This is a genomic window from Apibacter sp. B3546 (assembly GCF_009827885.1).
Classification (GTDB): Bacteria; Bacteroidota; Bacteroidia; order Flavobacteriales; family Weeksellaceae; genus Apibacter.
The window spans coordinates 57,672-115,342 of record NZ_WINW01000032.1; the positions used below are offsets into that span (position 1 = coordinate 57,672).

Annotated in this window: 46 protein-coding genes (2 of these 46 cut by a window edge); 28 read left to right on the plus strand and 18 right to left on the minus strand. The window is 30.4% G+C overall.

Annotated features, from left to right (window positions below; translation table 11 throughout):
- From GFU93_RS05850 to upp, 5 genes are all read left to right on the plus strand, one after another.
- Nucleotides 1–534 carry the 3' portion of a polysaccharide biosynthesis/export family protein gene (locus GFU93_RS05850; protein WP_105297040.1) on the plus strand. The gene continues 273 nt to the left of window position 1, outside the view, so 534 of the gene's 807 nt are visible here — the last part of the coding sequence; its start codon lies beyond the left edge, outside the window; the stop codon is at nucleotides 532–534.
- Between the two features lie 19 nt (nucleotides 535–553).
- Nucleotides 554–3,061, plus strand: coding sequence for an exopolysaccharide transport family protein (locus GFU93_RS05855; protein ID WP_105297041.1), 2,508 nt, complete (start codon nucleotides 554–556; stop codon nucleotides 3,059–3,061).
- A gap of 87 nt (nucleotides 3,062–3,148) precedes the next feature.
- Nucleotides 3,149–4,351, plus strand: coding sequence for an NAD(P)/FAD-dependent oxidoreductase (locus GFU93_RS05860; RefSeq protein WP_160567981.1), 1,203 nt, complete (start codon nucleotides 3,149–3,151; stop codon nucleotides 4,349–4,351).
- 332 nt (nucleotides 4,352–4,683) lie between these two features.
- Nucleotides 4,684–5,355 (plus strand): DUF4919 domain-containing protein, encoded by a 672-nt coding sequence (locus GFU93_RS05865; protein ID WP_160567983.1) that lies wholly within the window; start codon nucleotides 4,684–4,686, stop codon nucleotides 5,353–5,355.
- 81 nt (nucleotides 5,356–5,436) lie between these two features.
- The gene (gene upp / locus GFU93_RS05870; protein ID WP_105297044.1) at nucleotides 5,437–6,096 is read left to right on the plus strand and encodes a uracil phosphoribosyltransferase; all 660 of its coding nucleotides are present in this window, start codon (nucleotides 5,437–5,439) and stop codon (nucleotides 6,094–6,096) included.
- A 141-nt stretch (nucleotides 6,097–6,237) separates the two neighbouring features.
- Here upp and rpiB read toward each other — a convergent pair whose 3' ends face one another.
- Together rpiB and uvrA are read right to left on the minus strand one after the other, a co-directional pair.
- Nucleotides 6,238–6,699 carry a ribose 5-phosphate isomerase B gene (gene rpiB / locus GFU93_RS05875; protein ID WP_160567985.1) on the minus strand — a complete coding sequence of 154 codons (462 nt, stop codon included), beginning with the start codon at nucleotides 6,697–6,699 and terminating at the stop codon, nucleotides 6,238–6,240.
- A 403-nt stretch (nucleotides 6,700–7,102) separates the two neighbouring features.
- Complete coding sequence (gene uvrA / locus GFU93_RS05880; protein WP_160567987.1) at nucleotides 7,103–9,925, minus strand: excinuclease ABC subunit UvrA; 2,823 nt, start codon at nucleotides 9,923–9,925, stop codon at nucleotides 7,103–7,105.
- Nucleotides 9,926–10,345: 420 nt separating this feature from the next.
- Between uvrA and GFU93_RS05885 the strand changes: the two genes are divergently transcribed.
- Nucleotides 10,346–10,990: a trimeric intracellular cation channel family protein gene (locus GFU93_RS05885; RefSeq protein ID WP_105297047.1), complete on the plus strand. Its 645-nt coding sequence runs from the start codon at nucleotides 10,346–10,348 to the stop codon at nucleotides 10,988–10,990.
- A gap of 128 nt (nucleotides 10,991–11,118) precedes the next feature.
- On the opposite strand, the gene GFU93_RS05890 is transcribed toward GFU93_RS05885, so the two are convergent.
- From GFU93_RS05890 to GFU93_RS05900, 3 genes are all read right to left on the minus strand, one after another.
- Nucleotides 11,119–11,769: an NAD(P)-dependent oxidoreductase gene (locus GFU93_RS05890; protein WP_160567989.1), complete on the minus strand. Its 651-nt coding sequence runs from the start codon at nucleotides 11,767–11,769 to the stop codon at nucleotides 11,119–11,121.
- A gap of 80 nt (nucleotides 11,770–11,849) precedes the next feature.
- On the minus strand, nucleotides 11,850–12,257 hold the full coding sequence (locus GFU93_RS05895) for an Rrf2 family transcriptional regulator (RefSeq protein WP_160567991.1): 408 nt from the start codon (nucleotides 12,255–12,257) through the stop codon (nucleotides 11,850–11,852).
- A gap of 278 nt (nucleotides 12,258–12,535) precedes the next feature.
- Nucleotides 12,536–12,859, minus strand: a complete 324-nt coding sequence (locus GFU93_RS05900) for a zinc ribbon domain-containing protein YjdM (protein WP_105297050.1) — start codon at nucleotides 12,857–12,859, stop codon at nucleotides 12,536–12,538.
- Between the two features lie 259 nt (nucleotides 12,860–13,118).
- Here GFU93_RS05900 and proB point away from each other — a divergent pair, with 259 nt between their 5' ends.
- Complete coding sequence (gene proB, locus GFU93_RS05905; RefSeq protein WP_160567993.1) at nucleotides 13,119–14,195, plus strand: glutamate 5-kinase; 1,077 nt, start codon at nucleotides 13,119–13,121, stop codon at nucleotides 14,193–14,195.
- Nucleotides 14,196–15,452 (plus strand): glutamate-5-semialdehyde dehydrogenase, encoded by a 1,257-nt coding sequence (locus GFU93_RS05910; protein ID WP_255448655.1) that lies wholly within the window; start codon nucleotides 14,196–14,198, stop codon nucleotides 15,450–15,452.
- 298 nt (nucleotides 15,453–15,750) lie between these two features.
- Here GFU93_RS05910 and GFU93_RS05915 read toward each other — a convergent pair whose 3' ends face one another.
- Both GFU93_RS05915 and GFU93_RS05920 read right to left on the minus strand, forming a co-directional pair.
- Complete coding sequence (locus GFU93_RS05915; protein WP_160567994.1) at nucleotides 15,751–17,094, minus strand: NCS2 family permease; 1,344 nt, start codon at nucleotides 17,092–17,094, stop codon at nucleotides 15,751–15,753.
- Between the two features lie 118 nt (nucleotides 17,095–17,212).
- Nucleotides 17,213–18,139 (minus strand): ribonuclease Z, encoded by a 927-nt coding sequence (locus GFU93_RS05920; protein ID WP_160567996.1) that lies wholly within the window; start codon nucleotides 18,137–18,139, stop codon nucleotides 17,213–17,215.
- Between the two features lie 321 nt (nucleotides 18,140–18,460).
- On the opposite strand from GFU93_RS05920, the gene dctA reads away from it, so the two are divergent.
- Both dctA and GFU93_RS05930 read left to right on the plus strand, forming a co-directional pair.
- Nucleotides 18,461–19,762, plus strand: coding sequence for a C4-dicarboxylate transporter DctA (dctA, locus tag GFU93_RS05925; protein WP_105297054.1), 1,302 nt, complete (start codon nucleotides 18,461–18,463; stop codon nucleotides 19,760–19,762).
- Nucleotides 19,763–20,230: 468 nt separating this feature from the next.
- Entirely contained in the window at nucleotides 20,231–21,406 is a 1,176-nt protein-coding gene (locus tag GFU93_RS05930; RefSeq protein WP_160567998.1) for a cysteine desulfurase family protein, read from the plus strand.
- Here GFU93_RS05930 and GFU93_RS05935 read toward each other — a convergent pair.
- The 3 genes from GFU93_RS05935 to gldJ form a co-directional block, all read right to left on the minus strand.
- Complete coding sequence (locus GFU93_RS05935) at nucleotides 21,378–24,221, minus strand: M1 family metallopeptidase (RefSeq protein WP_160568000.1); 2,844 nt, start codon at nucleotides 24,219–24,221, stop codon at nucleotides 21,378–21,380. The genes GFU93_RS05930 and GFU93_RS05935 overlap by 29 nt on opposite strands.
- A gap of 32 nt (nucleotides 24,222–24,253) precedes the next feature.
- Nucleotides 24,254–24,769, minus strand: coding sequence for a Smr/MutS family protein (locus GFU93_RS05940; RefSeq protein WP_160568002.1), 516 nt, complete (start codon nucleotides 24,767–24,769; stop codon nucleotides 24,254–24,256).
- Between the two features lie 77 nt (nucleotides 24,770–24,846).
- Nucleotides 24,847–26,517, minus strand: a complete 1,671-nt coding sequence (gene gldJ / locus GFU93_RS05945; protein WP_160568004.1) for a gliding motility lipoprotein GldJ — start codon at nucleotides 26,515–26,517, stop codon at nucleotides 24,847–24,849.
- Nucleotides 26,518–26,665: 148 nt separating this feature from the next.
- On the opposite strand from gldJ, the gene porU reads away from it, so the two are divergent.
- The 4 genes from porU to GFU93_RS05965 all read left to right on the plus strand — a co-directional run bounded on the left by porU (nucleotide 26,666) and on the right by GFU93_RS05965 (nucleotide 33,415).
- Entirely contained in the window at nucleotides 26,666–30,544 is a 3,879-nt protein-coding gene (gene porU, locus GFU93_RS05950) for a type IX secretion system sortase PorU (RefSeq protein WP_160568006.1), read from the plus strand.
- 67 nt (nucleotides 30,545–30,611) lie between these two features.
- Nucleotides 30,612–31,772 carry a type IX secretion system outer membrane channel protein PorV gene (gene porV, locus GFU93_RS05955; protein WP_105297060.1) on the plus strand — a complete coding sequence of 387 codons (1,161 nt, stop codon included), beginning with the start codon at nucleotides 30,612–30,614 and terminating at the stop codon, nucleotides 31,770–31,772.
- Between the two features lie 88 nt (nucleotides 31,773–31,860).
- Nucleotides 31,861–32,874: a bifunctional oligoribonuclease/PAP phosphatase NrnA gene (locus GFU93_RS05960; RefSeq protein WP_160568008.1), complete on the plus strand. Its 1,014-nt coding sequence runs from the start codon at nucleotides 31,861–31,863 to the stop codon at nucleotides 32,872–32,874.
- Nucleotides 32,861–33,415, plus strand: coding sequence for an FKBP-type peptidyl-prolyl cis-trans isomerase (locus GFU93_RS05965; RefSeq protein WP_160568010.1), 555 nt, complete (start codon nucleotides 32,861–32,863; stop codon nucleotides 33,413–33,415). Before GFU93_RS05960 ends, GFU93_RS05965 begins: the two co-directional genes overlap by 14 nt.
- 41 nt (nucleotides 33,416–33,456) lie before the next feature.
- On the opposite strand, the gene GFU93_RS05970 is transcribed toward GFU93_RS05965, so the two are convergent.
- Complete coding sequence (locus tag GFU93_RS05970) at nucleotides 33,457–34,485, minus strand: bifunctional riboflavin kinase/FAD synthetase (RefSeq protein ID WP_255448656.1); 1,029 nt, start codon at nucleotides 34,483–34,485, stop codon at nucleotides 33,457–33,459.
- 31 nt (nucleotides 34,486–34,516) lie between these two features.
- Between GFU93_RS05970 and atpD the strand changes: the two genes are divergently transcribed.
- Complete coding sequence (gene atpD / locus GFU93_RS05975) at nucleotides 34,517–36,031, plus strand: F0F1 ATP synthase subunit beta (protein ID WP_105297063.1); 1,515 nt, start codon at nucleotides 34,517–34,519, stop codon at nucleotides 36,029–36,031.
- 24 nt (nucleotides 36,032–36,055) lie between these two features.
- A complete protein-coding gene (locus tag GFU93_RS05980) occupies nucleotides 36,056–36,325 on the plus strand; it encodes a F0F1 ATP synthase subunit epsilon (RefSeq protein ID WP_105297064.1) in 270 nt (89 codons plus the stop codon).
- A gap of 141 nt (nucleotides 36,326–36,466) precedes the next feature.
- Here GFU93_RS05980 and trmB read toward each other — a convergent pair whose 3' ends face one another.
- On the minus strand, nucleotides 36,467–37,138 hold the full coding sequence (gene trmB / locus GFU93_RS05985; RefSeq protein ID WP_160568012.1) for a tRNA (guanosine(46)-N7)-methyltransferase TrmB: 672 nt from the start codon (nucleotides 37,136–37,138) through the stop codon (nucleotides 36,467–36,469).
- A gap of 276 nt (nucleotides 37,139–37,414) precedes the next feature.
- On the opposite strand from trmB, the gene GFU93_RS05990 reads away from it, so the two are divergent.
- The gene (locus GFU93_RS05990) at nucleotides 37,415–38,593 is read left to right on the plus strand and encodes an MFS transporter (protein WP_160568014.1); all 1,179 of its coding nucleotides are present in this window, start codon (nucleotides 37,415–37,417) and stop codon (nucleotides 38,591–38,593) included.
- 145 nt (nucleotides 38,594–38,738) lie between these two features.
- Here GFU93_RS05990 and GFU93_RS05995 read toward each other — a convergent pair whose 3' ends face one another.
- From GFU93_RS05995 to msrA, 3 genes are all read right to left on the minus strand, one after another.
- Nucleotides 38,739–39,326, minus strand: coding sequence for a hypothetical protein (locus GFU93_RS05995; RefSeq protein ID WP_105297090.1), 588 nt, complete (start codon nucleotides 39,324–39,326; stop codon nucleotides 38,739–38,741).
- Between the two features lie 77 nt (nucleotides 39,327–39,403).
- Nucleotides 39,404–40,864, minus strand: a complete 1,461-nt coding sequence (gene guaB, locus GFU93_RS06000) for an IMP dehydrogenase (protein ID WP_160542377.1) — start codon at nucleotides 40,862–40,864, stop codon at nucleotides 39,404–39,406.
- Between the two features lie 244 nt (nucleotides 40,865–41,108).
- A complete protein-coding gene (msrA, locus tag GFU93_RS06005) occupies nucleotides 41,109–41,687 on the minus strand; it encodes a peptide-methionine (S)-S-oxide reductase MsrA (RefSeq protein WP_255448657.1) in 579 nt (192 codons plus the stop codon).
- Nucleotides 41,688–42,054: 367 nt separating this feature from the next.
- Here msrA and GFU93_RS06010 point away from each other — a divergent pair, with 367 nt between their 5' ends.
- From GFU93_RS06010 to hflX, 4 genes are all read left to right on the plus strand, one after another.
- Entirely contained in the window at nucleotides 42,055–42,507 is a 453-nt protein-coding gene (locus tag GFU93_RS06010) for a Fur family transcriptional regulator (protein WP_160568018.1), read from the plus strand.
- Nucleotides 42,508–44,166 (plus strand): OstA-like protein, encoded by a 1,659-nt coding sequence (locus tag GFU93_RS06015; protein WP_160568021.1) that lies wholly within the window; start codon nucleotides 42,508–42,510, stop codon nucleotides 44,164–44,166.
- Nucleotides 44,167–44,222: 56 nt separating this feature from the next.
- The gene (locus tag GFU93_RS06020) at nucleotides 44,223–44,795 is read left to right on the plus strand and encodes a DNA-3-methyladenine glycosylase I (RefSeq protein WP_160568023.1); all 573 of its coding nucleotides are present in this window, start codon (nucleotides 44,223–44,225) and stop codon (nucleotides 44,793–44,795) included.
- A gap of 257 nt (nucleotides 44,796–45,052) precedes the next feature.
- Entirely contained in the window at nucleotides 45,053–46,270 is a 1,218-nt protein-coding gene (gene hflX / locus GFU93_RS06025; RefSeq protein WP_160568025.1) for a GTPase HflX, read from the plus strand.
- Between the two features lie 63 nt (nucleotides 46,271–46,333).
- On the opposite strand, the gene GFU93_RS06030 is transcribed toward hflX, so the two are convergent.
- Together GFU93_RS06030 and GFU93_RS06035 are read right to left on the minus strand one after the other, a co-directional pair.
- A complete protein-coding gene (locus tag GFU93_RS06030; protein ID WP_160542383.1) occupies nucleotides 46,334–46,843 on the minus strand; it encodes an SPOR domain-containing protein in 510 nt (169 codons plus the stop codon).
- A 69-nt stretch (nucleotides 46,844–46,912) separates the two neighbouring features.
- Nucleotides 46,913–48,997 (minus strand): DUF5686 family protein, encoded by a 2,085-nt coding sequence (locus GFU93_RS06035; protein WP_160568027.1) that lies wholly within the window; start codon nucleotides 48,995–48,997, stop codon nucleotides 46,913–46,915.
- Between the two features lie 197 nt (nucleotides 48,998–49,194).
- On the opposite strand from GFU93_RS06035, the gene GFU93_RS06040 reads away from it, so the two are divergent.
- The 6 genes from GFU93_RS06040 to cmk all read left to right on the plus strand — a co-directional run bounded on the left by GFU93_RS06040 (nucleotide 49,195) and on the right by cmk (nucleotide 55,876).
- Complete coding sequence (locus GFU93_RS06040; protein WP_160565600.1) at nucleotides 49,195–50,118, plus strand: ABC transporter ATP-binding protein; 924 nt, start codon at nucleotides 49,195–49,197, stop codon at nucleotides 50,116–50,118.
- A complete protein-coding gene (locus tag GFU93_RS06045; RefSeq protein ID WP_160568029.1) occupies nucleotides 50,115–51,422 on the plus strand; it encodes an ABC transporter permease in 1,308 nt (435 codons plus the stop codon). Before GFU93_RS06040 ends, GFU93_RS06045 begins: the two co-directional genes overlap by 4 nt.
- A gap of 211 nt (nucleotides 51,423–51,633) precedes the next feature.
- On the plus strand, nucleotides 51,634–52,497 hold the full coding sequence (dapF, locus tag GFU93_RS06050) for a diaminopimelate epimerase (protein WP_160568031.1): 864 nt from the start codon (nucleotides 51,634–51,636) through the stop codon (nucleotides 52,495–52,497).
- A 172-nt stretch (nucleotides 52,498–52,669) separates the two neighbouring features.
- The gene (locus GFU93_RS06055; RefSeq protein WP_160568033.1) at nucleotides 52,670–54,061 is read left to right on the plus strand and encodes an arginine decarboxylase; all 1,392 of its coding nucleotides are present in this window, start codon (nucleotides 52,670–52,672) and stop codon (nucleotides 54,059–54,061) included.
- Nucleotides 54,062–54,156: 95 nt separating this feature from the next.
- Nucleotides 54,157–55,173, plus strand: a complete 1,017-nt coding sequence (gene porQ, locus GFU93_RS06060; RefSeq protein ID WP_160568035.1) for a type IX secretion system protein PorQ — start codon at nucleotides 54,157–54,159, stop codon at nucleotides 55,171–55,173.
- 4 nt (nucleotides 55,174–55,177) lie between these two features.
- The gene (cmk, locus tag GFU93_RS06065; RefSeq protein ID WP_160568037.1) at nucleotides 55,178–55,876 is read left to right on the plus strand and encodes a (d)CMP kinase; all 699 of its coding nucleotides are present in this window, start codon (nucleotides 55,178–55,180) and stop codon (nucleotides 55,874–55,876) included.
- Between the two features lie 199 nt (nucleotides 55,877–56,075).
- Here cmk and GFU93_RS06070 read toward each other — a convergent pair whose 3' ends face one another.
- Nucleotides 56,076–57,029 (minus strand): PhoH family protein, encoded by a 954-nt coding sequence (locus GFU93_RS06070; protein WP_160542390.1) that lies wholly within the window; start codon nucleotides 57,027–57,029, stop codon nucleotides 56,076–56,078.
- A 66-nt stretch (nucleotides 57,030–57,095) separates the two neighbouring features.
- Between GFU93_RS06070 and GFU93_RS06075 the strand changes: the two genes are divergently transcribed.
- Nucleotides 57,096–57,671 carry the 5' portion of an S-adenosyl-l-methionine hydroxide adenosyltransferase family protein gene (locus tag GFU93_RS06075; protein ID WP_160568039.1) on the plus strand. It continues 249 nt past the right edge of the window, so 576 of the gene's 825 nt are visible here — the first part of the coding sequence; it begins with the start codon at nucleotides 57,096–57,098; its stop codon lies off the right edge, out of view.

The window sequence follows — 57,671 nt, forward strand, 5'->3', positions numbered from 1 at the left end:
AGAACTAGTGGATTAATTGTTGATGCCAATGGATATATAACCATATATGGATTAGGTGAATTCTATGTATATGGGTTAACTTTAAATGAAATAACAGATTTAGTTCAGTCTAAACTAAATGAAGTATTATATAATGATGGAAAAGCTGAAGTTCGAATGAATATCGGAGCCATCAAATATTATATGGTAGGCGAAATTGCATCACCCGGAGAAAAAACGGAGTTGTCTAACCGGGTCGATTTATTACAAGCGATAGCTAAATCGGGAGATTTAACAAGATACGCTGACAGGCGCCATATTAGAATCATCAGAGAATACCCGGAAGGTAAAAAAAACATTGTGCTTGATATAACCCGCGATGATATTCTAAACTCTCCCTATTTTTATTTACAATCTGGAGATCAAATTATTATAGACCCATTAAAAGAGAAAATATCTGGTTTAGGAGGTGGTACCACTATTGGAGATGTTACCCAATTCCTATCTGTAGGTATTCAGGCAATTACAACGTATTTATTTTTCAAAACATTATAATAAATTTTAGTATCGAAACATGAATACCACTGACCAGCAAAATACTAACCAAAATAAAACACAAAAAAATAAAAATTCCGATTTTCTCGAAAATAATTTTTTTAGTCTTGAAAGATTTATTCGAAGGCTTATAAAAAATTGGTATTGGTTTTTAATCGCTTTTATATTTGGATGGACCATAGCTTTTCTTGTCAATCGATTTTCTGATCGATTTTACCAATCTTCTACCACAGTCAGTATATCTTCCGGTACATCAAGCGTTCTGGCACCCAATCAATCCATAAACTTTATTTGGGGAGGAAATTCAGGGGCTACGCAAGGTATATATTATAAAAAATTACTGACTTCCAGAACTCACAACGAAAATTTAGTCAAATCGCTTAATCTATACATAAATTATTATTTAAAAGGTAATTTTAAAACAACTGAAATTGACTATGTAGATGTACCTTTCAAAATAGTAGTGGATACAAATTATCCCCAATCTTTGTATACAGATATTAAAGTGGATATACTCCCTGATCATAAATTTAAACTCACTTTTCCTGATAACTTAAATGAAACGTGTTTTCTTTATACAAACGAAAACTATTATATACGTAAAGACAAATATGTAAAAGAGCTCATTGTCCCTTTAAATACATGGGTACAAACAAATAATTTAAAATTTAAGTTTGTTAAAAATAAAGAATACGGGGGCAGATTTGGAGATAACATTACAGATCTCAGTTTTTATTTTTACTTATCGACCATAAATTATTCTGTATCCAAAATTAAATCTTTAGTTTCTATAGACTTTGATCAAGACCTTCCATCCATCATGATTATGACAAAGAAAGGATTAAGTTTAAATGGGACTATTAATTTCTTAAATAAATCGGTAGATGAATTAATAAAAAGAAGACTTGAAGATAAAAATAAAGTTAATTTAAATACCATTGATTTTATTAAAAAACAAATCATTATAACAAAAAGAAAATTAGATAGTGCTACGGTAATCTTTCAGAAAGTACAAATGGATAATAAGATTTTTTCAAAATCTGATGTTAGTACCAATGTTATCTTATCTAAAATACAAGGTTTAGATCTTAGAAGAGAAGAATTAAAATCTAAAATTGAGGCTTTAAATAATTTTAAAAAATCATCTTTCAATAAAAACACTTATTTAAATGGAGATATTTTAGGAATATCGGATAATAATATAGATGGTTTGATGCAAAATGTTCAAACCTTAGAACAAGAAAAAAGAGATTTATTATTAATATATAGAGATCATTCAGAACCTATTAATGAAATAAATTACAAAATTAATAATGCCAAAAATAAGGTTATATCCTTACTAGATAATTCATCTAAAGATCTCGCTACCAATTTAAAAAATGTAAATAATCAAATAAGTAATTTAGAACTCGATATTGAATCTCTTCCGGAAAAAGAACGATTATTTGTCAATGCGCAAAGAGGTTATTTACTAAATGACGGTATATACAATACCCTTTTGGATAAATTATCTGAGGCAGAAATGAGGAAAGCTACTACAATTTCTGATATAACTGTATTAGATAAAGCAAAAAATACGGGACAAGCTCCTATAACTCCAAACATTCAAAAAAATAAATATAAATATATAGGGATATCATTGGTTATTCCTCTTATATTGTTGTTCTTAATCGAACTATTAGATAATAAAATAAAATTAATTTCAGATTTAAAATCAGTTACTAAAATCCCAATTATAGGTACTATCGGACCTAAAAATACCGAAAATAATTTAGCTGTACTGGCACGACCTAAATCGAGTATTTCTGAAAGTTTTCGAGCTATTAGATCCAATTTGAGGTTTTTATATAATGAAAAGGATGTGAAGGGTGGAAAAGTTTTTTTAATAACCTCGTCTATAGGCAGTGAAGGAAAAACCTTTATAGCAATTAACTTAGCTTCTGTTTTAGCGTTAAGCGGTAAAAAAACGGTTTTAGTTGGAATGGACTTGCGAAAACCTAGAATTTTTGATGACTTTAAAATTAGTAATAAAGTAGGATTATCAGGTTATCTTTCCGGATCAAATTCACTTGAAGATATTATTAAAAAAACAGAATATGAAAATTTAGATATTATTCCGGCAGGACCTATACCTCCAAATCCGGGTGAATTATTAATTAGTATGGAAAATGAAGAATTGATTAAAAAATTAAGAACTATGTATGATTATATCATTATAGATTCTCCACCGGTTGGTTTAGTTATTGATGCATACGATTTAATGTCTCTTTCTGATGCCAGAATTTATGTTGCCCGTTGCAATTATACGTATAAACAGCTTTTAAAGGGCATTAACGAGAAATATAATAATGATGAGGTAAATCACATTGGAATTATTTTCAATGATTACGTTAATCCGGGAGGATATGGTTATGGGTATGGCTACGGGTACGGATATGGTTATGGATATGGTTATGGATATTTTGAAGAAGATGAAAACTATGACAATTCATTATTTACACGAATAAAACGTTTATTTAAAAAATAATAATCAAAAAGGTTGGAATATATTCCAACCTTTATTTAAAATATATATATACCTCAAAATTTTCGTATATAACATAATTAATCGTAAGTGAAAAAGCTTATCATTATAGGAGGCGGAGCTTCCGGATTTTTTTTAGCATCCAACATTAATTCCAATAAATGGGAAACAATTATATTAGAACAAGCTAAAAGTCCCCTTCAAAAATTAAAGATATCGGGCGGAGGAAGATGTAATGTTACTAACGCTTGTTTTATACCTAAAAAACTGGTAAAATTCTATCCTAGGGGATCCAAAGAACTTTTAAGTGTATTCAATCATTTTCAACCATCTGATACTTTTGAATGGTTTGCTCAAAAAGGCGTTAATTTAAAAATTGAAAACGATAATAGAGTATTTCCCGAATCTAATTCTTCTCAAACCATTATAGATACATTTATTGAGCAGGCAAACAATAAAAATATAGAAATTAATTACAATTCAACGGTAATTAACCTAAAAAAAATAGAAAATCAATTTGAAATAATTACTACTCATTCCACTTATTATGCTGATGCCCTTGTAGTTGCAACAGGAAGTTCCTTAAAAATGTGGAAAATCCTAAATCAATTAGGTCATACCATCATTCCTCCTGTCCCTAGCTTATTTACCTTTTTATGTGATGATCCACTGATTCGCAATTTACAAGGAATTACTTTTCCAGAAGCAGAAATACATATTCCTTTATTAAAATACAAAGAATTCGGGCCTTTACTTATCACGCATTGGGGTATAAGTGGACCTGCCGTATTAAAATTATCTGCATGGAGTGCCCGAGAATTATATAATCTTAATTATAAATTTGTTGTACGGGTAAATTGGATTTCTGAAACTTTTGATAAGGTAAAAGAGGCATTAATTCAAGAAAAAGAAAAACATCCCAAAAAATCGATTTATAGTTTAAAACTATACCATTTAACTCATCGATTTTGGAATAATCTTTTAGAACATCTCCAAATTAACGATAAAAATCTATCCGATTTAAGTAAAAAAGATATCAATAAAATAGCCGAATCACTTACCAATACGCAATTATCCATTACTGGTAAAAATACGCATAAAGATGAATTTGTAACTGCCGGAGGTGTAGATTTGAAAGAAGTTGATTTTCGCACTATGCAATCTAAATTAATACCTAATTTATATTTTGCGGGTGAAGTTTTAAATATTGATGCATTAACGGGAGGATTTAATTTTCAAGCATGTTGGAGTGAAGCATATATCATAAGCCAACAGCTTAATTTAAATAATTGAAATTTAAATTTTATTTAGTAAATTGAAAAATAAAATTTATACTAATTATTATAAAAGCAATTTAAAGATTTTAACCATGATTTTATTAGAAACCTATTTAAAACATGTGAAAGATCTTACTATATAAATTATTTATTAATTAAATACTCAACAACAGTTAGTCCGACAAGCTATCATTTTAGATGCTCTTTTACTAATAAAAAATAATTTAACTACTATGAATTTTAAGTATCCGTTCATTTTAAATAAAAACATTATATCCTTAAAAAATAACTATGTAACATCTAATTATATTTATATTTCATTTTTATACTAACTAATACACAAATTATATGAAACCTTTCTATTCTATTTTAACCTTATTGGTATTTAATTTGTCATTTTCACAAACGATAAATTTTGAAATCATAAAAGAAAATGTAACGGATAAGAATTCGTCCTATTATTATGATCATTTAATATCTGAATTCTTAAATAATGCGTCTAACTTCCATAATGAAAAGGTGAAATCGTATTACCTTTATTATGGTAAGCTATATACTTCATATTATACTAAATCTTTGGAAGGAAAAAACAATTATTTAAAATTCATGAAACAAATAGCAGCTAAAAAATATACTAAGGCAGTTATTTTAGGAGAAGAATTACTAAAAAATGATCCGGTTAATCTTACGGTAATTTTAAATCTAATTATATGTTATAATGAAAATAATGAAAATGAAGAAAGATTAAAACTATTAAAAAATCAAGCTGAAATTTTAATGAGAGCTATTGCCGACTATGGAGATGGAAAGAATAAGGAAACCGCTTTTAAAGTTATTTCATTAAGTGATGAATTTGCACTTTTAAATTATTTAGGAATTAATCTTGAAATGTATAGTAGAAATTCTGAAAAGCTAAATTCAACTACTATCTTAGATATTTGGACTAAAGAACAAAAATATCAAAAAGATAAAAGAAATAAAATTTATATAGAGGTTTTTACAGAATCTTCTGATAAATAGAATAACTAAATCATCTTTGTAGTCACTACTTAGTTTATAAACTATTAGAGTAAATAACTTATATTTACAAAAATAATATTTATGATAGTCCACGATTTCAGTAAATCTAAATCCATTTTAAATCATTTTGTAGGAGAATTAAGAGATGTCTCTATTCAGAAAGACAGAATGAGATTTAGAAAAAATTTGGAAAGAATAGGTGAAATTTTAGGTTACGAACTAAGTAAGACGCTTGAATACCAAACTGTTAACATTACTACTCCTTTAGGTAGTAAGCCTACAGAATTGATTATCCAGCAACCTGTACTATGTACTATTTTGAGAGCGGGATTACCTTTACATCAAGGAATGATGAATTTTTTTGATCAAGCGGAAACCACATTCGTATCCGCATTTAGACATCATCCGAACAGTAATAAAGAATTTGAAATAGTGGTTGAATATTTGGCAACTCCTTCTTTGCAAGATAAAACATTAATAATTTCAGATCCTATGCTGGCTACCGGTGAATCTTTGGCAAATGTTTATGAAGTTTTATTAAGTCAAGGAAAGCCTAAGAAAGTACATATTGTTGCAGCCATAGGCTCCAAACCGGGAATTGATTACATTAAAACTAAATTACCTGAAAATTCAGAATTATGGATTGCGTCTGTTGATGATGAATTAGATGAAAATAAATATATCGTACCCGGATTAGGAGATGCCGGTGATTTGGCTTTTGGAAAAAAATTATCCAAATAGATAAAGCAGATTTCTTTTTTTAGCGAACATAATAAAATAAAAAAAAGAGTAACGTTTAATTTAACTTACTCTTTTTTTGATTGAATAATTATTAATAACTATTTAAAATAAATAAAAATATCTTTTTTAAAATTTCAAAATTTATTTTTTGAAATATTCTTCTTCGTAATCACAGATTCGTTGAACTTTTGGAGCAGAACCGCCACCGCTAAATTCTGACTCTAACCAAGTATTCAACAAACTTTTCGCAAGTTCTTGCCCAATTACTCGTTCACCAAAACAAATAATTTGTGCATTATTACTTTTTCTTGCTCTTTCAGCAGAAAAAGGATCATGACAAACTGCTGCTCTAACTCCTGGTATTTTATTGGCTGTTATTGCCATTCCTATACCCGTACCACACGTTAACACAGCTCTTTCAAATTCTCCTGCTGCTACAGCCTTTGCTACTTTTGCTGCAACATCCGGATATAAAACCACCTCTCCTTTTTCAGCACCAAAGTCTTTGACTTCATATCCTAATTTTTCTAAATGATCTTTTAAGACAATTTTTAAAGCATACGCTGCCTCATCGCAGCCTATTGCTATTTTTTTCTTACTCATAATATTGTTTGTGTGTTTTAGTTAAATCTTTATTAAGATTTCTTTAACAAATATAAGTACTATTTAGCAGTTTACCAACAGAAATTTTAATTTTTATTCACAATTGTAAATAATTTTACCTTTAAGTTAGCAAAAAAATATTTTGTAAAAAATTACAATACAATTAAATACATTAAAAAACTCAAGTAAAAATCTGATGAAAATTTTTTAAAGATTTCTTAAAATTATCTTAAGAAGAAAAATAAATGTTAATAAAATTAATACTATTGAAAAGTAAAATTTCTTTATTTCACAGAAACAAATTTTAAAAATCTTGATAGAAATTAAGATAAATAGGTAAATTATGAACGGGGGTAGCCGGATCAATTAATACACAATTTATTTATAAATAATTTAGCAATAATTATAATTCATCCTTTAAAAATTTTGCAGTATAACTGCTTTTATTTTTAACTACTTCTTCCGGGGTACCTTGTGCAATTATTTTACCTCCTTTATCTCCTCCTTCCAATCCGATGTCAATAATATAATCTGCTGCCTTAATAACATCGAGGTTATGCTCGATAATAATAATTGAATTACCTAAATTTACCAAACGATTGATTACTTCCATTAAAATTCTGATATCTTCAAAATGTAAGCCTGTAGTTGGCTCATCCAATATATAAATGGTATTTCCTGTTTGTTTTTTACTTAATTCTTTAGCTAATTTAACTCGTTGAGCTTCTCCTCCCGATAGGGTTGTTGATTGCTGTCCTAAAGTAATATAACCTAAACCTACTTCTTGTAATGTTTTAATAATGCGATGAATTTTAGGGATTGGCTGGAAAAAATCTACAGCTTCATCTATGGTCATATCCAATACATCTGAAATAGATTTACCTTTGTATCTTACCTCTAAAGTTTCTCTGTTAAATCGTTTTCCATGACAGGCTTCACAATGAACATATATATCCGGTAAAAAATTCATTTCAATCAATTTCAATCCGGAACCTTGACAAACTTCACATCTTCCTCCTTTTACATTAAAAGAAAACCTACGCAATTGATATCCTCTTATCTTTGATTCAGGCAATTGAGCAAACAAGTTTCGTATATCTGTAAAAACTCCTGTATAGGTTGCAGGATTGGATCTTGGAGTTCGACCAATTGGCGATTGATCTACATCTACAATCTTGTCCAAAAATTCAATACCTTCAATCTTCTTATACGGAAGAGGTTCTTTTTCAGCACGATAGAAATGTTTATTTAATATAGGATATAATGTATTGGTTATTAACGAAGATTTTCCACTCCCGGAAACTCCGGTTATGCAAACCAATGCCCCTAAAGGTATATCCAGGGTTACATTTTTTAAGTTATTTCCTGTACATCCTATTAATTTTAAATGATTACCATTTCCTTTTCTTCGTTCTTCGGGTATGGGAATTTGTAATTCTCCATTAATATATTTTGCAGTTAATGTATTTGCTTTTGATATATTTTGTGGTTTTCCTTCCCAAACTACCTCACCCCCTCCCTTTCCGGCCAACGGTCCCATATCTATTACATAGTCTGCATTTAGGATCATATCTTTATCATGTTCCACTACTAAAACAGAGTTACCTAAATCTCTAAGTTTTTTTAAAGAGTCTATTAATTTAATATTATCGCGTTGATGTAACCCAATGCTCGGCTCATCTAAAATGTATAAAACATTGACCAATTGAGAACCAATTTGTGTAGCCAAACGTATTCTTTGAGATTCTCCACCGGATAAGGTCTGCGACGGCCTATCCAAACTAAGATAATCTAAACCAACATCAACTAAAAAACTGAGTCTCTTGGAAATTTCTTGAATTAAATCTTTAGCAATTATTTGGTTATTTTCAGATAATTTTGAAGGCAATTCATGAATCCATTCACTTAATTTTTGTAAAGAAAATCGGGCTATTTCCGAAATGTTTTTGTTATCAATCTTAAAAAATAAACTTTCTTTTTTTAAGCGTGCTCCCTCACAAACCGAACAAATTCTGTCTTCAAATACCTGAGTTTTAAATTTTTGAGATTCTTCTTCATCTTTTCCGGTGGACAAACGAGTTATATAATCAATGATTCCTTCAAAATTTACTTTATAGGTCTTCTTAATTTGAGCATAATCTAAATCTAAGGTAACCTTATCATTTATTCCATAGAGTATTTCATCTTTTGCTTGATCAGAAAGTTTTTCCCACGGAGTAGACATTGTAAAACCATTCTTTTTTAGGATAACATCTATTTGAGATAAGATCCATCCGGTATGACTAAGTTCTTCAAAAATTGGAAAAACGTTTTTGTCAAAAGATAATTTGGGATTGGGCACCAACTTATTTATATTGATTTCCTTAACTCTTCCTAATCCGTTACAGTGCTCACACGCTCCTTTAGGAGAATTAAAAGAAAAAGTATTTGGCTCCGGCATTTGATAAGAAATCCCGGTACTGGGACACATTAAATTACGACTAAAATATTTTCCCTGCTCCTCTCCTTGCTTCAAAAGCATTATGGTACCCTCTCCATATTGCATGGCTAACCGTATCGATTGTATGATTCGTTGGGTATTCTTTTTTGTATCTATAATCAGCTTATCTATTACAACCTCAATATCGTGAATCTTATAACGGTCTAACTTCATATCCGGAACAATGTCCAATAATTCTCCATCAACTCTAACTTGTAAAAATCCCTTTTTAGCCAGATTTGCAAACAACTCTCTATAATGTCCTTTTCTTGATCTAATTAATGGCGCTAAAACCAAAACTTTCTCTCCTGAAAAATCCTTATAAATTAAATCAGTAATTTGATCTTCCGAATAAGTAACCATTTTTTCACCCGTCTTATATGAAAAAGCGTCCGAAGCACGGGCATATAACAATCGAAAAAAGTCATACAATTCTGTTACGGTCCCTACAGTTGAACGTGGGTTTTTCGATGTAGTTTTTTGTTCAATAGCTATAACAGGAGATAAACCATCTATTTTATCTACATCCGGACGATCTAAAGTTCCCAAAAATTGACGTGCATAGGCTGAAAAAGTTTCGATATATCGTCTTTGACCTTCTGCATAAATTGTATCAAATGCCAAGGAAGATTTTCCACTTCCACTTAAACCGGTAATTACTACTAATTGATTTCTGGGAATTTTAAGAGAAATATCTTTGAGGTTATGTTCTCTTGCTCCATAAATATTTATATAATCCTGATTCATTATAGGTTATCTCAAGTTAATCGATTAACTGACTTAAATTAAAGTAGTGCGCAAAGATATGAAAATTTGCTTCTTTTATTTAAATCTGTAGTTAACATATTATGTATAAATAACAAAAAAATCATACCAAATCTTTGACTTATTTATGTTCTGAAAAATTAGGTAAATTTGAACCAATAATTAATCATCATGGGGTATTCCAATTTTATAAAATATACATTACAAACAAGTAGTAATGAGATAATTAAATCCCGTATTCTATAGAGGGGATAATTCTTATAAAACCCTCTAATTAAAAGTTTTTGTTTTTGATATTTTATAATTTTTACCAATGAAAATTTAGTTAATTAAATTAGTAACGTTCAAACCGGCTAATGCTAAATTATTGTAATTTTGCAAGTTTTAATTGAATTGATAACCATGAAAGAATACGTTTTTGAATTAGTTCGACAAATACGCTTCGTTGATATTATTGAATTTATAGGAACATTTGCTTTTGCAATCAGTGGTGTTCGGGGTGCTGCAACAAAAAAATGCGATTGGTTTGGTGCTTTTGTTTTAGGTTTTGTTACTGCCGTTGGAGGAGGAACTTTTCGAGACCTTCTTTTGGGTATAACTCCTTTTTGGATGCTTAATAGTATTTATGTATGGTGTACTCTTTTCTCTTTGTTATTTTATATATTTCTACGTGAGCATCTTAATCATTTAAATAGTTTCTTTTTTTGGAGTGATAGTATCGGTCTTGGATTATTTGTTGTTGTAGGCGCTGAAAAGGCTATGTTGTTAGGATATGACTCTTGGGTCATAGTGATTATGGGAACTATTACAGCTGTTTTAGGTGGAGTAATTCGCGATATTCTTTTAAATAAAGTCCCTCGAATCTTTAAACGTGAAATTTATGCTTCTCCCTGTATAGTTGGAGGTATTTTTTTTGTAACGCTTCAATTCTTCAACTTTAATTTACCTTTTATTAGTGCTGTAACTATCGGAATTGTAGTTTTATTAAGATATATAGCCGTTAGATGGGATTTGCAAATCCCTAAACTTAAAAGTGAAAAACTTTAAATCATAGTATGTCTTTACTTCATAATCTAAATTTATAAATTAATTAAGAAGTTAGACCATTTCATTTTAAAAATTTAAAATATACATTACTATATAAAAAGAAAAAGGGAGTTTAAACACTCCCCTTTTTAATATCCTATGGTAAATCTTTGTTGATGATGTTTTGGATTTTCAAGTTCGTCGACCATAGCCTTCGCATAATCCTGAACAGATATTTTACTGTTCCCTTGATCATCTGTAATAAGATTGTCTAATCCTAAACGATATTTTCCTGTTCTTTCTCCCGGCTCTATAGTTCCGGCAGGTGAAAAGAAAACCCAATCTAGTTCTTTTTCCGGTAAAAATTGATCTTTTAAGACTAATGCTAATGCCTTAACTCCCGGTAAAATTTCGTCCGGAATGGCTCCTGAATCTACAACGGTTTTACCCGGAGCTACCAATAAGCTTCCTGCTCCACCAACCGCTTGTAATCTCTTAATACCCGCTTTTTTAACAGCCTCAATTATTGATTGATATCCTTTTATTGTATCATCGTAAATATTGGGATTAGTCCAGCCCGGATTATATGCACTTATTACTGCATCATTATTTTTTAAAACTTCAGCTAATTTATCTGTGTCAAATACATTTGCACTTACCACTTTTAAATTTTTATCGTCATTCTTAATTTTATCAGCCGAACGAACGATTGCTGTTACTTGGTACCCTCTGCTCAGTAATTCTTTTACTAATTGTGACCCTATAAATCCTGAGGCACCTATTAATGCTACTTTTTTCATAATTTGTATACTAATATTAATAATTAATTCTTTGATAACTTATTTTCATATAATAAATGAGAATTCCATATTTGTTTTCCCTAAAATTTCATGCTGAAATCTAGAAGGGTTACTCCTTCCAGTTTTTTAAATACTACCTCTTCAATAGTTTCATTCAATTCGCTAATGTTTTCATTAATTTTTTTTCCGACACAACATAAAGGATTGGGAGATGGTAAAAGTTTTCCTACTAGCGATTGATTGTAAACACTTAAATAAATTTCAGACAATGCAATTTTTTCAGGAGATTTTAATAATCTACTTCCCCCGTTCTTTCCTTCTTTTGTTTCTATAAAACCATGTTTTTGAAGGTTGGATAATTCATTCCTAACTATAACAGGATTAAGATTTAAACTTCCTGCTATATAAGCTGACGGTAGCCATTGATCCAAATTTTTTGCCAAAAGAGTAAGTATATGCATGGAAACTGTAAAATGGCGATCATTCATTACTGTAATATTTTTAATTACAGTTCAAATATAAGCTTTTTTTATAAAATATTTACATATTTATTAAGTTATTCAATATTTATTAAAATAAATTAGTAAACTATTATTTTGAATTGTCGCTATTTCAAAATGAATTAGTTTCCGATATATAACTTTTATTTACTTGTTATACAGACCTTAAAAAAATAGATTTAAAAAAAGGAATTCAAAGAAATGTTACAACAAAAAAAAGAGCTACTAAAGCAGCTCTTTCATAAGTATAAATATATTTATAAATTTTATTTCTTAAGAAAACAGGTCTTTAAAACAATACTTGAACCGTCAATTTTACAATCTACTTCTTCCGGATTATCAGTTAATCGGATGCTTTTTACTTTAGTTCCTCTTTTGATTACCATAGAAGAACCTTTTACTTTAAGATCTTTAATGACTGTAACCGCATCTCCATCTTGAAGTTCAGCTCCGTTGCTATCTTTAACTATTGAATTTCCCGCCGATTCTTCTCCCGACCATTCATAAAAACAATCCGGGCATACATAGGAAGTACCATCAAAATAAACATTTTCCATTGAACATTTTGGGCACTTTAAAACATCTGTCATTATTTTTTCTTTTTAAAGATTACTAAATTTAATTGGGATGCAAATATAACTTATTTAAACGCAGAGAACAAATATTCAATTTACTATTACATTTATATTATTCTTTTCTCTAATTATTTACAAAGTATTTTTCCAAATTTTTAAAAATATTTATATATAGATTTTTTTATAACTATATAAATTATTATTTAATTTATAAGATTCTTTTAGTCAAAATAAAAAAGTTTACCTTTGTTTTATTTCGACAAATTCATTTACCATGAAAGATAGAATTGTTGTAAAGATTGGAAGTCAGCTGTTAACCCGTAAGGATGAAACTCTTGACATTACCCAAATGTCTGATATCGTTGATCAGATTGCTGAACTTCATAAAAATAATACGGAAATCATTCTGGTATCATCCGGAGCGGTAGCGTCCGGTAAAAATGAATTTAAAATCCATTCAAAGCTTGACAGCATTTCAGCTCGCCAGTTATATTCTTCTGTTGGACAGGTAAAACTAATTCATAGATATTACGACCTATTTAATCAACACGGAATTCTATGCGGACAAATCTTAGCAACTAAAGAAGATTTTTCAACACGCAGGCATTATCTAAATCAAAGAAATTGCATGAATATTATGCTTGAAAATCATGTGATTCCAATTGTTAATGAAAACGATGCGATTTCCGTTAATGAACTAATGTTTACGGATAACGACGAATTATCAGGCTTGATAGCTGCTATGATGGATTGCAAAAAATTGATCATTTTAAGTAATATCGATGGAATTTATACCGGCGATCCTTCAGACCCTGAATCTAAGCTTATAAAAGAAATAGAAAGTTCAAGTGATTCTGTTGAGGATTATATACAATCTAAGCGGTCGACTACCGGAAGAGGCGGAATGAAAACCAAATATAATATAGCTAGAAAAGTAGCAGAAGAAGGTATAGAAGTTATTATTGCCAATGGAAGGATAAAAAACATCATTTCTCGACTTGTAAATGGCGTTGACACACCTTCCACCCGATTTATTCCGGCATCTAAAGAAATTTCGGGCGTGAAAAAATGGATCGCCCATTCTGAAGGTTTCGCTAAAGGAGAAATACATATTAATGAAGGAGTAAGAAAAGCTTTATTAAATTTTAAAGCCGTCAGCATATTGCCTGTAGGCGTAACTCGGATAGTCGGAAATTTTGAAAATGATGATATTGTTCGCATTATTGATCATACCGGAAAACAAATTGGAATAGGCAGATCTTCCTATTCCAGCGAAAAAGCGAAAGAAATTTTAGGACAGGCCAACAACAAGCCGATCATACATTACGACTATTTATATATTGAAAAATAAATGATGTCTTCTATACAACAAAATATTTTTACCTCATCCGTTAAAGCTGTAAATGAACTAAATTTAGTTGATATTGATAAAATCAACCAAGTTTTAGAAGTTCTTGCAAAAGAAACTGAAAATTCAATTCCCTATATTCTTTCTGAAAATAAGAAAGATATAGAACGGATGTCTACTTCCGATCCGAAATTTGATCGGTTGCTTTTAACTGAAGAACGCATACAAGATATAGCAAAAGATATTCGCAAAGTTGCCTCTCTTCCCTCACCTGTAGGAAAAATAATTTCAGAAAAAATTCTTTCCAATGGTCTTAAGTTATCTAAAATTACAGTTCCTTTCGGAGTTATAGGAATTATTTATGAAGCCAGACCGAATGTAAGCTTCGATGTATTTTCTTTGTGTTTAAAATCGGGTAATGTTTGTATTTTGAAAGGAGGCTCTGATGCTTTTTTTTCTAATACAGCGATTGTTTCGATTATTAAGCGAGTTTTACTACAGGAGGGTTTGAGTCCCGATATTTGTAATTTATTGCCCGCTGATCGTTCTTCGACTTTACAATTATTGAACGCAAGTAATTATGTTGATCTTCTTATTCCGAGAGGAAGTAAAGAGCTTATTAATTTTGTTCGTGAAAATTCGAAAATCCCTGTAATTGAAACCGGTGCAGGAGTATGCCATACTTATTTCCACCGAGAAGGTAATTTAGAAATAGGAAAAGAGATCATCTTTAATGCTAAAACCCGAAAAGTTAGCGTTTGCAATTCGTTGGATTGCTTACTTATTGATAAGGAAAGAATACAGGACCTTCCCGAATTGTGTAAAAAATTAATTGAGAAAAAAGTGGTTATTTATGCGGATGAACCTGCATACGCTCAATTAGAAAACTCTTATCCATCCAATTTATTATATAAAGCAACTTCCGCAAATTACGGAATGGAATTCTTGGATTATAAAATGTCTATAAAAACGGTAAATTCTATTAATGAAGCAATTGAACATATAGCGAACTACGGATCCAAACATAGCGAAGCAATAATAAGTGAAAATAAATCATGTATAAAAATTTTTGAAAAGCTGGTAGATGCCGCTTGTATTTATGTTAATACTTCTACTGCCTTCACAGATGGCGCACAATTCGGAATGGGAGCAGAAATAGGGATCAGCACGCAGAAAATGCATGCACGAGGTCCTATGGCTTTGGATGAATTATGTTCTTATAAGTGGATTGTAGAAGGTAACGGTCAAATAAGACCGTAAATAATTTAGATAGTAGCTATACCATTTTTATTTCTTAAATTAATAAACTTTTCGGTTTTTAAATTCAGTATAAAAATTGGAATTAAAAAAAGATGAATGATTTATCTTTAATATGTAAAAAATTTCATTAAATATAAATTTTGAAAATAATAAAAGGCAATGGATGAACTAAATTTTAATCAGTTTGTAAAATTTAAATCATCCATTACAAATACAAAATATATATTAATTAAAATCAGTTCCTATTCAAAATATCTAAGTATTAATTAGTTATTATTTTCATCACCGTTTTTCAATCTCATCCTAAAATCTTCGAAGCATCCAAAACTATTTTCACTAAAAACAGTAACGAAACAATATAAACCGTTGGAGTAACCTCTTTTCTTCTGCCACCTAATACTTTCAATAAAGTAAAGCTTAGCATACCAAATACAATACCTTCCGCTATACTAAATGTAAAAGGCATAAAAATTATGGTTAAAAATGCGGGTAAACCTTCCGTGATATCATTAAAATTAATTTTTACAACAGAAGAAATCATAAAGAGACCGACAATAATTAATGCCGGAGCTGTGGCAGCTGCCGGAACTAATAAAAATATAGGAGCTAAAAATAAAGATAAAAAGAACATCATAGCTGTACTAACCGCTGTAAGACCGGTACGTCCTCCGGAGGCTACTCCGGAAGCACTTTCTACATATGAAGTAATTGTGCTGGTACCCAAGATCGCTCCAACCGTCGTTCCCAATGCATCAGACAATAATGCTTTTTTCATTTGAGGAAAATTTCCTTCTTCATCCGTGAATCCCAATTTAGATACAACTCCTATTAATGTTCCAATCGTATCAAATAAATTAACAAATAGAAAAGTGAAAACTACAATCAACATATCCACTGAAAATATTTTGTCCCATCCTTCAGAAGAAAACATCGGTTCGACAGCTTTACCAAATATAGGTTCAATAGAAGGAGGCATGCTTACCAATGAACCTGGTAATTGTATGTCGCCCAACAAATAGCTGAATAAAGTGGAAACTACAATTCCCGCTAAGATGGATCCATTTATATTGCGCGAATGAAGTACAGCCGTAACCAACAATCCCGCAAAAGCAATCCATACCGAATGTTGTTTAAAATCACCTAAAGCAAGAAAAGTATTGGGATCTGAAACAATGATATTCGCTCCTTTTAGTCCTATTAAGGTAATAAATAATCCAATTCCGACAGGGATTGCCTCTTTCAGTACTCTAGGAATGCTTTTAACTATCATTTCCCTGACATTCAAAAAAGTAAGAATTATAAATATAAGCCCCTCTATAAAAACAGCTGTTAGAGCAAATTGCCAAGAATATCCAAGTCCTAAAACTACAGAAAAAGCAAAAAAGCTGTTCAGTCCCATTCCGGGTCCTTGAGCTATGGGCAATTTTGCCAATATTCCCATTAACAACGTCGCAAAAATAATAGCTAACGTAGTTCCTGTAAAAAGAGCTTCTCTATCCATTCCCGTTTCCGATAAAATACTAGGATTGACTATCAAAGCATAGGACATGGTTAAAAAAGTGATGATCCCGGCTACTAATTCTTTTTTAATAGTTGTACCATTTTCGGATAGCTTAAAATATCCGTCTAGAAAAGTTTTCATGTTATCAGTTTAGTTTAGTTTAGTAAAAAGCAAAAGTACTAACAAATAAGTAATATTGGTTAGTGTTTTTGTGTGTAAAGGCTGCCTTACCACTCATTTAATCAATTGCATTTTTTATTTAATTAATTATCAGTTTATTAAAATCTAAAGTTAAAAGCTCTTCGGGTAAAATCGTATTGAAAAAGACTTGACCGGCTTCTTCTTTTAGTATGGATATATCGGTATAACGATTGGAAAAATGCCCTAATATTAATACTTTAACGTTTGCCATTTTTGCTATTTCTGCGGCTTGATATGCTGTGGTATGTCCTGTTTTAGAGGCTAATTCTCTTAATTCATCTAAAAAAGTAGCTTCATGGTATAAAACATCTACCCCTTTAATTAACGGGACTATATCGAGACTGAATTTAGTATCTGAACAAAAGGCATAGCTGTAAGAATGTTTAGGAGGAAGGGTAAGATACTCATTTTTTATGATATCTCCGGATTGAGTTATAAAATCTTTACCTAATTTCAAATTATGATAATCGCATACTTCAATTTCGGGATTGTATTTAATTACATCCATATTTAGCCTTCTCGGCTTTACTTTTTCTTTAAACAGAAACCCATTGGTATAAATACGATGGTTTAATGGAATCGTCCAAACACACAATTTATTATCTTCATAAATTAATTCACTTTTTAAAGAAGTCAGTTCAATAAAGTTAATATCAAACTGATTACTACTCTCAGTTAATAGTAATTGAATTTCAATTAATTTTTTAATTCCTTTGGGCCCATAAATGGTTAAAGGTTCAGTTCTTCCCAATAAATGAAAGGAAGATATAAGCCCAATCAAACCAAAAACATGATCGCCATGTAGATGAGAAATAAATATAGTATTTATATGGGTAAATTTTACTCTTGCTTTTCTAAGTTGTACTTGAGTCCCTTCTCCACAATCTATTAGAAAATATTGGTTATTACATTCTAATAACTGTGATGTAGGATTGGTACGAACAGTCGGAACCGCTGAGTTATATCCTAAAATAGTAAGTTTCATAAATTTTAAGTTGTATTTTTGAGTTTTTACAAACTATTACCTTACTAATATTTTTCATAAAAATACATGATTTTTTTCATTTGATAAATAAAAAATTAATTTTTAAGGCACTTTTTTTTACGCTTTTTTTTCATTTTTAACGCATTTTTTAAGAAAAATAAGTGATTTTTTAATGAATTTTTTCTTAATTAAATTAGCGCAAAATACTAAATTTCAAACAATTACATTTTCAAAAAATGTTTTTTAAAGAAAAAAATTACAATTTATAACAATTCAAATATATTATTCATATATTACTGTCCTTAATAAAATAAAAACAATATGAAAATACTTAAAAGTCTTTACGTACAAGTAATAATTGCCATAATTATAGGTATTCTTATTGGATATTTTTTCCCAAGTGAAGATATTATAGTTAATGGAGTTAAACAACACAGTACGGGACTTGGTGAAATGCTAAAACCATTAGGAGACGGATTTATCAAGCTAATTAAAATGATCGTAGGACCTTTGATTTTCTGTACCATTGTGCTGGGTATTGCAGGAATGGAAGATACTAAAAAGGTGGGTAAGGTTGGTTTAACAGCTATTGTTTATTTTGAAATTATGACAACAATAGCTTTAATCATCGGCTTGGTTTTCGTTAATGTGCTAAAACCCGGAAACGGCATGCATGTAGATCCTTATGCATTGGATTCTTCATCTATGTCCCATTATATAGAAAAAAGTAAAGAAGATCACGGAATTATTACGTTTATTTTGGATATGATTCCTGAAAATGTTATTGCTTCAATTGCTTCTAATAATTTACTTCAAGTGTTGGTATTTGCCATTCTTTTTGGTTTTGCCATGACGAAAATTGGACCTAAATCTTCAAAACCGGTTCTATCCGTAATGCAATCTTTCCTGGATGGACTTTTTGCTATTATAAAAATAATTATGTATCTGGCACCTTTAGGAGCCATGGGTGCTATGGGATATACCATTGGAGTTTACGGATTGAAAGCATTGAGTAATTTAGGAATGTTAATCTTATGCTTTTATCTAACGTGTATTGTTTTCATTTTCGGAGTTATCGGAGCAGTTCTTTATTACAATAAAGTCAACATATTCAAATTTATTAAATATATTAAAGAGGAACTTTTAATTGTGCTCGGCACCTCATCTTCCGAATCAGCATTACCGGGAATTATGAGCAAGATGGAGAAGATAGGATGTTCTAAGTCTGTCGTTGGTTTGGTAATACCAACCGGCTATTCTTTTAATCTCGACGGTACTTCCATTTATCTTACCATGGCTGCTGTTTTTATTTCTCAAGCTTTAGACATGCATTTGAATTTACAACAAGAAATTACGCTTCTTTTAGTATTGCTTTTAACCTCAAAAGGTGCAGCCGGGGTAACAGGAAGTGGTTTTATTACTCTTGCCGCTACCCTACCGGTAGTAGGACATGTACCGGTTGAAGCTGTGGCGTTAATATTCGGTATTGATAAATTCATGAGTGAAGCAAGAGCTTTAACTAATTTAATAGGTAATGCAGCAGCTACTATTGTTGTTGCCAGAAGGGAAAATGAATTTAATTACGATAAAGCTGAAAGCATATTAATATCCAATAAGTCTTAAATATGATTTTTAATTTATTTTTAAAAAATATAATTTGTTAAATAAATATTATCATTTTTTTGGTAAAATTATAAATTAAAAATAGATTTGTATAAAATATACTAGTTTTGAAAGTCCTGGTAGATAATTTACTAGGGCTTTCTTAGTAAATTTTCTATTTTTTACTTCGACTTATTTATAAATATTCTTTTTAACGCAGGCTTACGTAAATTTATGAACATATATTTTTTATTTTTGTAATACTATGGATTAGCATAATATTAAATTTTTTAAAAGAAATTTGAAATTTTAGATTAATAAAATTTATTATTAGAAAATATTGAAAATATAAAAGATTTACTATGTTAATTTTTATTTAATATTTTAAATGTTAATCTTATGAAGTAATTTATTTCGATAAATAAATTATCTTCAAGCAATTAAAATAGAATACGAGCAACTTTTGAATTATAATTAAGCAATTAACCAATGAAAAAAATATATTTAGACAGTGCCGCTTCAACCATTATAGATGAAAGAGTTATTGAAGCAATGATTCAATCTATGAAAGAAGATTTTGGTAACCCTTCTGCTATACACAGCTTTGGGCAAGAAAGTAAGTCAAAAATAGAAATGGTCAGAAAAAATATAGCTCAATGGTTGCATGTAAATCCTAATGAAATCATTTTCACAAGCTGCGGTACTGAATCTAATAATTTAATTTTACGTTCTTGTATAGAAAACTTATCCATTAAACGAATCATTTCTTCTCCCTTAGAACATAAATCTGTTTTGGAAACCATCAGAGATCTAAAAGAAAAACATCCTGAAATTGAAGTTGTTTTTCTTCCTTTGAAGAATAAAAAAGGGGATTTGGATATTGCTTTTTTAGAAGATTTACTAGAAGAAAAAATTCCAACATTAGTTTCTTTAATGCATTCCAATAATGAAATTGGAAATTTAACGGATATTGATTGTATTGCTCAATTATGTAAAAAATATGGAGCTTTATTTCATTCAGATACCGTTCAAACAATGGCACATTATCCTTTAGATTTCTCTAAAACACCCATTGATTTTGCTTCTTGCAGTGCCCATAAATTTCATGGTCCAAAAGGAATAGGAATGGCTTTTATAAGAAAATCAAGCGGTTTAAAAGGTATGATAACCGGAGGAACTCAGGAGCGTAATTTACGAGCAGGAACTGAAAATGTTTACGGGATTGTTGGCTTAGGTAAATCTTTTGATTATGCTATGCAAGAATTAAAGAAAAGAAGAAGAATAATTGAAGATTTAAAACAATATACGATTGATCAATTATCTAAAAATATACAAGGGGTTTTGTTTAATGGACATGGAACAGATTTTACTAAAAGTAACTATACTCTTTTAAGTATTTTGCTTCCTTTTCCCAATACTTTAGTTGGTTTTCAACTCGATATGAAAGGTATCGCCGTTTCTCAAGGAAGCGCCTGTGCTTCCGGTGCTTCCAAACCGTCAAAAACCATGTTGCAGCTTTATACCGAAGAAGAATTAAAAAATACAACGACGTTACGCATTTCATACAGCCATTATAATACAAAAGAAGAAATAGATGTTTTGATCAATTTTCTTTCTGAGATACAAAAGAATTTAACTAATACCATCCCCGCCGAAAATGGGTAACCACCGCGCTTAAGTTAAAATTAAAGGTAAATCGAATATGGGATAAATAATTATTTTTTGCCGGTTCAAATCCCAACGTTGATTGAATGGGTAAATACAATTCTAAAAATTCAGGTATTATGTTCAATTTAACTCCTGAATCGTAGATAAAATACGTAGATTTCTTTTTATTCGAATACAATCCCATATCTGCATACAAGTCAAAAGGCTTCCATAAATGTATTTCTCCATTTAATGAAGTAATCCATTTATTGGCTGATTTATCCAACATGGATTTAAACCCTCCTTCAGCCATTATATATTGTTGATAAAACAATCCACCGGTTGCAGATCTTCCTAAATAATCCATGTAATTAAAACTATAATCTGTGATATGATCTACTCCGAAATCGAAGTAAGTAGAATTGGAATGATTGTTTATAAAATATCCTCCAAAATAGCGTAAACTTATTTTTTTATTCGGCGCATATTCATGTCTAAAATATATTTCTGTACTTATTTTATTGAAAATATTAGAATGTTGAAAGTTCGTTTTACTATACCATTCATTGATTATTCTTTTATCTGAATGAGAATACGACAGATCCAGCAGATTATAATGGGAATAATCATTTTTTTCAAGAATTTTAAACGGATCTTTTTCTCTTTCAACACTATTAAATGAAATTCCTATGGTTCTGTTAATATCTGATCTGGGCCTCTTTTTAAATATAAGATTTACATTTCCTGAATATTTTTTATAACTCAAATTATTATCATAATGATAATAAGTATATCCTGTTCCCATAGACATTCTTCTAAATAAGCCTTCTTCCATATCGTAATTGTAATTTAAGGCACCTGATCCCGTTAAACTTTTGGTTCCAGTGGAATAAGTTGGAGAAAATGAATATTCGAAAGGTCTTGAAAATGGAGAGCTATTATAAAAACGTAATCCTAGTATAAATTTATCGTAATTATTCCAGTTTATATTGGGTTCATAAAAAATTTGTGTATAATTAGGATTATCAACGTCTGCATAGAATTTCATTTGCAATTTCTTTCTGTTCTTATAAATACCCTCCGTATTCAATAGATTATCATTATCGTTAATTTCCGGAAACAGGTAATTTTTATTTATAAGTAAACGATCATATTCTCCATTTTTAAATGAATATAAAGAATCTTTATTGGTTGAAAATACCCATTTCTGATTGATTATCTTCTTGTTTTTTTCTCCTGTGATTAATATTGGAATTGGTAAAGCCGTTTTATTAGTGATACGTACTTTTATAGTATCTTTTTCATACTTATCCTCATAAAATTTTTTTATCTTAAAATTGATACGATCATTGGTAACTATATAATTTTGAAAAAACCATGCTAAATTTTTTTGAGAGTTTGTTTCTAAAATACTTTGAAAATCTGATGAAGTAATTTCACGATCTTTTCCTTCTTCTATAAGCTTTTTAACTGAATTTTCGAAAAGATCCGCTCCCAAATAGGCGGATAGAAAATTAAAACTTAATCCCGATTTAAATCCACTAATTATATACTGATTGATATTGCTCAATTCTAAAAAATCTTCACTTATCGGCTGATCATAATTTTGAGTGGCTATATATCTGTAACCTAATTTATATCGATCGGTTATAGGAACTTTAGATATGAAAAAATATTGTAACGGTTTAATTTTTATTATGCTAAGTTCTTTAGGAAGATTACCTAATAATTTAGTGTCAGGATAATACTTCTTTAAATAATTTAATTGATAATAGGTAAGCAAACCGTTAGGTATCCAATGATATTTATTTTTATCCACTTGTATTACCTGATTGATAACTGAATAGGCTATTTGCTGAAACATTTTAAGATCAATTTTTACGTCATCAGGAAAAAGTTTCCATTCTTTTAAACCCAATAATTTAATATCATCAACTCCTATAAAATTGCGATCTTTTTTAATTTTAGAGCTAATTAATAGTTTTGATGGAAGTTTGCCTAATTTTTCATTTAAAAATAGTAATTCGCGTTTAATATTTTTATAATAAATTTCTTTAAATTTTTCATTAATGGAATATCCAATTACTACTTCGGTTTGCGATCCGTTTATAGTATAAATAAAAGAAATCGGTTTATTTTTAGTTAGGATCATAGTTACAGCATCACCGCATGTTCCCTGTAATTGATTTTCTCCTACTTTTGTAAGGTTTCCATCCATATATAAACCCACGGGATAATAAAAATTAATAGTATAATTGGTTTTTCTATAGGGATTAAACTCAGTATCGGTAAATGTCTCCAACTTGGGTTTTGAATTGATAAAATCTAAAGGCTGTATAAAAAAGTTTTTTAATACATAAGTACCTTTCGAGGAAAATCCATATCCGGTAACTTTATTGGAAGGTATTTTTATATTATAATTTAAATCCAAAGATATACTATCATTGGGTAATAAAGGAGAAAAAAGATTTACTTCGTAAAATTCAAAATCTCTAAGTAAAAAAACGGGTTGTCGTTTATTTATAAAGATGGTCAAATCATTGATTCGACCTCTATCCATATATTTTGAAAAATATAAAGTTTTATTTCTATCCTCTAATTTTCGTTTTCCTAATACCGTATTAGTATTAGAATAGGAATTAGCTGCTGCGTGTAAATATATTTTATCTAAAGTTATACCCGTATTATTATAAAAAACGATCTTTTGTTTTACGGATATATTTTTGGTTAGGCTGTCTAAGGTTGCTGATATAAGTATTTTGTCACTTTGTGAAAAGCACAATAAAGGTAAAATTACTAAAATTATATTCGTTAAGATTCTTAGAATTTTCATAGTTAACAGCAAGAAGTCATAGCAGATGATTATTATTTAAATCTTATTTCAACGGCTCCAAAACGATATTTAATTATATCTGCTTCAAAATATTCAATATCATTCATACTATTTAATATTTTATAAATTTCTTTTTTTAATACTCCTTTTCCCTTGCCATGTATTAGTATTAACTTCTTAACCTTATCTTTCTTGGCTGATTTTATTTCCTCCATAGCTTTCTTAATTTGCTTTTCAAGCATTTGATGAGGCATCATGTTTTTAAAAGAATCAACAATATTTCCTATATGCAAATCAATAATTCTTTCTTGTATAGTTTCTTTTTTTAAATTATTGGTCTTTTTAAAAGTTACATCTTCTTTTTTAGCATTAAAATCTGTAACTTCAGTATACATGCTTGCATATTTATCATAGGCAATTAAGTTATTTAGTGAATGTGTAACTTCAAATCCATAAGAATCTAGTAAAACTGCTTTATTTCCTATAAAATTTTTTATAGTAAAAATTCCTTCTTCATCCAGTAGTTTAACTTTATCCCCGATCTTCATACAGATTGAATTAATAAATAAGGCTATCTTGAGGATAGCCTTATTTGTGTTGTTTATATTATTTAATTTATTTTACATCATTTTCTGGGAACTCTATTGCTGGCTCCTCTTTTGGTTCTTTTAGAAGAAGATTCTTTACCTTTATGATCTTGAGCTACCCTAAATCCAACCCATACGGCAGACTCATTTTCAAGCATATATCTTCTTTGTCCCGGATCTAACCAATAAGCGGTATCATTCCAAGATCCTCCTTTAATTACTCTTAAATCATTACTGATTTGAGAGGTTCTTTGTTTGGAATCTTTATCTAACACTACTCTTCCGTTTTTATCTACTGTCCAGTTTCTAATAGGTGAATTGTAGTAATTAAAAGTACCGGTTGAATCAACACGACCATCTCCCGATTCTAAAGATGATTGTAAGTCTCCATCTCTAAAGTTTCTTGCATCATCTACAATCTCTGTTTCAAATTTTCCTGATAAATTTCTATACAATTTTCTTCCGTCTGCCAAAGTATCGTATTGAATTGAACCGTCATCAACTTTTTTAAATCTTCCGGGATTTCCTTCTTCACTAATAAATTGTTGATAAACGTTTCCTCTATAATAGTTGAAATCATTAAAATCAGTATCTATTAACGGTCTATAAACGTCTTGTGTCCATTCAGCAACATTTCCATACATACCATACAATCCAAAAGGGTTGGATGGATATGCTCTAACATCGGAAGTAATTGCATTCCCATCATTAGCCCAACCTCCACTTCCGGAATAATCTCCTTGTCCACCGGATTTAAAATTATCCAGGAATTGACCTCTATTTCTTCCTTTTTTAGCACGCATTCTATTGATCATTACATCTTTACCTTCAATGATGTTATACTGTCTGTTATCTGCTTCAGCCAGTGCAGCATATTCCCATTCTGCTTCTGTAGGTAATCTGAATTTTTGTACTAAATTTCCTTGAGCACTTTTATTAACTGCTATAATTCTTTCATTTTTGCTGGTAATACCGCTTTGTTTAGCGATTTTATCTTGATTAACAATACCTTCTAATTCAGGATCATTGTATTTATATTTTTCAACATTAAATGAATTTGAACCCACATTATTGGCCGGATTACTATAAAAATCTTTTGGGATAATACCTTTATTCATTAATTCTCTTTCATTGGCTCTATCGGTCAACCAATCACAATATCTTTGTGCTTGTAACCAACTTACTCCAACTACCGGGTAGTTATCAAATTGAGGGGCTCTGAAATAATCTTCTGAATAAACATCGTTTCTGGACAATTTATTTTTCCAAACAAGAGTATCAGGAAGGGCTCCATAATAAATATCTTTATAATTCTCATCCGTTGGTGAATATACATACTTTAACCAAGTTACATATTCACGATATTCATAATTTGTTACTTCAGTTTCACCGATAAAAAAAGATCTTACTTGCATTCGGTTAGGGGTATTGTTCCAATCATGCATTACATCGTCTTTAACTAATCCCATAGTAAAAGCTCCTCCTTCCACGAATACCATTCCAACCCAACCTTTTTCAGTCTTTTTCTTTTTACTATAAAACCAGCCGTTTCTATCATTGGCCTTCCATCCGGTCAAACTTTTTGTATTTTTAGTTCCACCGCCAGGTTTAGTTCTCCCACCACCGCAACTAACTAATGCTAAGGAAATTGAAGAAACAACGAATAATAATAATATGAATTTCCCGATTCTCATTGTATTTATTTTCATAATTAAGATCATGCAAAAATAATATAATATTACTGAAAGAAAAATTTTTTCTACTTTATATTACATAACCTCAAATAACGTTAACTTATTTGTAGATATTGTATATTTAGTAAAATATTATTTCTACTTATTCGTTATTTAGAGGTAAATGAAAAGATTTTTATACATTTTTATAGCGTTTTTCATTCAAGTGTCCACATTTATCCCTGTGGCACAAACTATTACGATTAATTGGGACGGTATAAAGAATTTTTATTATTCCACTGAGCAAGTAAAAAAATATCCTTTCTTTACCAATGATAACTATTCCATTGATGAAGGAATACCTACTTTATATTATGCCGAGAAAACTGATTTTAATGGAGATGTATATCTAACCAATTTACAATGGCAACCTATTGAAAAATCGCAACTTGGCGATACGCCTCTGGACTTTATTCCCGATGATGATATTTTCAGCGTGTCAATTACTAAGTCACGAGATCAAAAATTTATATCTGTAACTATTAAAACATTAAAGAAAACAGGCAATACCATTTTTAAACTCGTGCGTTTTACCATTGAGAAAAAAAATTCGTTTAGTAAAAATTTTTCATCTACAGAATCCTTTTTGAATGTTGAGAGTGTTCTAAAAAACGGATCATGGTATAAAATTAAATTAGCTAAAACAGGAATTTATAAAATTGATCGGAATTTCTTACAATCATTAGGAATAAATTGTAATTCTTTAGATCCAAAAACCATACGAATATTTGGCAATGGAGGAAAAATGCTTCCGGAACCAACCTCATCGTTCAGATACGATAACCTAAAAGAAAATGCCATTTTTGTCCGAGGAGAAAATGATGGAATTTTTGATTCAGATGATTATATATTATTTTATGGGCAAGGACCGGACTATTGGATAAGAAATTCAAAGATTAGGCATAAAAAAAATATATATGAAGATTATGCATATTATTTTATTAACATCAATCAAACTGCAGGAAAAAGAATTCAATCCAATCCTTACAAAACACCAAACGCTAAAGTATATGTAGAGTACGATGATCATCAATTCTTTGAAGAAGATAGACTAAATTTAAATCAATTAGGTAAAATTTGGGTGGACGAAAATTTAGGATTGAAAAATTATAAAGAAATCCTATTTCCGGTTCATGACTTAGTTCCGGGTTCAAGCATAACTTGGAAATATGCTTGGGTATCAAGAAACGGTATTAATGGAAAAATAAATGTGTCATATAATGATAATCCGGTATATTCATCGATTTTAAGGCCATCCCCTAATGAAATTGATTTTGCAATTGGAACCCAAACACAAACTATTACTCCAACTAATAATCAATTAAAATTTACTTTAGGATTTGACAATTCGGCCAATCCCTCGGCTGAATTTTATCCCGATTATTTTGAAGTCTTATATAAGCAAAAGCTTAAATTTAATGGTAGTCAAATGAATTTCAGAACATTTGATCCCATTGAAGATGGAAAAATATATGGATTTACTTTTGTTCCTTCTGAAGATTTCCAAGTTTGGGATGTTTCAGATGTAGTCAACGCAAAAAAACTGGAACGATCAGCAAATGCTTTTATGTATTCCTATCAATTGTTATCAACTAATTTTAAAAACGAAATGATCGCCTTTAAGCACTCAGCTGCCTACATTCCGGAAGTTGTTGGTAAAATTTCAAATCAGGCTTTACATTCCATCTCCGATATAGATTATATTGTCATAACTGTTCCTGAATTTGTTTCTCAGGCAAATCGCATTAAAAATTTACATCAATCTAAAAATCGATTAAAAGTAGAAGTAGTTACAGTAAATCAAATTTATAATGAATTTAGCTCGGGGGGACAAGATTTAACCGCAATAAGGGATTTTTTACGTTATCTATATAAGAAAGACAATGGAAAATTAAAATATGTGCTTTTACTGGGATCAGCTTCGTATGATTATAAAAATAAAACCGGAGCCGGACATAACTTAATTCCTACCTATCAAAGTTATAATAGCACCGGTCTTAATTACTCTTATGCAACAGATGATTTTATAACGATATTGGATGATGATGAAGCTAATTTAATAGGAGAAAATGCCAATCTTTCAGCTACTCAATTAGATATAGCAGTGGGAAGAATGATTGCAAAAAATCTATCCGAAGCAACAGCATGTGTAGATAAAAGTGTAAAATACGATAATGGAAAAGCTCCTCAAGGTACTCCTTTTGGAAATTGGAGATTAAACGCCTCTGTTATTGTAGACATTGACAGTGATAACAATTTCCATAAAAAAATTGAAGAAACTATTGCTCAAAATATTTTTGATAAATCTTTGAAAGAATATACACTTAAAAAATTATATATAGATTCTTATAATGCAGATTACACTACAGGTGGAGCCAGATTTCCACAGGTAAATGAAGCTATAAAAGCCGCTTTTAACAATGGTAATTTAGTAATAAATTATTTTGGACATGGCGGGACATTATCTCTTTCTCAATATAGGCTATTTTCAAAAGAAGATGTAAACAGCTTGTCTAATTTTAACAGAGATTTTTCTCGACTGCCTTTATTTATTACTATCTCATGCGATGTTTCCGTATGGGACAATCCTTCTTTAAATTCTTTAGGGGATTTATTATATCTCAAAAAAAATGGTGGAGCAAATTCCATGATTACAACCAATAGGGCGCTATCAATCTATTATGGGTTGAATATGAATCCTATAATCATGAAAAACATATTCACAAAAAAAACTGAAAGTAATCAATATATAGCTCTAGGTGAAGCACTTCGACTTTCCAAAAAAGAAATCTTAAGTGGAGAAAGTCGAAAAATAAATTTGTTCGGAGATCCCGCGCAATCTTTGGTATACCCGAAACGTAAAATTAAGGTCACTAAAATAAACGGATTGGATGCAGACCATTTCTCGGGTGTTATAAAAGCCCTTGATTTTATTACCATTGAAGGCCAAGTACTAAATGAAAATGGAGATGTTGATCCCTCTTTTTCGGGAAATATCCAAACTGTTTTATATGATAAACCTGTGGATAAAAAAACTCTAAATAATTTTAATTATAATTCACTTAAACCACCTCTTGAATATAAAGAACAGATTAATGCCATATATAAAGGAGGTTCACAAGTAAAAGATGGAAATTTTAAAATAGAATTTTACGTTCCTAAAGATATTAATTATGATATCGGTGATGGCAAATTACTTTTATATGCCGATAATTCTGAAATTGACGCCCTATATTTTAAAAATGATTTAAAAATTGGAGATATAAATCCTAATGGAATAAATGATTCGGAAGGCCCAAAAATAGGTTTATACATGAATAATCTAAATTTTGCCAATGGAGGAATAACTGATCGCTCACCATATCTTTTAGCCTGTGTAACGGATAGTACCGGTATTAACTCAACCGGTTTAGGAATTGGACATGATATCACTGGCGTGTTAAATAATAATGTAAATGGTACCATTATTCTGAATGATTTTTATACCGGAGGAGAATCTTCTCCTTGTCTAAATCCGAATTTAAAAGATTATCAAAAAGGAAAAGTTTGGTATCGATTAGATAATCTTGAAACAGGAAATCATTCAATTAAATTCAAAGTTTGGGATATTAATAATAATTCATCTTCTGCTACCTTAGATTTTTTAGTTGTTGATAACGGTGATCAGGGATTAATAATAAAAAAATTATTAAACTGGCCTAATCCATTTACAACTAAAACATTTTTTCATTTTGAACATAATTGTCCCGATATTCTTGATGTTCAAGTCCAAATTTTTACCGTATCCGGAAAATTAGTAAAAACTATTAATAAAACCGTTACTTCTCAGCCTTTTAACGAAGGATACAGAACCGACAAATTTGGAATTGAATGGGACGGATTGGATGATTTTGGAGATAAAATCGGAAAAGGTGTGTATATTTATCGTGTAAAAATAAAAGGAACATCTGAATTTTGTAAGGGTTCAGTTTCTCAAGTGGAAAAATTGGTAATATTAAAATAAAATTTATTTTTGCATTATAAAAACGCTATAATAAAAAAAATTTATATCATTTTAACTCAAATAGTTCATGAAAAAAAGAATTTTAATTCTGACGTTGTTATTATTTAGCGCCTTTAAGGCTCAGAATAGAAATTACGCCATAGTCACCGGAGCACCCTTTTTAAGAATATCACCGGATGCTCGTTCTGGCGGTTTAGGTGATCAAGGGGTGGCAACTTCACCCGATGGGTTCTCCCAATTTTGGAACCCTTCAAAATATGTTTTTGGAACTAGTTATTCCGGAGTAGGTCTTTCATATACTCCCTATATGAATAAACTAACTAGCGATGTATTTTTATTAAACGGAACTTTTTATACATTCCTCGGTGAAGAAGAAAGAAGCACATTAGCCGCAAGTATTTATTATTTCAACATGGGTGAAATCCAACTTAACGAATTATTGGGAAATAACATTGTTGAAAAAGGTATTTCTAAACCCAATGAATTTGCATTAGATGTGTCTTATGGACTTAAATTAGCGGATGTATATTCCATGGCGGTTACCGCAAGGTATGTTCGTTCCGATTTATTTAACAATGTTGATAATTCATCTGCCCAAACAAAGGCTGCCAATACATTTGCAGTTGATGTAACCGGATATTTCCAATCTGAAAAAAGCAGTTCTTTCGGCAATTATGAAGGAAGATGGAGAGCTGGTTGGGGATTATTTAATATGGGACCTAAATTAGACTACTCTGACAGCAAAGAAAATTCCAGCTATTTGCCTACTAATTTAAGATTAGGTGTGGGTTATGATCTGTATTTCGATGACGATAATAAATTGGGATTGACTTTTGAAGCTACAAAATTACTTGTTCCTGCACCCGAAGAAGTTAAAAATCCCGATGGTAGCATAACATATCAAGTTCCCGATAAAAGTTTTATTTCCGGAATGTTTAAATCATTTAGTAATAAAGATGTGGGCAAAGAAATTACGTACAGTATTGCAGGTGAATATACTTTCAATAACGCATTTGCTTTTCGTACCGGTTATTTCTACGAAAATCCTGACAAAGGAGGAAGACAATATGTAACACTGGGAGCAGGTCTTAAATATCAATCGTTTGGTATTGATTTTTCTTATCTAATTACAACTTCAAGTGTTAATAATGCTTTAGACAATACATTACGATTTGGATTGACGTGGGATTTTGGTGGTGATGCAACCAATGCTTACGACAATTATTAAAATTTCAACTAAAATATCTAACCTATAGTAAGAATCACTCTGTATAAAAGAGTGATTTTTTTTACATTTACCAAAATTATACAGTACGATGTTTACACCTGAAAAACTCAATGAATTAAAACAATTAATAAAAACAAAAAAAAATATACTCATTTTGGCTCATCAGAATCCGGATGGTGATGCCATTGGTTCTTCTTTAGGATTATATCATTTTTTACGTACCCTTGGAGTTCAATCCACGATAATTGTACCGAATGAATTTCCTAAATTTTTAAAATGGTTGCCGGAAGCCAAAAATATCATCATTGGTGAATATCGGGTAAAATTCGTTGAAATAGCTTTTAGAAATGCAGATTTAATTTTCTGTCTTGATTTCAATACTTCTTCAAGGATTAATCAATTGGAAACAAAATTAAATGAATCAAGAGCCGTTAAAGTGTTGATTGATCATCATCAAAACCCGGATAATTTTGATTACATATATTCAGATACATCTCAACCGGCTACTTGCCAAATGATTTATAAATTTATTGATGCCTTAGGTGAAGTATCAAAAATCGATGAAAAAATAGCAACTTGTCTATATACCGGAATTTTAACTGATACCGGAAGTTTTCGGTTTAAAAATACCACCGCTGAAACTCATAAAATTATATCCGTATTTTTGGAAAAAGGAGCTAAACCGGATCTTATAGCTTCCAATATTTTTGATTGTAATACACCGGAACGACTAAAACTTTTAGGCTGTGTTTTAGAATCCATTGAACTTATTCCTAATAAAAATACTGCAATATTGTATGTAACCAGAAATCAATTGTTAGAATTGGGTTATCAAAAAGGAGATACGGAAGGATTTGTTAATTACGGACTTTCAATTATAGGAATTAAATTTGTTGCATTTTTTATGGAAGATCTGCAAAATGATTTTGTTAAGATTTCTTTCCGTTCCAAAGGTAATTTTGACGTTAACGCGTTTTCTCGAAGCTATTTTAATGGCGGTGGACATATTAATGCTGCCGGTGGCAGAAGTGATCTTTCTTTAAAAGATTCTATTTCAAGATTTAAAAATATAATCGAAAACGAAATCCATGAAACTTCTTAACATTGCAATTATATACTCATTTTGTATAAGAATTTTATTCTCATGTCAGAAAAAAGAAATTTTCCTTCCGGTAACTAATTCAAAATCTGAATACAGCAAAAAATTGTTAGAAAACTCTAAAGCTAGAGAAGATAAGGAAAGGGATTTCTTGCAAAACTGGATTAGTAAACGAGAGGATTCTTTACATTTAAAATTTGTGCCTACTTCTTCGGGTATTTGGATTCGATTTATTTCACATAAAAAATCTCCACAACCTAAAAATAATAGCTGGATTACATATTCTGCTGAAATAAAAACACTTTCAGGAGATGTAATTTATTCTTTTGATGAATTTGGTGAAAAGCAGGGAGTTTTGGGAAAATTTAAAGAGATAAGAGGAATTGAGTCAGCATTGTATATGATGGAAAAAGGAGATATAGCTGAAATAGTCCTCCCCTCTTTCACTGCCTATGGTTTATATGGAGATGAAAATAAAATTGGATCTAATGTTCCCCTCTTAGTAACACTTACTTTAATCGACGTTAAACCTTTATCGAAATGATTATCTTATAAAATTTAGTCGGATACACTTATTTTGAAAAATTAATTATATAAATCTTTAAAATAGTTTTGTGTATTTTTTTTATCCAAAGTCAATCTAGCCTTAAGTTCATCTAATGAAGAAAATTTGATCTCATCACGTGCTCTATCATAGAAATAAATTTCAATTTCTTTTCCATATAAATCCCTATCAAATTCAAGTATATGAACTTCAATTTGTTTTTGTAAACCTTGTATGGTAGGACGCATTCCTATGTTCATCATCCCGTAAAAAAATTCATCTTTAATCTTAACTTTGACGTAATATACCCCATTTTTTGGGCATATCTTGTGTGGATCAATTTCAATATTTGCAGTAGGAAAACCGATGGTTCTTCCTATCTTATCACCGGTAACCACTTTGCCCTGCATGAAAAAATTATATCCTAAATACTCGTTTGCTTTACCTATTTTACCTTCGCTAATTTTATTTCTAATTTTAGTGGAACTAATAACAGAAGTATATCCACTTACCGAAGGAAGTTTGTAAAGAGTAAATCCAAATTGTTCGGAATATGTTTGCAAACGTTCGTAATTTCCATCCCGATTATTTCCAAATTGATGATCATAACCAATAACTAATGAATGTATGTGTAATTGGGATACTAATAGATCTCTAACAAATTCTAAAGCACTTAACCGGCTAAACTCTTTCGTAAATTCTTGTACAAATAAATGCTGCACATTAAATTTTTCCAAAAGTTGTATTTTTTCATTTAAAGTAGTTAAAAGCTTAAGTTCAGTCGTGGGTTGCAAAACAAATCGGGGGTGTGGATTGAATGTCATAACTGCTGTTTCAGCTCCCTCTTTATTTGCAATATCATGCAAATAGTTTAAAACAAACTGATGGCCCAAATGCACACCATCGAACATACCTAAAGTTAGTATAATTTTATTTTCTTTAGCTACTCTGAAATTTTTAGTATGAATATTCACCGGTAATGAAAACAAATTGTCTGCAAAAATATGATATTTTTTTGGTTTTTTTTCAACGCCTATAAGCTTTAAAATAGTATATTTGTAATTCCACAAAGGAAATGTAATTATTTGAATTTTAAATTATATGGTAACGGAAAATAAAGGTAAAATATCTCAGGTAATAGGTCCGGTTATAGACGTTGTTTTTGATGACGTAGAACAACTTCCCAATATATATGATGCTTTAGAAGTTATTAAAGATAACGACGAACCCAATTTAGTACTGGAAGTTGAGCAACATATAGGTCAAGATACAGTTAGATGTATCGCTATGGATGCTACCGATGGCTTATATCGAGGTCAGGAAGTTATAGCAACCAATAAACCTATAACGGTTCCTATCGGTGAAGAAATTAACGGACGTTTATTCAACGTTATCGGAAAAGCTATTGATGGAATCGGTGATGTTCCCAAAACTCATGAATTACCTATACACAGGCCTTCTCCGAATTTTGAAGATATTTCTACTTCTGCAGAAGTTTTATATACCGGTATTAAAGTTATCGATCTAATTGAGCCTTATTCCAAAGGAGGTAAAATTGGACTTTTCGGAGGTGCGGGAGTTGGTAAAACCGTATTGATTCAAGAATTGATTAACAATATTGCTAAAGGACACGGTGGGTTATCTGTATTTGCCGGTGTTGGAGAACGAACTCGTGAAGGTAATGACCTATTACGGGAAATGCTGGAATCTAAAATTATCTCGTATGGAGATGAATTTATGAAATCTATGGAAGAAGGCGGATGGGATCTTTCAAAAGTTGATTTTGAAGCTTTAAAATCATCGAAAGTTGCCTTTGTTTTTGGTCAAATGAATGAACCTCCCGGTGCTCGTGCCAGAGTAGCTCTATCCGGTTTAACCTTAGCTGAATACTATAGAGACGGATTAGGAGCCGGAAAAGGTCGGGACGTATTGTTTTTTATAGATAATATTTTCCGTTTTACTCAAGCCGGATCGGAAGTTTCTGCCTTATTGGGTCGTATGCCTTCTGCGGTAGGATATCAACCTACCTTAGCCAGTGAAATGGGGGCACTTCAAGAAAGAATTACCTCAACTAAAAACGGTTCTATTACATCTGTTCAAGCGGTTTATGTTCCGGCAGACGATTTAACTGACCCTGCCCCTGCAACTACATTTGCTTATTTGGACGCTACTACTGTATTAGACAGGAAAATTGCTTCATTGGGTATTTATCCGGCCGTAGATCCACTACAATCTACTTCGCGAATTCTTTCTCCTGAAATTTTAGGAAATGATCACTATGAATGTGCTCAAAATGTTAAGGAAATCCTTCAAAGATATAAAGCTTTACAAGATATTATTGCCATCTTAGGTATGGAAGAATTGAGTGAAGAAGATAAATTAGTGGTTTATCGAGCTAGAAAAGTACAAAGATTCCTTTCACAACCTTTCCATGTTGCAGAACAGTTTACGGGAACTCCCGGTGCATTAGTGGATATTAAAGACACCATTAAAGGGTTTAATATGATTCTTAACGGAGAATTAGATCAATATCCGGAAGCTGCCTTTAACTTGAAAGGAACTATCGAAGAAGTTATTGAACATGGTGAAAGACTATTAGCTGAATTAAAAAAATAATTTGTTGAATAATTTTAAATTTTGATGAAAATACAAATACTTACTCCGGAAGAGGTTATTTTTGACGGTGAAGTGTCATCTATAACAGTTCCCGGTTCATTGGGTGAATTTCAAATGTTGGAAAACCATGCTTCTATTGTTTCTACTCTTGAACCCGGAATCATTAAGCTGGAAAATGTAAGTTCTTCTTCCAACGCTACTAAATTAACGAATGATGGCAAATACCAAACATTCACTATTAAGAGCGGATTATTAGAATTTAATAACAATAAAGGTATAATACTTTGTGATTAAATTATTTATACAATAATATTATAATAACATAAAAAAGGATTGAATAACAATCCTTTTTTTATTATATATAATTTACATTTAGAGTATCTAGTTAAGATATTTATAATAGTTTAATCATATAGCATGAAATTCCGTTTATAGTTATATTTTAAAATTCAAATAGGTGATAGGTTTACCTTCTTTTAAAAACATATTCTCATAAAAAGTTTTTATTTCTCTTACGTAAGAAGGTAATTCGTATTCCGGCGCTCCATAAATATCATGGTGAGAAGATAACACGGTATATCCCAAACAATGTATTAATCCGTTGGCATAACCATGTAAAAATTCACTATCCGTTTTTAAATGGATACTCCCTCCTTCTTTCATAATTCTTTTATATTTTTCAAGAAAAATAGAATTTATTAATCGGTGCTTTGTCCTTTTATATTTAATTTGTGGATCCGGAAATGTTATCCAAATTTCATCTACTTCACCGGGAGAAAATACATGCTCAATTAATTCAATTTGAGTGCGCAAAAAACCAACATTTTTTATTTGTTGTTCTATGGCTGTTTTTGCTCCTCTCCAAAAACGTGCTCCTTTAATATCTATTCCTAAAAAGTTTTTATCAGGAAAATGTTGCGCTAAACCAACGGAATATTCGCCCTTTCCACAACCCAATTCAATGATTATGGGATTATCATTTTTAAAAAATTCTTCTTTCCATTTACCTTTATAATGAAAATTAGAAAGTATTTCATCTCTCGTAGGCTGTATTACATTATTAAAAGTCTTGTTTTCAGCAAATTTACGAAGTTTATCCTTGCCCATAATTTAGTATTGAATGTACAAAAATAACTATATTCGTACACATTTCAAATTTCTTTATTGTTAGCTAGTTTCATAATGTGACAATGAATACCCCTAAATATAATTAAGATCTGCTAACTAAAAACGTTTCCTTTTAAATCTTCTTAAATTTCTTTAAAATTCATTAAAATATTAAAATTAAAGTTTCAATTATTATCGTATTTATTAATTCATTCATAAAAAATTTCATATACTTAAAATTAATTTAATATTTTTATGGATTAAACACTATTATCAATGAAACTTTCTCAACCAAAACTTACTCCTAAAATACTTTGGCTTATGGCTATTAGTTCAGGACTAGTAGTAGCAAATAACTATTATAACCAACCACTATTGGGTTTAATGGCCAAAGATTTTAATGTTAGTGAATCAAAAATAAGCGGTATAACCATGTTTACGCAGATCGGCTACGCTTGTGGACTATTTTTTCTGATTCCTTTAGGTGACATGTTTCGTAGAAAAAAAATTATTCTTATTGATTTTATATTCATTATTAGTAGTTTATTAGCTATGGCTGTCAGTCCTTCCATAGAATTATTATTTCCTATAAGTTTTATAATAGGTTTTACCTCAGTTATTCCTCAATTGTTTATACCCATGGCTGCAACTTTGGCAGCTCCGGAAGATAAACCTAAAGCCGTTGGATTTGTGATGAGCGGATTACTCATCGGTATATTGGGATCTAGAGTTTTAAGTGGATATATCGGCGATATTTTGGGATGGAGAGAAATGTTTTATATCGCAGCTATATTAATGGGGGTTGTGTATCTTTTGATATATTTTAATTTACCGGAAATCTACCCGAATTTTAAAGGAAATTATAAAAAGTTAATGCTTTCACTCGTTGAGCTTTTTAAAACAGATTCATCATTACGCTCTGCCGCTTTACGAGGAGGACTTAGTTTTGCTTCTTTAAGTGCTTTTTGGACTCCTTTGGTTTTTCATCTTGAAGAAAATTTTCATTTAAGTGATGGATCAGCAAGTAATATAGCCGGAAAATTTGGCTTAGTAGGTGCATTTGGAGCTTTGGCTGCTGCCCTCATGGGAAAAGTTATATCTAAATTCAATAAAAATACGATACTTGTTTTTACTGCATTATTGATTTTACTTTCATGGATTATATTCTACTATGGAGGTTATTCTTATTTGGGTTTAACTATTGGGATTATATTAATTGATATTGGTGTGCAATCTACCCAAATTACTAATCAATCTATTATTTTTTCAAATCACCCTGAAGCAGGTAATCGTGTTAATACTATTTATATGACCAGTTATTTTATCGGTGGATCACTGGGAACCTTTATTTCTGCTTATGCTTTTGAAATTTATAATTGGACCGGTGTGATTAGTGTAGGTAGTTTTTTCGCTATAATAATGTTAATATTCCATTTACTGTCAATAAAACGATAATATATTGTTAGATTATTTCTTTTGTAATTATTGATAGTATATAAACAAGTAATATTTAATTCATTAAATCGGTGGCAACTGACTTTATTTCATAAAAAAAACTCCTATTTTCTAGGAGTTTTAATTTTTTTTAACAGCAGCTAAATTATTTGGATTGTGGAATATAAATTTGAAATCCTAAACCAAAACCTAAACCACTTTGTTTGTTTCCGTTGTTAATATTTTGAATTGCAGCTGCATAGTTATATCCGATTGTACCTTCTAACGCTACAGAACGGGTAATAAAATGAGCGTAACCCACATTTACACCAAAGGCAAATCCACTGTCTGAGCTTCCGTTAACTGCTGCTCCTTTGAATCCAACATCACCTTCAGCAAAAAATCTTCCGGTTTCTTTAGCACCTTCCGGGAAGTAATATCTTACAAAAGGCATTACCCCATAGTTCCAAATTGGTTTTTCATCATCTTGAAATACTGCCCCGAAATCTATAGCTGCACCAACGGCTATTCCATGAGAAAGAAAATACCCAACTCTAGGAGTTAAATTAAATGAAAATCCTTTGTTTTCGAAATCATAGCCGAGATTTGTAATACCTGCTCCGGTCAACCAGCTTCCTTTTTGAATTGGTGTAGAACCTACGTTAGCCGAAGTTTGTGGTGTAGTTACAATCTGTGCATTTGATATTGCTATACTACCTAAAAAAATAGTAAACAATAAAAGTACTTTTTTCATAATTATTATATTATTTTTATACACCATAGTAAACGACAAAACCTATGCCAAAATTTTAACAAAATATTATATTTTTTTTAATTAGAATAATTAGGTGCTTCTTGAGTAATTATAACATCGTGAGGATGACTTTCTTTTAATCCTGCAGAAGAAATTTTAACCATTTTACTTTCTTTTTGCAATTTTACAATATCTTCTGTACCGCAATAGCCCATACCTGCACGAATTCCTCCACATAATTGATAAACGACATCGGATAATTTTCCTTTATAAGGAACTCTTCCTTCAATTCCTTCCGGTACTAATTTTTTTGTTCCTGATTGAAAGTAACGGTCTTTACTTCCTCTTTTCATGGCAGAAATTGAACCCATACCTTGATAACTTTTGAACTTTCTTCCTTGAAAAATAATTTCATCTCCGGGTGCTTCATCGGTTCCGGCAAATAAAGATCCCAGCATGACACAGGATGCACCGCTGGATATAGCTTTAACTATATCACCCGAAAGTTTAATTCCTCCATCTGCAATTACCGGTATATGATGCTGATTTGCATATTCGTAGACATTATATATGGCAGATAATTGTGGCACTCCCACTCCCGCTACTACTCTAGTGGTACATATAGATCCGGGACCTACACCCACTTTTAATGAATTGGCTCCGGCTTCTATTAAATCTTTTGCCGCTTGTGCGGTAACTATATTTCCACCAACAATATCTAAATCAGGAAAAGAAGCTCTTATTTCTCTGATTTTATTTAATACATTGATTGAATGTCCATGAGCGGAATCTACCGCAATTATGTCCACTCCGGCTTTAACTAATGCTTCGACTCTTTCTAAGGTATCATCTCCTACTCCTACCCCTGCTCCCACTCTAAGTCTTCCTTCAGAATCTTTACATGAATTGGGATATTCCAACAAATTATCAATATCTTTTATGGTAATCAACCCTATTAATTTGTTGTGATCATCTATAATAGGGAGCTTTTCAATCCTATTATTTAATAATATTTGCTTGGCTTGTTCCAAAGAAGTATTTTTTGAAGAAGTAATAATATGTTCTTTGGACATGACATCTTCTACTTTCTGATTTAAATCCGATTGATATTTAATATCTCTATTGGTAATTATTCCGACTAAGGTATCATCTTCTTCTATTACAGGCAAACCGGATATTTTATATTCTCTCATTAGCATAAGCGCATCCTGTAAGGTATGGTTTCGACTTAAGGTAATGGGATTGGAGATCATGCCGTTTTCTGACCTCTTTACTTTGTTAACTTCAACAGCCTGTTGATCTATCGGCATATTTTTGTGAATAAATCCAAGACCTCCTTCTCTGGCAAGAGCAATGGCTAAACCTGATTCAGTTACAGTATCCATAGCTGCTGAAACTATTGGAATGTTTAATTGAATTCTTTTAGTTAACTGGGTTTTTAAATTTACTTGAGAAGGTAGAATCTCTGAATAAGAAGGAATAAGCAAAACATCATCAAATGTGATAGCTTCTTCTACAATTTTAGAACTAAGCGACATATTGTTTTTTGCCAAGCAAATATATAATTTTTTTTCTAAAAAAATAATTTAATTTTTTTAAAAAAGTATATAATCAAAATAATACATGATAAAATAATACGTAATTTTTTATAAAAAGACTAATTATTTATAAAAATAAATTAAATTGATATAGATATTTTGGATTTATTTTTATTAAAATTATAAATATTTTTTTCTACAATTTAAATTAATTCTTACTACAATTTTTTATATTGTGAATTTCTTACGCTTGATTTTTATCCACATTTCTTTTTTGATATTCTGATTTCAATTTATAATTAAATCGCGCTTTAAATTTTTGGATTTTAGGTGCAATCGTATAGCTGCAATAAGGTTGATTTGGATTTTGTTCGTAATATCTTTGGTGATAATCTTCAGCCGGATAAAATTCTTTAAAAGGTACTATTTCTGTCACATATTTACCTTTCCATAAGTCAGAAGATTCTGATTTTTTTAAAGATTCTTGAGCAAGAATTTTTTGTTCTTCGTTTCTATAAAAGATAACAGATCTATATTGAGTGCCAATATCATTTCCTTGTCTGTTTAATTGAGTCGGATCATGTAAAAACCAAAAAACATCTAATATTTCAGAAAAAGAAATTTCTTCAGGATCGTATTCAATTTCAATTACTTCCGCATGTCCCGTAGTGCCCGTACAAACATCTTTATAATTAGCATTTTCTTTTTTTCCTCCGGAATATCCTGCTGTAACCTTAGTAATACCGTTTAACATTTCAAAACAAGGACTTAAACACCAAAAACATCCTCCTCCTAATGTAATTTTCTCTAATTTTTTTCTCATTATATCCGTTTTCTTTTCTTGTGATTGATTGGTCTGACAACTAAACAAAAGTAAATTAATAGCATTAAAAAAAATAAATAATTGCTTTTTTATATTATTTGTTAGAACTAGTTGCATATTTATAAAACAGTTATAAAAATTTAAGTATTTAATATTATTCTTTATTAAACAAAAACTGTACTAAAATTTATTTTTATTTGAATATTTTAGACAAACAATAGGATTTATTTATATTTTTTTTTGAATAAATAAATTATTCCATAAAAAAAATATTTATTTTGTTTAGGAAAACATTCTAAATTATGTTGTAAGAATTTATGATTAAGGTAATTAATTTGCTAACTTTGCATATTACCTATTCTATAACATGAGTACAGATACTGCAAATAAAAATTTTGAAATTGTTAAAGATGTTTTTATAAAATATTTAGAAGATCGAGGACATAGAAAAACTCCTGAAAGATTTGCTATCGTTGAGGAGATCTACTCAACAGATGAACATTTCAATATCGATTGGCTGTATATGAGAATGAAAGAAAAAAATTATAGAGTGAGTAGAGCCACTATTTATAATACCATTGAAATTCTTTTAGATGCCAAGTTAGTCCGAAAACATCAATTTGGAGAAGGACTTCAAGCTTTATATGAAAAATCATATTTTGCTAAGCAACATGATCATATCTTAATGATGGATACGGGAGAAGTTATTGAATTTTGTGATCCTAGACTTCAAACAATTAAAGATTCATTAGAAAAAATATTTAATATTGAAATCGAAAGTCATTCTTTATACTTTTATGCAAAAAAGAAAAGCAAGTAAATGAATTTAAAAATTATATTTTTTATTTTCTTTATATTCACAGGTGTATTTTTATTTTCTCAAGTTACTCCTCCGGCTCCTTCCAAAAAGGATAATCCCAAACCCATAAATCTTATCAATGCCGATATGGAAGAGGTGAATGAACATGTATTTAACGGAAATATTGTTTATTCAGGACATGTCATAGCAGAACACGAAACTTCTCATTTAGAAGCAGATTCAATCATTTATTTTAGCGATAAAAATTTTATTGAAGCAAGAGGAAATGTATTTTTTAGAGATAAACAATCTACCTTGAATTGTAAAAAATTGACCTATAACGGAATAACCAGAAATGCAATAGCCTATTATAACGTAAAATTAGTTACCCCCGATCAAACGGTTGAAACCGAGGAAATGATCTATGATGCTAAACGGGATGTCGCTTATTTTGACAATTGGGGAACAGTTTATAAAGGCGAAAATATAACTCATACAAAAGTTGGAAAATATTTTGTTAAAGATAACCGAATTGAATTAGGGGATAATTCCACGTTAGAATCTCCGGAATATATATTAGAAGGGTCTGATATTAAATATGATGCTAAAAATGAAATTGCAACATTTACTAAATTTACCCGCATAACCAATAAAAAAGATCCTACGGTTTACGTAACGGGAAGTACGGGTTCTTACAACACCAAAACCAAACAATCCGATTTAAAAAATGACGGAAAGGTATATTACCAAGGGAAAATATTATCCGGCAATGATTTATTTTTTGATGAAATAAAAGGTTTTGGTAGAGGAATTAAAAACGTTAAACTGGAAGAACCTAAAGAAAAAAGATTTTTAATCGGTGAATATGCTGAAGTATACCAATTTAAGGATTCTGCAATGATTACAGGAAGGCCTTATATGGTAAAAGCATTTACTAAAGATTCTTTATACATTCATTCCGATACCTTGATTGCCATTCAAGGAAAAGATAAAAAATCCACCATTCGGGGGTATCATAATGGAAGGCTATTCAAATCGAATGTTTCCGGAAAAAGCGATTCTCTGGTGTATCAAGAAACCATTGGAAGAATTGATTTTTATAAAAAACCCATATTTTGGTCAACAGGAGGAAGACAATTAACCGCAGATACTCTTTCTGCGTATTTAAATAGTTCCAATCAAGCCATTGATTCCATTTATGGCAGATCTCATGCTTTTGTAATTAGCAAAGTAGATTCTTTAAGTCCTAAATTGGAATTCAATCAAGCAAAAGGAAGAATGCTTCATGCCTATTTTCAAAACGAAGAACTTCATTTAGTAGATTTAAAAGGTAATGCAGAATCCATCACTTATGTAGAAGAAGAATCTAAAACAAAAGGTAAACAACGGACAGGAATCAGCATATCAGTATGTGGAATTTTACAAGGTGAGTTTGTTGAACGCAAAATGGATATAGTTTCTTGTCAGCTCAGTGCAGAATCAAAATTATACCCTGAAAGTAAGCTTCCCGAGCAAAACAGATATTTACCTGAATTTGAATGGAGAGATGACGAAAGATTAAAAAAATGGCAAGATATATTCCCGGATGTCTTTCCCTATAATAAAAACGAGCCTAGAAAAACCATTGAGCAACTATTGGAAGAAGAGAAAAAACAAAATGCAAAAGTCAGCAATCGATAATTATCAGATACCTATATAAATATCTATATTTGCATCTTACATTAATATAAATTAGTATGGAAAGAGAAATAATTCGATGCGAATGGGTAGGATCTGATGACATATACAAAAAATATCATGATGAGGAATGGGGCAAACCGGTATATGATGACCGATTACTATTTGAATTTCTTTTACTTGAAGGATTTCAAGCCGGTCTTAGTTGGATTACGGTATTAAAAAAAAGAGAGAGTATTCGTGAAGCTTTTGACCATTTTGATTATAGAAAAATTTCACAATATACTCAGGAAAAAATGGATCGTTTACTTCTCAATGAAGGTGTTATTAGAAATAAATTGAAAATTAAAGCTGCCACAACCAATGCACAAAAATTTATGGATGTGCAAAACGAATTCGGAAGTTTTAGCAATTATTTATGGAACTTTGTCAACCACACACCTATTTGCAACCACTGGGAGACCATTAAACAAGTTCCCGCTTCAACTCAACTTTCCGATAGTATTTCAAAAGATTTAAAAAAGCGTGGATTTAAATTTGTGGGTACAACTATTATTTATGCATTTTTACAGGCCGTTGGAGTGGTTAATGATCATACTCTTACTTGCTCATTTCATCCTGTTAATCATTAGTTGATTGTAAACATGTTTTTTTCAATTTACTTTTATATTTAATGACTAATTATAAAAAATCTCTCTTTAGGACCCATTGTACTATTCAGTAAAAAACACAGAATTAAAAAAAATTGTATAATTATTGAAAGATACCTGTTATGTTAAATCACATTATGCAGTAAGTACACATACCTTTTAAAATTTAATAGTATTACACATTATTAAAAAACAATACATTTGATAAATAAATCGAGTTTAAAGCAGATTAATTTTATATGTTAGAAAAAAAAGAAGCATTATATGAAAAAGCTATTCTAATCGGATTGATTACTCAAAACCAAGATGAAGAAAAGTTAAATGAATACATGGATGAATTGGAGTTTTTGGCAAATACAGCCGGAGCTGTAGTTTATAAAAGATTTACGCAAAAGCTAGATCAGCCACATTCAAGAACGTTTGTAGGAAAAGGAAAGTTGGAAGAAATTAATAGTTATGCTAAAGAACATGAAATCGATACAATTATTTTCGATGATGAACTGACTCCTTCTCAACTTAAAAATATAGAAAAAGAATTAGACAGGAAAATTATTGACCGTACGAATCTTATATTAGATATTTTTGCTCAACGAGCAGAAACATCCTATGCCAGAACACAAGTGGAACTTGCTCAATATGAATATCTTCTTCCTCGCTTAACTCGTATGTGGACTCACCTGGAACGTCAAAAAGGAGGTATTGGATTGAGAGGACCTGGAGAAACTGAAATTGAAACCGACCGACGTATTATCAGAGACAGAATATCCTTGCTTAAAGAAAAATTAAAATCGATTGATAAGCAAATGTCAACTCAACGAAACAATCGAGGAAAATTAGTTAGAGTAGCTTTGGTTGGATATACTAATGTAGGAAAATCTACCTTAATGAATGTGTTGAGTAAATCGGAAGTTTTTGCCGAAAATAAATTATTTGCAACACTAGACACAACTGTAAGAAAAGTTGTAATAGGTAATCTTCCTTTTTTACTAACCGATACAGTCGGCTTTATAAGAAAATTACCTACTCAGCTGGTAGAGTCGTTTAAATCAACGTTAGATGAAGTAAGAGAGGCTGATCTTTTGATTCATGTGGTTGATATTTCTCATCCCAGCTTTGAAGATCATATTAATTCCGTAAATACCATATTGGCTGAAATAGGTTCTGCAGATAAACCAACAATAATGGTATTTAATAAAATTGATAATTTTTCTTATGAAAGAAAAGATGAAGATGATCTAACACCGGTGACCAAAAGAAATTATTCGTTAGACGATTGGAAAAAAACATGGATGGCTAAATCCAAATATCCTAGTGTTTTTATTTCTGCTTTAACTAAAGAAAATTATGAAGAATTGAAGAAAATTATTTATAATCAAGTTAAAGATATCCATACCCAACGATTTCCTTATAATGATTTCCTCTTTGAATATTACGATCAAGAAGGAAAAGAAATATAATTTAAAATACAAAAGGGCTTAATGAATAAGCCCTTTTCGTTTTATATTTTTTTAATAAAAAAATTATTTTGCTCGGTTACAATAAATTCTCCAATTAACTAATAAGGCGGAAGGAAAATTCCTTTTAATTCTTTTTAAATCAGATTTTGCTGATTCTCTCTTAAAATAATCTCCGGCCAAAAGTCTCCAATCAGGACGTAAATAACTTTTTTCAACCCGTAACTCAGGGAATAACTTTCTAAATTCTGTAGTCAACGTATTAATTTCCTTCTCTGTTTTAGCTTCTCCAACTTTAATCATAAAACCGGGTATATCGTTACGTCTGCCACAAATGTTTTCAGGAGAAACAGGCCTATTCACCGGTTTTTTATCGGTGGAAGAAATAGGTTTAGATTCTCGCGTGGTGTCTCCAAATTTTTTGCATAATTCATCTTCACTAACCATTTTCAATATTTCTTCATCAGCATTAATAATCAGCTTTCCCCCGGTAGCTGAATCTACTTTAGTAATGATTTGCTGGGCTTTAAAAGAAATACATATAAAAAAAAGTAATAAAAAAATATAGCTTTTCATTTGGATATTATGATAAAATTAACTACACAAAAATAGCATTTTATAATTAAATCTAAAGAAATATGCTATTTAAAAGAGACTAAAAGTTAATTTAAGAAATAAATTTTTATCGAAAGTAGGAAGGTGATAGGCTCCCATTCTATAATAAATTCCCAATCCAAAATAGTAAATTAGCTTATTAAGCTCCATTCCAACTTCTTGATAATAGTTTTCGGGAACTGAAAAAAATGTTAATTTATGGATTTCTTTATGATTCATATTTCCTAGTAACCCATTATAAACTAAAGAAAATTGCAACCTACTGTTTCCTATAAAATTTATGTCTTTAAAAGAATGAGTTAAGAAAAAAGCCACATATTTATCCGCATAAAACTCTCCGGGTGCTAAGGTTTCCAGTGATCGAAAGCCTTTCATTGAAAATCTATTTCCTATTGATTTTCCTACTTTCGCATTACCAAAACTTCCATAATTATTCCATAAAACCGTTTTTCCGAAAATATATCCGGAGTTCATAACTAAGGAACTCTCCCCTATTGGATTAGTTACCGTTATATGAGCAGCTAAGTCAAAACGATCATAGTTGAAATTAGCTCCTAACGTTTTCCATCCTTTGGTATAATCAAAATAAAAATAAACGGGCTTATCTTCTACCGTCATTTTTCCTTCCGGAGTCATCAGGTATTTAGCAAATGGTGCGTATTTAAGATGTAAAGAAGTTGAAAATAACGTATATTTATGAGAAGGTGAATAAGATTTAAATGAATATTCATAATCCGATTTTTGAACTTCATAATTCGCTTCCACCGAAGCAGTAACTTTCTTTACTATATCTTGTTCATAAGCGAGCTTTCCTCCTCTGTAAGTATAAAAAATTGAATTTTGAATGTAATTTAATTCGTCCTTTATTTGTTCCTCACGATTAGGAAATCTATCAATAGTTTTAGAAAACGGATTTACATCAGAGTATCCTAAGAGCTTTATTTTTCCATTATTTTTTTTGTTTACATTAAGATCCATTCCCAACGCACCTTTACTGTTAGTGCTTTTCGTCCCGAAGGCAAGATATCCGAGTATGGATATATTTTTACTAAACTTGTAATTGGTTTTTCCTCCTAACTGAAACCTAAATCCTTCATAATCATTATAATTCATCAAATTCAATACATTTAAATTCACTTTACCTAAAGGTAATTTCCAATTTTTTACCGAATTTAAAAGACGAACATTTTTTTCAATGGGTAACGCATTAAAAAAGCTGGAATTTGCATAGGTATTCTTTTCTCGTTGCGTTAAAGGAGTTTTACGAAAGTTTTTAATTTTTGTTTCCGTATTTGTATTAAAATCTTTTTCCAGTTCATATTCATATCCTCTAAAATCTTTTCTTGTAAAAGACTTATTGGATGTAAAATGAGACGTTGTCATCTGGATAACTATCCAGGGAGAAAACAAAAACTTTTGTTCCTTGTTGGAATTTGTCAAAAATTTGGTAACATCAATGGTACTTATTCTTATTTTATTGGTTTTAGACTTTAAATACCATATCCCTTTGAACGATTTCCATTGATACTCAAAATAACGAGTATAATTTGAGTTATATTCTTCCCCTGAATATTTAACTACTGCAAAACTTTTAGCGTCAATATACAATGTTCCCCTGCTCCCATTTACTAACAAGTTTTTCTTGGATCCGAATGAAATAATGTAATTTTTTTTAGTATCGATTACAATACTGTCAATTAATTTAAAATTATAGGAATTGAATTTATTCTTGAAAAGATTAGGAAATTCTTCTTGAAAAAAAGGTTCAGAAAACAACTCATAAAAAGGTTTTTTAAAGCCCGAAACCTGATCGGCTAAAATTATATTTTTTTTCCCGTATCTTGTATCATATCTGCATTTCATCACCCGCTCTCCTAAAAATATATATTCCTTTTTCTCTAACTTAGCAATCTCAGATGAATCACTATTCATACTATGCATAACATTACTAAAATCATCAATATAGAATTTAGTATATAAAAAATAATTATAAGAATTTAAATGGTTAGGATGGTTAATTTTTTCGTTCTTTTTAACCATTTTTAAAATTTTATAAACACGGGAATGAGGATGATCCGGTAGATAATATTTCATCTCTAAATTCTGAGAGAACATAAATATTTGAAAAAACAAAAAAATATAAACCGGAAAATTCTTCATATAGTCAAATAAAAGTGTATTAAAACTAAGTTTAAAATTAAAACTTAATCATACTTTATTTTAGGGGCAAATATAAAGTATTTAACATAAACAAATTTCTATAAAAATAGTACATTTGCTATTTGTGATTGAATAAATAATACAACTCAAAAATGGATTATTTTATTGTAGCTGAAAATGTTACCCGAACTTATGAAGACAAAATTGCCTTAGATAACTTCAACATAAAAATTCCTAAAGGCAGTATCTATGGAATTTTAGGTCCGAACGGTGCCGGAAAAACTACGTTTATAAGAATCATTAATCAAATTACTAAGCCGGACAGCGGTACAATTTATTTTAATGGAGAGCCTCTACAACCCAAACATATTTCACATATAGGTTATATGCCGGAAGAAAGAGGACTGTATAAAAACATGAAAATTGGCGAACAGGCAATTTATTTAGCCCAGCTTAAGGGCATGAATAAAACGGAGGCCAAGTCGCGTTTAGAATATTGGTTTGATAAACTAAAAATTGAAAAATGGTGGAATAAAAAATTGAGCGAATTATCCAAAGGAATGGCTCAAAAAATTCAATTTGTAGTTACTGTATTGCATAATCCCGAATTATTAATTTTTGACGAGCCTTTCAGCGGATTTGATCCGGTAAATGCCAATCTAATAAGAGATGAAATTCTAGAGCTAAAAGAAAAAGGGACTACCATTTTATTTTCATCTCATCGAATGGAATCTGTTGAGGAACTTTGTGATTATGTTGCTCTTATCCATAATTCAAAAAAAATTTTAGATGGTTCGGTTAAAGATATCAGACATAAATTTAAACAAGGAAAATTTAATATCAGGATTACTGATATACAATCCCATGATATTGAACATCTACTATCTAATCATCCGATCGAAAATTTAATAAAAATGGATAATGAATATTCATTTTCAATTAAATTAACCGACCGGGAGAGCTCAAAATCCCTTTTATCAGAACTTTCATCTAAAGGAACAATCCTCTCTTTTTATGAAGAAATCCCCGGTATGAATGAAGTTTTTATTAACGCTGTAAATTCAAAAAATCTATGAGAAATATCTTTTTGGTAATGAGAAGAGAATTTCTTACTCAGGCAAGAAAAAAATCTTTTGTTCTTATTACTTTTTTTGCTCCGATATTAGTAATCCTAGCCGTAGCAATCATTGGCTTTATGATTAAAATTAATGAAAGCAATTCACGTATTGTCATCATTGATTCAACCCATGAATTTTATCCTGATTTCAAGAGTAATGAAAAAAATATATTTAATTTTTATACAGAAAATGATTTACAAGCTTTAAAAGATTCGTTAGCACAAAGTAATTCATTAGATGCTATCTTGTATATACCCAAAACCAAAGATTCTCTATTAAATAATTTACAAGATCATATCCAACTTTATACAAACAAAAACCTGAACAAAAATCTTCTCTATTCATTAGAAGAAACCATCAATAAAAAAATTGAAGAAAAAAGAAGAAAATTATTAGGAATAAACCAATCCGATATAGATAAAATTAATTCCAAAATATCCTTACAAATTACTAATATTAAAGAAGGCAAATCAGAGGATAACCACTTAATTAAAGAAATCCTTTCTTTGTCATTAATGTATGTAAATCTTATGTTTTTTATTATTTACGGTACACGTGTGATGAGAAGCATTATGGAAGAAAAAAATAACAGGGTGGTTGAAATAATTATTTCATCCGTTAAACCTTTTGAATTAATGATGGGAAAAATATTGGGTACAACGTTAATTGCTTTAACTCAATTTTGTATATGGATTGGAATGACCCTGCTCCTTCTTAGTATGGGTAAATTGATATTAGGACATGAATTAACGCTTTCCATTCAACAAAATGATTTACGAAATATTCTTAATCAAGAAATGCAAATTCAAATTAGCGACACTATTAATGCCCTTTTCAATCTTAACTATCCGTTAATTATTTTCGTTTTTCTTTTCTTCTTTTTTACGGGATATTTATTTTACAGTTCTTTTTTTGCTGCCATTGGAGCAGCAGTGGATAATGATACAGAAACTCAACAATTTATTCCAATAATTGTAATCCCCCTACTTTTAGGCGCTTATGGATGCATAAGTATCATAAACAATCCGGAAGGACCTGTGGCATTTTGGTTAAGCATTATTCCTTTTACCTCTCCCATGGCTATGGTTACCAGATCCTTTTATGGAATACCGGGTTGGCAATTGGCAATATCAATTATTACCATGGTCGGATCGGTATTAGTAATGGTTTTTATTGCAAGTAAAATTTATAGGATTGGAATACTTATGTATGGAAAAAAAGTAACTATAAAAGAAATTTTCAAGTGGATTAAACAATCATAATATATTTCTCTGCTTTATTTCTTACTCCGAAAATTAGTAAATAAGAATTCAATTGATGTTTTTATGTAAAAAGCTTTAATTTATTTTTAAATCAATCGGTACCTCTATAGCACAATCAAAAATTTAAAAAGTAAAAATTTAGAACATGAATTAAAATAAATTTTATATTTATGCTCAAATACCATCTTACTAATTAAAAAAATCCGTTCTGATGGAAAAAAACTCTTTTATTAAATCCCAAGGCTTGGGTAACGAATACATAGTAATCAATGAAGATACTATTACTTTTCCTTTAACTGAAAAAGCCATTCAAAAAATCTGTAACGTAAACTTCGGAATAGGCTCTGATGGAATATTAGTAAAAACAAAGTCAGAAACGGCTGACATAGGTCTGAAAATTTTTAATCCGGATGGTTCCGAAGCAGAAAAAAGCGGAAATGGATTAAGAATTTTTTGCAAGTATGTATACGATTATAAAATTATTCCTCAAAAGGAATTTACAGTAGAAACCAAAGGAGGAAAAGTTCGTGCAACCATACAAGAAACTTTAAATGAGAGGGCTACTTTAATAACAGTAGATATGGGTCAAGCCATTTTCGATTCAAAACAAATACCCACTTCCTTTAATTCGAAAGAAGTACAAGATGAACGTATTACTATCGATGATCAAGAGTTTCTAATCAATTGTGTTTCTGTTGGAAATCCACATTGTGTGATTCTCAAAGAAAATTTAGATAGTGAGGAAATAAAAAAATACGGCCCTAAAATTGAAACGTTTTCAAAATTTCCTAACCGTATAAATGTTCAATTTGCAAAAGTACTGAATAGAGATGAAGTTCAAATATTAATTTGGGAAAGAGGGGCCGGTTTCACTTTAGCCTCAGGAAGTTCGTCTTGTGCGGTAGCAAGTGTATTAAGAAAAAAAGGGTTAATAAATAATAAAGTAACCATTAAAATGCCAGGAGGAGAACTTAAAATAGAAATTGATGATCATTGGCAAATAAGAATGACCGGAGAAGTTCGCCAAATTTGTGAAGGTGTTTTGCATGAAGAATTAATAAACAGTTTTTTATAATTATTCTCAATAAAAAAATATTTTCTGAATTTGATAAATGATAACTTAAAATTGTTAAAATATTTTTAAAATCTAATATTTGATGGAAAAAATTATTAATTTTTTTAAAAAAGCATTTATTAACTAGTAAATTTATAGATATTTGTAATCTGATTTTTTTCCACTATTTAAAATGAAAATAAAGTATCACGATTTAATTCAACAAACTTTTGATTTTCCACAACCCGAATTTAAGGTTGATAACGGAAATTTATTATTTCATGACATCCCTTTAATGGACTTAATTGAAAAATTCGGAACTCCTTTTAAGTTCAATTATTTACCTAAAATATCGCAAAACATACAACAAACCAAAAAATGGTTTAAAAAGGCTTTTAAGGAAAATAATTACAATAATGAATATAGATATTGTTATTGTACGAAATCAAGTCATTTTTCATTCGTGGTTGAAGAAGCTTTAAAAAATAAAATTAGTTTGGAAACTTCTTTTTCAAACGATATGGAAATTATACGAAGATTATACGATAAAGGAATTGTCGATAAAAATATTGAAGTTGTTTGCAACGGATTCAAAACCGATGAATATTTAAAAATTATTTCGGAAATGATTAACGGCGGATTTTCTAACATATTACCTGTATTGGATAATTTCAGAGAAATCGATCGACTTTCCGATAGCATAGATACTAATTTTAATATAGGTATTCGAATTGCTTCTGAAGAAGAACCTAAATTTGAGTTTTATACTTCTCGATTGGGAATCGGATATAAAGATATTGTTCCTTTTTATGCTCAAAAAATCCAAAATCATCCATTTGCCCGTTTAAAGATGTTGCATTTCTTTATCAACACGGGGATTAAAGATACTTCCTATTATTGGAACGAACTTTATAAATGTTTGCGAGTTTATGCTCGATTGAAAAAAATCGCACCCGAAGTGGATTCGCTCAATATAGGAGGAGGTTTTCCTATAAAAAATTCTTTGAATTTTAATTACGACTATTATTATATGGTCAATGAGATTACTTACCAAATAAAAAAATTCTGTGTTGAAGAAGGAGTAGAAGAACCTACTTTATATACCGAATTTGGTTCATTCACTGTTGGAGAAAGTGGAGGGATTGTTTACAAAATTTTAAGTCAAAAAAGACAAAATGATCGAGAAAAATGGGATATGATTGACAGTTCTTTTATGACTACATTACCTGATTCTTGGGCAATTTCTCGTCGTTTTACCATGCTTCCTATCAATCGTTGGGAAGATTCCTATGAACGGGTTTTCTTAGGAGGTCTTACTTGTGATAGCGATGATTACTACAATTCTGAACAGCACGTTAATGCCATTTATCTTCCTATTTTCAGTGAAGAAAAACCTTTATATATAGGTTTTTTCAATACAGGAGCTTATCAAGATGCCATTAGCGGGTTCGGAGGCGTGCACCATTGTCTAGTTCCGCAGCCAAAACATATTTTGATCAATAAAAATAAAGACGGCGAATTTACTTATGAGGTATTTCGAGAGGAACAAAATTATAAGCAAATTTTAGATCTTTTAGGTTATTAGTAGCCCCATACAATAAATTGACAGATTCATAGTTTATAATTACAAAAAAGTACCATCAAGCGTACCTGATTTATTTTCTTGTAATTTTTACTATAATGCGTCTATTGCATAAATTTATACTAATTATATTCATTAGTTTATACTCCATTGTCTATTCTCAAAACGGGCAAGAAATATATACTTTTATGAATATGACCGTATCTGCCCGTCAAGCGGCTTTAGGAGGTAATGCTAACTCTTCTTGGGACAATGATCCTAATATGGCTATGTTCAATCCGGCAATGATGAACGATAAAATGCATAACCAAGCGGGAATAAATTATTCCTCTTATTTAGCAGATGTCAAATTGGGAGCTGTATCCTATGTTTATAATCCCAAAGAAAGTAAGCACTTTTTTTCCCTTCATGGAAGATATGTAGATTATGGAGATCTTAAAGCCGCCGATGAAATCGGAAATGTAACCGGAAAATTTACCGCAAAAGACGCAGCGGTAACTTTGGGTTATGCCTATAATATCTCTGATTTCTTTACCGTAGGCGGAAATTTATCTTATGTTACCAGTAAAATTGAAAGTTATACTTCTTCCGCTCTTTTGGCTGATCTTGGGGTGGTATTTCACGACATTGATTATTATACTACCGTTTCTGCTGTGGTTAGAAATTTTGGAGGGCAATTAACTTATTATAATGATAGAAGAGAAAAATTACCCATTCAAGCAAATTTAGGAATCTCGCAACGTTTCGAAAAATTACCGATGGAGTTAACTCTTACCTTACATGACTTACAAAAATTTGATATTTCTTCACCAACTAATAAAAAGGGAGAAAAGATCAATGGAGGAAGAAAAATTATAGATCATATTTCGTTAGGCGCCGAATTATTTCCCGAGTCAGGATTCAACCTCAGAGCCGGATATAATTTTAAGAGAGGTAATGAATTGGCGATCGAAGATCAACGTTCATTTGCCGGTTTAACTCTTGGTTTTGGTGTGAAAATTTCATATTTTCGCTTTGATTACGCTTGGGGGCGATATAATGCTGCGGGAAACACCAATACATTTGGACTACGTATAGACTTGGAAAATATGTTTGCCCCTCGTTATGACTGGTAATAACATGAAAAACAACAAGATAAAACCTATAATTGCCATAGATGGTTATTCTTCCACCGGTAAAAGCTCCTATGCAAAAATGTTAGCCAAAGAATTTGGATGGATTCATATAGACACCGGTGCTATGTATAGAGCTGTAACTTTATATGCTATTGAAAATTTTTATAAAAATAATACTATAGATGAGCTAACTTTACTAACCCATTTAAATGATATTCATTTGGACTTTAAGCTAAATTCTGATTCCAATACCAATGAAATTTATCTTAATGGAAAAAATGTTGAAAATAGAATTCGTGCTTTTGACATATCTGAACATGTTTCATGGGTGGCAAAAATACCTGAAGTAAGAGAATATTTAGTAAAACAACAGAGAAATATAGGAAAAAAAGGCGGGATTGTTATGGATGGTAGAGATATTGGAACGGTCGTATTTCCAAATGCTGATTTAAAATTTTTTATAACTGCCAGTATAGAAGAAAGAGCTAAACGAAGATTCACTGAATATAAAAATCAACACAAAAACATTTCTTTAGAAGAGGTTCAAGAAAATCTTAAGCAAAGAGATTACATCGATGGCAACCGATCGGTGTCACCATTAATTCAGGCCGCAGACGCCATTCTTATCGATAACACTCATTTAAGCAAAGAAGAAACCTATAATAAAATGGTTCAAATTGTTAAAGATAAATTTAAAATCTGATTTATAAAATAATCCTTTTTTATTTATCTTGATGCTGCTGATAATTCAGTTTATTTTTAAAAAATTCGAAAATATTACTATTTTTTTATAGTATAACGGATTAATTTTTATTAATCTGTTTCTTATTAAAACTTATAAATAAGTAAATTAATAAGGATTTTATTTTTCAATAAGATCTTTTATTTTAGAAAATGAAAAACTATTCTTCAATCTCTTCTTGTTTATGATAGGCTTCTAAAATTTTTCTTACTAATTTATGTCTTACCACATCAATTTCTGTCAATTGCACAAAACCTATTCCCTTAACTCTTTTTAAAAGATGAACAGCTTCTTTTAAGCCGGATTTCTGATGTTTAGGCAAATCTATTTGCCCGGGATCTCCCGTAATAATAAACTTCGCATTAGCCCCCATACGCGTTAAAAACATTTTCATTTGCAGATGGGTCGTATTTTGAGCTTCATCTAAAATTACAAAGGCTTCATCTAACGTTCGACCTCTCATAAATGCCAAAGGAGCAATTTGAACGACTCCTTTTTCAATATAAGAAGCCAGTTTTTCATGACTGATCATATCTCGTAATGCATCATACAAAGGCTGAAGATAGGGATCTAATTTATCTTTTAAATCACCGGGTAAAAATCCCAAACTTTCCCCTGCTTCCACAGCCGGACGAGTTAGCACAATTCTTTTTACTTGTTTATCTTTTAAAGCTTTTACAGCTAAAGCAACGCTAGTATAGGTTTTCCCTGTTCCTGCCGGACCAATGGCAAATACCATATCATTGTTTTCGACTGCTTTCACCAGCTTTTTAAGATTTTCTGTTTTAGCCCTAATAAGTTTTCCTCCTATTCCGTGAACGATAATATCTTCAGATTCGGATCTAAGCTCATTCTGCTTTTCTCCATTAGAGAGTATTCCCTCCAGAGCAATATCATTTAACTTATTATATCTGTTTATATATTCAGTTATTTCTTTAACTTTATTATTAAACAAAGTTAAATCCGCATCATTTCCTGCTGCCGACACTACCCGATCCCTTCCTGTAATTTTTAATTTGGGAAAATGATTAATCAACAGATTAAAGTTTTGATTATATTCACCATAGAAAGTTTTTAAATCCACCCCTTCTAAAGTAATTCGTATTTGATTCAAATTTTAACTCCTTTTTTAATTTTACATAACAAAAATAAGCAATAACTTTGTGTAGGATAATAAAAAATGGGAATAATAACACTTACTACCGATTTTGGTTTAGACGATTACCATGTGGCTGCTCTTAAAGGTGCTATATACAGCCAAATTTCGGATATTGTAGTCGTTGATATCTCACATCAAATTATGCCTTTTGATTTAATTCAAACTGCTTATATTATTCAAAATTCATACAAAAATTTTCCTAAAGGAACCATTCATATAATTGGTGTCGACGCGTTGCCTTCTCCTTTTGTAAAATCTTTAGCTGCAGAAATCAACGGTCATTTTTTTATATGCAATGATAACGGCATTCTTTCTTTAATCGCTGAAGAATATATTCCCGATCAGGTATATGAAATCACGATTAATAAATACGATGATCTTCATTTTTTAACTAAAGACCTTTTTATTCCTGTAGCCTGTCATCTTGCCAGAGGTGGAAAAATAGAATTAATAGGTAGAAAAATAAATTCTTATAAAGAATTAACTCAACCCAAACCGGTCGAAAAAAGCGAAGATAATTCGTTAACAGGAATGGTTATTCATGTAGATAATTTCGGTAATGCAATAACCAACATTAGTAAAGAACAATTTTACCAA

What these genes read in the sequence shown, in the direction of transcription:
- GFU93_RS05930 (WP_160567998.1), top strand. Translation starts at nt 20,231, where the DNA reads ATGAAAAAAATATATTTAGACAGTGCCGCTTCAACCATTATAGATGAA.
- GFU93_RS05890 (WP_160567989.1), bottom strand. Translation starts at nt 11,769, where the DNA reads ATGAAAAAAGTAGCATTAATAGGTGCCTCAGGATTTATAGGGTCACAA.
- porU (WP_160568006.1), top strand. Translation starts at nt 26,666, where the DNA reads ATGAAAAGATTTTTATACATTTTTATAGCGTTTTTCATTCAAGTGTCC.
- GFU93_RS05885 (WP_105297047.1), top strand. Translation starts at nt 10,346, where the DNA reads ATGAAAGAATACGTTTTTGAATTAGTTCGACAAATACGCTTCGTTGAT.
- GFU93_RS05980 (WP_105297064.1), top strand. Translation starts at nt 36,056, where the DNA reads ATGAAAATACAAATACTTACTCCGGAAGAGGTTATTTTTGACGGTGAA.
- GFU93_RS06055 (WP_160568033.1), top strand. Translation starts at nt 52,670, where the DNA reads ATGAAAATAAAGTATCACGATTTAATTCAACAAACTTTTGATTTTCCA.
- rpiB (WP_160567985.1), bottom strand. Translation starts at nt 6,699, where the DNA reads ATGAGTAAGAAAAAAATAGCAATAGGCTGCGATGAGGCAGCGTATGCT.
- upp (WP_105297044.1), top strand. Translation starts at nt 5,437, where the DNA reads ATGATAGTCCACGATTTCAGTAAATCTAAATCCATTTTAAATCATTTT.
- GFU93_RS06035 (WP_160568027.1), bottom strand. Translation starts at nt 48,997, where the DNA reads ATGTTCTCTCAGAATTTAGAGATGAAATATTATCTACCGGATCATCCT.
- GFU93_RS05900 (WP_105297050.1), bottom strand. Translation starts at nt 12,859, where the DNA reads ATGACAGATGTTTTAAAGTGCCCAAAATGTTCAATGGAAAATGTTTAT.
- gldJ (WP_160568004.1), bottom strand. Translation starts at nt 26,517, where the DNA reads ATGAAAATAAATACAATGAGAATCGGGAAATTCATATTATTATTATTC.
- GFU93_RS05990 (WP_160568014.1), top strand. Translation starts at nt 37,415, where the DNA reads ATGAAACTTTCTCAACCAAAACTTACTCCTAAAATACTTTGGCTTATG.
- hflX (WP_160568025.1), top strand. Translation starts at nt 45,053, where the DNA reads ATGTTAGAAAAAAAAGAAGCATTATATGAAAAAGCTATTCTAATCGGA.
- porV (WP_105297060.1), top strand. Translation starts at nt 30,612, where the DNA reads ATGAAAAAAAGAATTTTAATTCTGACGTTGTTATTATTTAGCGCCTTT.
- GFU93_RS06015 (WP_160568021.1), top strand. Translation starts at nt 42,508, where the DNA reads ATGAATTTAAAAATTATATTTTTTATTTTCTTTATATTCACAGGTGTA.
- GFU93_RS05995 (WP_105297090.1), bottom strand. Translation starts at nt 39,326, where the DNA reads ATGAAAAAAGTACTTTTATTGTTTACTATTTTTTTAGGTAGTATAGCA.
- GFU93_RS06040 (WP_160565600.1), top strand. Translation starts at nt 49,195, where the DNA reads ATGGATTATTTTATTGTAGCTGAAAATGTTACCCGAACTTATGAAGAC.
- GFU93_RS05940 (WP_160568002.1), bottom strand. Translation starts at nt 24,769, where the DNA reads ATGAAGATCGGGGATAAAGTTAAACTACTGGATGAAGAAGGAATTTTT.
- GFU93_RS06020 (WP_160568023.1), top strand. Translation starts at nt 44,223, where the DNA reads ATGGAAAGAGAAATAATTCGATGCGAATGGGTAGGATCTGATGACATA.
- GFU93_RS05865 (WP_160567983.1), top strand. Translation starts at nt 4,684, where the DNA reads ATGAAACCTTTCTATTCTATTTTAACCTTATTGGTATTTAATTTGTCA.
- atpD (WP_105297063.1), top strand. Translation starts at nt 34,517, where the DNA reads ATGGTAACGGAAAATAAAGGTAAAATATCTCAGGTAATAGGTCCGGTT.
- trmB (WP_160568012.1), bottom strand. Translation starts at nt 37,138, where the DNA reads ATGGGCAAGGATAAACTTCGTAAATTTGCTGAAAACAAGACTTTTAAT.
- porQ (WP_160568035.1), top strand. Translation starts at nt 54,157, where the DNA reads ATGCGTCTATTGCATAAATTTATACTAATTATATTCATTAGTTTATAC.
- GFU93_RS05965 (WP_160568010.1), top strand. Translation starts at nt 32,861, where the DNA reads ATGAAACTTCTTAACATTGCAATTATATACTCATTTTGTATAAGAATT.
- GFU93_RS06010 (WP_160568018.1), top strand. Translation starts at nt 42,055, where the DNA reads ATGAGTACAGATACTGCAAATAAAAATTTTGAAATTGTTAAAGATGTT.
- GFU93_RS05855 (WP_105297041.1), top strand. Translation starts at nt 554, where the DNA reads ATGAATACCACTGACCAGCAAAATACTAACCAAAATAAAACACAAAAA.
- GFU93_RS05935 (WP_160568000.1), bottom strand. Translation starts at nt 24,221, where the DNA reads ATGAAAATTCTAAGAATCTTAACGAATATAATTTTAGTAATTTTACCT.
- GFU93_RS05915 (WP_160567994.1), bottom strand. Translation starts at nt 17,094, where the DNA reads ATGAAAACTTTTCTAGACGGATATTTTAAGCTATCCGAAAATGGTACA.
- uvrA (WP_160567987.1), bottom strand. Translation starts at nt 9,925, where the DNA reads ATGAATCAGGATTATATAAATATTTATGGAGCAAGAGAACATAACCTC.
- GFU93_RS05895 (WP_160567991.1), bottom strand. Translation starts at nt 12,257, where the DNA reads ATGAATGATCGCCATTTTACAGTTTCCATGCATATACTTACTCTTTTG.
- GFU93_RS06045 (WP_160568029.1), top strand. Translation starts at nt 50,115, where the DNA reads ATGAGAAATATCTTTTTGGTAATGAGAAGAGAATTTCTTACTCAGGCA.
- guaB (WP_160542377.1), bottom strand. Translation starts at nt 40,864, where the DNA reads ATGTCGCTTAGTTCTAAAATTGTAGAAGAAGCTATCACATTTGATGAT.
- msrA (WP_255448657.1), bottom strand. Translation starts at nt 41,687, where the DNA reads ATGAGAAAAAAATTAGAGAAAATTACATTAGGAGGAGGATGTTTTTGG.
- GFU93_RS05960 (WP_160568008.1), top strand. Translation starts at nt 31,861, where the DNA reads ATGTTTACACCTGAAAAACTCAATGAATTAAAACAATTAATAAAAACA.
- GFU93_RS05920 (WP_160567996.1), bottom strand. Translation starts at nt 18,139, where the DNA reads ATGAAACTTACTATTTTAGGATATAACTCAGCGGTTCCGACTGTTCGT.
- GFU93_RS06030 (WP_160542383.1), bottom strand. Translation starts at nt 46,843, where the DNA reads ATGAAAAGCTATATTTTTTTATTACTTTTTTTTATATGTATTTCTTTT.
- GFU93_RS05910 (WP_255448655.1), top strand. Translation starts at nt 14,196, where the DNA reads ATGATGTCTTCTATACAACAAAATATTTTTACCTCATCCGTTAAAGCT.
- dapF (WP_160568031.1), top strand. Translation starts at nt 51,634, where the DNA reads ATGGAAAAAAACTCTTTTATTAAATCCCAAGGCTTGGGTAACGAATAC.
- dctA (WP_105297054.1), top strand. Translation starts at nt 18,461, where the DNA reads ATGAAAATACTTAAAAGTCTTTACGTACAAGTAATAATTGCCATAATT.
- proB (WP_160567993.1), top strand. Translation starts at nt 13,119, where the DNA reads ATGAAAGATAGAATTGTTGTAAAGATTGGAAGTCAGCTGTTAACCCGT.
- cmk (WP_160568037.1), top strand. Translation starts at nt 55,178, where the DNA reads ATGAAAAACAACAAGATAAAACCTATAATTGCCATAGATGGTTATTCT.